This is a genomic window from Ectothiorhodospira shaposhnikovii (assembly GCF_047222355.1).
Lineage (GTDB): Bacteria > Pseudomonadota > Gammaproteobacteria > Ectothiorhodospirales > Ectothiorhodospiraceae > Ectothiorhodospira.
Window position 1 is genome coordinate 1,441,395 of record NZ_CP178333.1, and the last position, 54,995, is coordinate 1,496,389.

Below are 54,995 nucleotides of genomic sequence, written 5' to 3' on the forward strand. Positions count from 1 at the left end.
GTGGTCAATGGCACCCTGCAGGGGGATCTCTACATCCGCGGCGGGGGAGACCCGTTTCTGGTGGCTCAGGAGGTATGGAAGATGGCCGGTGCCCTGCGCCGCACCGGTATCCAGCGCATTCAGGGCGACCTGGTCTTCGATCTGAGTCACTTCGACATCCCCCGCGAGGATCCCGGCGCCTTCGACGGCCAGCCCTTCCGGGCCTACAACCAGCCGCCCCATGCCTTGCTGATGAACTTCAATGCCATCAGCTTCCAGTTCCGTCCGGCCGAAGACGGGCGCTCCGTGCAGGTGGCAGTGGATCCACCACTGGCGGATCTGCGCCTGGACAACCGCCTGCGATTGGGTGGACAGTCCTGCGGCACCTTTCCCCAGGGCGTCGGCTTTCATGTGGCCCGGGAACAGCCAGTGCCCCGGGTACTGTTGGAAGGGGAGTTCCCCAGGGGCTGTGAGGACGTGAGTCTGCTGCGCACCGCCCTGCCGCCGGAAGAATATGCCTACAGTCTGTTCACGGAACTGTGGGGGCAGTGGGGGGGCACCCTGGAAGGGGGGTGGCGGCTGGGCCGGATCCCCGATCCCACGTCCCGTCCACGGGTGGTGCACCATTCCCCGCCGCTGGGGGATCTGATCCGACCGGTGAACAAGCACAGCAACAATGTCATGACCCGTCATATGAAGCTGGCCCTGGGGGCCCACCGGTATGGCGGTCCGGCCACCCTGGAAAAGGGCTATGCCGCCATTCGGGAGGTTCTGGAACGGGAAGGGATCGACACCCGGGGGCTGGTCATGGACAACGCCGCCGGTCTTTCCCGCACCAACCGGATCACGGCCCGCCAGCTGGCGGGGGTGCTCATGGCCGGACGCCGGAGTGCCTACATGCCGGAGTATGTCTCGTCCCTGGCCCTTTCGGGCATGGACGGCACCCTGCGTCGCCGCTTCGTGGGCCAGCCCGAGGCCGGGCGGATGCACCTGAAGACCGGTTACATCAATGGTGTGTCTTCCGTGGCCGGGTATGTGCGCACCGCCGGTGGACGCGATCTGGTGGTGGTGGTCTTGATCAATCATCCCAACGCCCACCGCTGGGCCGGTCTTGAGATCCAGGATGCCCTGCTGCGCTGGGTGTATCGTCAGGGGTAATGACACGGTCGTATGAGCCGAGCCTGATATCTACGCCGTTGAAGCTGCGCTACTATCCGGGTAACCGGCGGATACCGGTTGGCCCCATGCCTGATTGCGTTTCTGGAGGAACTCCCAATGATCGGCGGTATTCAAAACTACTACGAACACTTGGTGTACGACCGTATCCGTCACGTCCTGCTGGAGTCCGGTGATCCGCTGGATACCGTGCACATGGACGACCTGGCCTGCGTGGCCCTCAATCGCCTGCCGCCCCGTTACCTGAGATTTTCCGTGGATCTCACCACCCGCCTGACCGACGAGGACTGGGACGTGATCAACCGACAGGTCAACGAGGCGGTGGACTATGCCTTCCGTACCACTCACCGGCGCCAGGAACTGCGCGAAACCTGACGATTCCTAGATGACCCCCTCTGCCGTCTTCAGACCGCTTTTTTCCTACCGCCCCTACTGGGCCGCACGCTTCGGCGTCGCGCCCTTCCTGCCCATGTCCCGGCACGAGATGGATCAGCTGGGCTGGGACAGCTGTGATGTGATTCTGGTGACCGGTGATGCCTATATCGATCATCCCAGCTTCGGGGTGGCCATCATCGGTCGCCTGCTGGAGGCCCAGGGTTTCCGGGTAGGGGTCATTTCCCAGCCCGACTGGCGTTCCCCGGAACCGTTTCAGGCCCTGGGCCGGCCCAATCTGTTCTTCGGCGTGACCGCGGGCAACATGGATTCCATGGTGAACCGCTATACCGCCGACCGCCGCCTGCGCAGCAACGATGCCTACAGCCCCGACGACGAGGGTGGCCGGCGGCCGGACCGGGCCGTGATCGTCTACAGCCAGCGGGTGCGGGAGGCCTATCGCGACGTGCCCGTCATCATCGGCGGGATCGAGGCCAGTCTGCGACGGGTGGCCCACTATGACTACTGGTCCGACAAGGTCCGCCGCTCCGTATTGCTGGACTCCCGGGCCGATCTGCTCATCTACGGCAATGGGGAGCGTGCCCTGGTGGAGGCGGCCCATCGTATCGCCAGGGGGGAACACCCCAGAGACATGAAGGATCTGCGCGGCACCGCCTTCTTGCTGGATACCCCGCCGGGAGACTGGCATGTGCTGGACTCCACTCTGGTGGACCGGCCCGGGCCGGTGCAGCGACATCGGGACCCTTACTGCGAGGAGATTCCGGAGCAGTGCGGCCCGGGTCAAGCCGTGGCCTGGGGCAAGGCCGCCGGTGCCCAGGTCATTCGCGTCCAGCGGCGTGCCTTGACGGCCCACCCCCGGGAACGGACCGTCATCCGTCTGCCCGACTGCGACACGGTGCAGGATGACCCGGTGCTCTATGCCCACGCCTCGCGCCTGATCCACCTGGAAACCAATCCGGGCAATGCCCGTGCCCTGGTGCAGGGACATGGGGACAAGGACCTGTGGATCAATCCGCCGCCGATTCCCCTGAGCACCATCGAGCTGGATCAGCTGTTTGACCTGCCCTTTGCCCGCGCCCCCCATCCCGCGTATCGGGGGGCGCGCATCCCGGCCTGGGAGATGATCCGGTTCTCGGTGAACATCATGCGTGGCTGCTTCGGCGGCTGTACCTTCTGTTCCATCACCGAACATGAGGGGCGCATCATCCAGTCCCGCTCCGAGGACTCCATCGAACGGGAAGTGGACGAGATTCGGGACAAGGTGGAGGGATTCACCGGGATCATCTCGGACCTGGGCGGGCCGACGGCCAACATGTACCAGCTCGGATGCAAGGACAAGGCCATCGAAGCCCATTGCCGCCGTCTGTCCTGCGTGCATCCCCGCATCTGCCGCAATCTGAATACCGATCACGGGCCGCTGATCCGGCTGTATCGCCGTATCCGCCAGCGTCCCGGGGTGAAGAAGGTGCTGATCGCCTCGGGGTTGCGTTACGACCTGGCCCTGGAGTCGAAGGAATACATCCGCGAACTGGTCACCCACCATGTGGGCGGGTATCTGAAGATCGCTCCGGAGCATACCCAGCCCGGCCCCCTGTCACGGATGATGAAGCCGGGCATCGAGGTGTACGAGCGGTTTCGGGCGCTGTTCGAGCGCTTCAGCCGGGAGGCGGGCAAAGAACAGTATCTGGTGCCGTATTTCATCGCCGCCCATCCGGGCACCACCGATGAGGACATGCTGCATCTGGCCCTGTGGCTCAAGCACAACGGCTTCCGTCTGGATCAGGTCCAGGCCTTTCTGCCGGGTCCCATGGCCCTGGCCACCGCCATGTATCACGCCGAGCGAGACCCGCTCAAGCCGGTGACCCGGGGCAGTGAACGGGTGTCGACCGCCAAGGGATTGCGTCAGCGCCGGCTGCACAAGGCATTCCTGCGCTACCACGATCCGGAAAACTGGCCACTGTTGCGGGAAGTCCTGCAGCGCATGGGGCGGGCCGACCTGATCGGCAACGGCAAGCGCCACCTGGTGCCCCGGTTCCAGCCAGCGGGAACCGGAACCACGGGGGAGGGGCGTCGGCGACCGGTACAGGCCGCCGAGCGCCCCGCGTCGCGGCGCAAGAGTCCCCGCGGTCCGGCACCGGATCGCGGTGCGGTGGCCGGCCGTACCCGCAAGCGTCGTTAACGCCCCGCCTTGGGTCCCAGCAGCAGCCAGAGGATGAAGCCGATGACCGGCAACAGTAGCAACAGGACGATCCAGAGCACCTTGGCCCCGGTGCCCGCACGGCTCTGAATGGTGCTCACGATTGCCCAGATGACGGCGATCAGCAGGATCAGGCCCAAAAGACCGGTGACTTCAAAGCCCATAAACACCTCCGTTGCATGGATGGAAAGAGACGTTCCCCTGCCACCATACCCGGACCGTGTTGCTCTGGCCAGACTCCGCCGCCGTTGGCATCATGGCGTTGATGCCGGTATCCTCGCCGATGACAGGCGTTTGATTCATCAAGCAGCGGAGTCCAGTCCATGCCCTATGTCAACATCAAGATCACCCGTGAAGGCGCCACCCCGGAGCAGAAGGCCGAGTTGATCCGCGGCGCCACCCAGTTGCTGGTGGATGTGCTGGGCAAGAACCCCAAGACCACGGTGGTGGTCATCGATGAAGTGGACACCGACAACTGGGGCATCGGCGGCGAGACCGTGACCGTGCTTCGTCGGCAGGGCTGAGGTGGATCATGCGGCACCCGTTCAAGCGTTCGGGCAGTGCACCGGGTCCCGGGGGACGCCGGAAGAAGACCGACATGGGTCTGGTGCTGGTGGGGCTTTTGCTGATCGGCGTGGGCCTGTTCACCCTGCTGGGCGGGGAGATCTGGATCAGCCGCCTGACCGTGGGGGAAGGGCAGGGCATCGGCGGAACCGCCGCCCTGGTGGTGGGCGGCATCTTCATCGGCCTGGGGGCCTTCTTCCTCAAGGAATCCCGCAAGTAGCGAGTCCGTCGTTTCAGGCGTGACCGTTGAGCAGTCGGTACAGGGCCTGATACTCGGCGGTCAACTTGTGGTTGGGCGCCAGATGGATCATGGGGCGGGCATGCTGGTGGGATTCACGGATCTTCACCGAGGCCGACAGGTAGGTGGCCAGTACCGGCAGGTTCTCGCTGATCAGTTCGTCCACCAGCGCCCGAGGTAGGTTGGCGCCGGATTGGAAGTGATTGACGATGATGCCTTCCACCTGCAACCGGTCATTGTGGTCTTCCTGGATCTCCCGCACGTTGTCCAGCAGCTCGTACAGGGCGCGGCGGGAAAAATCGTCGCAGTCGAAGGGAATCAGGCAGCGTTCCGAGGCGATCAGGGCTGAACGGGTGAAGAAGTTCAGTGCCGGCGGGGTGTCCATGTAGATGCAGTCATAATCCCCGGCGATGGCGTCCAGGGCGTCGCGCAGCTTGTAGATCTTGTAGCGGGACTCCAGCTTGGTTTGCAGGTTTTCCAGTTCCCGGTTGGCGGGCAGGATGCTCAGGTTCTCGAACGGGGTGGGACTGACGAACTGGGCCAGGGAGGCGGTGCGTCCGGTGAGCCGCATCAGGCCCAGGGTGGAGGCAAAGAAGTCCGCCATGGTGTGCTTGCAGGTATCGGCGGCCTGTCCCATCAGGTAATGGCTGGAATTGCCTTGGGGGTCCAGGTCGATGACCAGCGTCCGCAGGCCGTGACTGGCGCTGATGGCCGCCAGGTTGCAGGTGATGGTGGACTTTCCCACCCCCCCTTTCTGATTGAAGATCACGCGTCTCATGTACTGCTCCCAACCGGAATGGCGCATGGACAGGGTGTCCATGCCTCAGTTGGTGGGGCAGTTTAGACAAAGGCGCCCCCGGGGTCGAGGACTGTCGGACCCTCAGTCCGGCTGTCCATGGGACAGCGCCCAGGTCACGGCCCGGCCCCGGCCCTCCTGGATCTGCTCCGGCGTGGCCCGGGATTCCAGCGTCCGGCGCAGTTCCATCCCCAGTTCGTCGCCCCCCGCCGCCGCCAGATTCGACCACTGGATGGCGGCCACGGGGTCGGCGGTCACGCCCCGACCTTCCGCGTGCATCATGGCCAGCCAGGCCTGCATGCGGGGGTGACCCTGGTGAGCACCCTCATGGGTGTAGTGGAAGGCCTTGTCGTCATCCGCCGTCACGCCGCCGATTCCCTCGATATAGAGTCGTGCCAGGAAATACAGGGCCAGCACTTCACCGGCTTCCATGGCCGGCAATAGCAGGGCCTCCGCTGCCAGGGCGAGATCCGGATCACGTCCTCCGAGGGCGTCGGCGATCCAGATGGAGGCCAGCGCCACCCGGGCGGGCGCATGCCCTTGGTCGATGGCGTATCGAAACCAGTCTTCCGAGGTTTCCCGGTCCCGTGGGACCAGTTCGCCCCTCAGATGGATCCAGCCCAGATGCATGGCATAGGGCAGGGCGCCCGCACGGGCGGCCTGGCCGTACCAGTACACCGCCTGTTCACCGTCGGGTGCCGTTCCGTGACCCTGTTCGAACAGCCATCCCAGGTAGGCCATGGCGGTGGGTGAACCCTGCTCGGCGGCCTGCATGAACAGGGCTCTGGCCTGATCATGGGCCGGCGGGTCCTGCGCCAGGTACTGATGGGCCTGTGCCTCTGGATCCGGATCCGGTGCCGGATTTGCCGAAGCGGCGCTGGTCGACAGCAGCAACAGGGTTAAAAGCAGGATGCGCATGCGGGAATCCACTCCTTAACGGATTCGTCACTTTAATCCTGCAATGTGTCCGTGGCATGACATCCCGAAAAGGGGGGGCGGTGGCCGCAGTCATTGTAATGTCACCGTCATGTCATAAATTCTCGTTGTAATAGCCGCGTCAAAGACAGGCTGAAGGATGATGAACACATGACCGAGAAGACCATATTGTTGGTCGAGGACGAGCCGGCCATTCGCGAGATGGTGGGTTTTGCCCTGTCACGGGCCGGATTTCGCATGGTGGAGGCCGGTGATGCCAACGAGGCCCATACCCGATTGGCGGAACGGTTGCCGGATCTGGTGGTGGTGGACTGGATGCTCCCCGGCACCAGCGGCATTGATCTGGCCCGACGTCTCAAGCGCGAGGAATACACCGCCGAGCTGCCCATCATCATGCTCACCGCCCGTGGCGAGGAGGACGACAAGGTGGGGGCTCTGGAGGCCGGCGTGGATGACTACATCACCAAGCCGTTTTCCCCCCGGGAGCTGGTGGCCCGAATCAAGGCGGTATTGCGGCGCAGTATCCCGGAGGAACAGTCCAGACCCATCACCGTGGACGGCCTGACCCTGGACCCTTCCAGTCACCGGGTGACCGTGGACGGTGAGGCCCTGGAGATGGGACCGACGGAATTTCGCTTGCTTCACTTCTTCATGACCCATCCCGAGCGGGTTTATTCCCGTTCCCAGTTGCTGGATCGGGTCTGGGGGCGCAATACCTATGTGGAGGAGCGCACGGTGGACGTCCACATCCTGCGCCTGCGCAAGGTGCTGGCCCCGTCCGGCTGCGACCGTTTCGTGCAGACGGTGCGCGGTGCCGGCTACCGTTTTTCCCTGCAGGCGTAGGCCCGGCCCATGCTCCTGGATTCCCGTTCAGGCAGTCCGTGGAAGGTGGAATTCTGGCGCCTGTCCGGTTTCATTCTTGCCGGTCTGGTGCTGGGTGCCCTGTTCGGTCACCTGGCCTGGATGCTGGTGCTCGCCTTGTCCGCCTATACGGGCTGGCAGTTGCGTCAGTTGCACCGTTTCCATCGCTGGATCCAAGTGGGCAAGCGATCCGAGCCGCCCCATGCCAGCGGGGTCTGGGGTGATCTGATCTACGAGCAGTACCGGCTTTACCAGCGCAACCGGCGGCGCAAGAAGAAGATCGCCAAGCTGCTCAACCGCTTTCATGAGTCCAGTGCCGCCATGCCGGATGCCACGGTGATCCTGGGTAGCCGCTTCGACATCGAGTGGTTCAACGGCGCCGCCATCAGTCTGCTGGAACTGGAGTCCCCCCGGGATATCGGTCGACGTGTCACTAATTTGCTGCGTCATCCCGAGTTTGTCCGCTACATGTACTCCGGCGATTACAGCGACGCGGTGGAGTTCCCCCGCGGTCCGGACGAGCGGGTCATGCTCTCTGCCCGCATCGTGCCCTACGGTGACAAGCAGTTCCTGCTGTCGGTGCGGGACGTCACCCGTCTGCACATGCTCGAATCCATGCGTCGCGACTTTGTCGCCAATGTCTCCCATGAGCTGCGCACCCCGCTCACGGTCATCGCCGGTTATCTGGAAGCGCTGGCGGATGAAGACTCTCTGGAGCCGGAGATCCGGCGCTCCCTGCGTTCCATGGAGTCCCAGGCGGTTCGCATGCGGCGCATTATCGAGGATCTGCTGACCCTGTCCCGACTGGAGACCCGGGACACCGCGGCCACCGCGCAGTCACCGGTGAGCGTGCCCGCCCTGATTCACGGCATCGAGGAAGAGGCGCGCATGCTGATCGGGGAGCGGGGGCAGCATCTGACCTTGGAGGTGGACGAGGGTCTCTGGTTGCGAGGGTCCAATACCGAGCTGCACAGTGCCTTTTCCAACCTGGTCACCAACGCGATCAACTACACGCCCGATGGCGGCACCATCAGCGTGCACTGGCACGAAGATGAGCATGGCGCCCGTTTCCAGGTCCGGGATACCGGTATCGGCGTCCCTCCCCAGCATGTCCACCGTCTGACGGAGCGCTTCTATCGGGTGGATTCGGATCGCAGTCGCAACACCGGCGGCACCGGACTGGGTCTTGCCATCGTCAAGCATGTGCTGCAGCGTCACGGCGCCCGCCTGCAGATCGAGAGCACGCCGGGGGAGGGGAGCACCTTCACCTGTCATTTCGGGCGTGACCGGATCGTGCGGCGCGGCAGTGAGGCCGCCCGGGCAGAGCGGGCCAAGGAGGTATCGGACGGATCAATATGAATATTTCATGACAGCGATGTGAATGCGGGATCTGAAACTCCCGTCCGGCGTCATAATTCCGTTACAATCGCTGTTTTCCAGGTCTGGTCACCCCATGCCTCCAAAGAGTTATTTTTTCGATCTGTTCGGTAAGTCACCGGTCCGTCCCCTGCAGCTTCATGCCGAAAAGGTGCAGGCCTGTGTGGCTGAACTGCCTGCCTTCATGGAGGCGGTCATGGCCCAGGACTGGGAACAGGCCGAAGTCCGGCGCAATCGCATCGCCGAACTGGAACACGAGGCGGACCTGCTCAAGAAAGATCTGCGTCAGCACCTGCCCAAGGGCATGATGCTGGCCATGTCACGCCGGGACATCCTGGAAACCCTCACCGTCCAGGACGGCATCGCCAATACCGCCAAGGACATCGCCGGCCTGATCCTGGGCCGCCGGATGACATTCCCCGACAATCTCCACCCCCTGCTGAGGGATTTCCTGAGCCGCTGCTCCGAGGCGACCCGCAAGGCCTCCCAGGCCGTGCATGAATTGGAAGACCTGGTGGAGACCGGCTTTCGGGGGCATGAAGTGGATGTGATGGAATCCATCCTCAAGGAGCTCGATACCATCGAGCACGATACCGACCGGATCCAGATCCGGGTCCGTGCCGAACTCTTTGCCATGGAACGGGCCCTGCCGCCGGTGGATGTGATCTTCATGTACCGGATCATCGACGAGATCGGTGACCTGGCCGACCTGGCACAGCGGGTCGGTAGTCGCCTGCGACTCATGCTGGCCCACTGATCCCCTTCAGACCTGCAAAAAAACTGACAATCCTATGGAATACGCGACGCTATTCATCGTCCTGGCGTGCATCTTCGGCTTTTTCATGGCCTGGGGTGTGGGCGCAAACGACGTAGCCAATGCCATGGGCACCTCGGTGGGATCCCGTGCCCTGACCATCAAGCAGGCGGTGATCATCGCCGCCATTTTCGAGTTCGCCGGCGCCTGGCTGGCGGGTGGGGCGGTGACCCAGACCATCCGTTCCGGGATGCTGGACGCCAATCTACTGGCGGGGACACCGGAGATCCTGGTCTTCGGCATGCTGGCGTCCCTGCTGGCGGCGGGGACCTGGTTGCTGGTGGCCTCCATCTTCGGCTGGCCGGTGTCCACCACCCATTCCATCGTAGGTGCCATCATCGGCTTTGCCATCGTGGCCATCGGCATGGAAGCGGTGCAATGGGGCAAGGTGGGCGCCATCGCCATCAGTTGGGTCCTGTCGCCGGCCCTGTCGGGGGTGGTCGCCTTCGTCCTCTTCCGCAGTGTCCAGATCCTGATTCTGGACACACCCAATCCCCTGGACAATGCCAAGCGCTACGTTCCCTACTACATTTTCCTCGCCGCCTTCTTCACCGCCCTCATCACCCTGCTCAAGGGGCTGACCCATCTGGGGATGGACCTCACCACCTTCCAGAGTTACGGCATCGCCGCCGCCTTTGCCCTGATGACGGCGGGCCTGGGACTGCTGGCCATCCGCCGCCTGCGTTTCGACCCCGCCGATGACCGGGACTTCCATTTCAGCAACGTGGAAAAGGTCTTCGGCGTCCTGATGCTGGTGACTGCCTGCGCCATGGCCTTCGCCCATGGTTCCAACGACGTGGCCAATGCCGTCGGTCCGCTGGCGGCGGTGGTCAGCGTGGTGCAGAGCGGGGAAGTGTCCGTGCATACCCCCATGCCCATGTGGATTCTGCTGCTGGGTGGGGTCGGCATCGTGTTGGGTCTGGTGACCTACGGCCATCGGGTGATCGCCACGGTGGGCACGGGCATCACCCAACTCACCCCCAGCCGCGGCTTTGCCGCCACCCTGGCGGCGGCCATGACCGTGGTTCTGGCCTCCGGCACCGGGCTGCCCATCTCCACCACCCATACCCTGGTGGGTGCCATCCTGGGGGTGGGTCTGGCGCGGGGGATTGCAGCCATCAACCTGAGCGTGGTGCGCGCGATCTTCATGTCCTGGATCATTACCCTGCCGGCCGGGGCACTGCTGTCCATCCTCTTCTTCTTCATCATCCGGGCTGCTTTCAGCTAGGCTGGTCCCAGGCACTTGCAAGGGAGATCAATCCATGCCGCAGATGAAGACAGGCCATCCGCTTCGCCATCTGGTCCTGGTGCGCCACAGTCAGGCCGGTGATGCCGCCGAGTTTGCCGCCACCGGCCAGGGGGATCACCTGCGCCCCCTGACGCAAGAGGGTATCAGCCGCATGCGTCGAGCCGCTCGGGGCCTGCACCGTTTGGTGGAAGGGCCGGTGGGCATCGTCACCAGCCCCTATAGCCGGGCGGCCCAGACCGCCCAGATTCTGCACGAAGTGTTCCCCGACGCCGAGATCGCGTCCGCGCCGACCCTGATTCCCGAGGCGGACCCGATGCAGTTCGCCGACTGGGTGCACGAACAGTCCTGCCCGCCGACCCTGCTGGCGGTGGGGCACGAACCCCACTTGTCCCTGCTGGCCGGCTGGCTGTTGGCCGGGGAGCGGCGATCGCTGGTGCGAATGAAAAAAGGCGGGGTCTGCTGCCTGGACGTGAGCCTGGGCATGCAGCCGGGGCGTGCCACGCTCCACTGGCTGCTGACCCAGGGGCAGTTGCGCAAGCTGGCCTGACAGGCTCGCCCGGCTGTTATCCTCCCGACATGTTCCCTTGCTAGACTCGACCCCTTGAGGGGCGATCATCGAGGCCCCGCAAGAGAGGGAGATTTTCATGTTCCGACGCCGTAAGCCCCCCGAGACCGTCGCCGCCGTCGATCTGGGTTCCAACAGCTTTCACATGATCGTGGCCCGCGTCCGTGACGGCGAAGTGCACATGCTCGACCGTCTGCGGGAGTCCGTGCGTCTGGCCAGCGGTCTGGACAACCGTGGCTTCATCGGTCCCGAGGCCGTGACCCGGGCCCTGGACTGTCTGCAGCAGTTCGGCCAGCGGGTACGTGACCTGCCTTTGGGCAGCGTGCGCGCCGTGGGCACCAACACCCTGCGCAAGGCACGCAACGCCGAGGAGTTCCTGGAACTGGCCACCCGTGCCCTGGGGCATCCGATCGAAGTGATCGGCGGTCGCGAGGAAGCCCGCCTGATCTATCTGGGGGTGGCCCACAGCCTGGCGGATGACGGCGGCCGGCGGTTGGTGGTGGACATCGGCGGCGGCAGTACGGAGCTGATTCTGGGGGAGCGCTTCGAACCCAGTCACACCGAAAGTCTGCACATGGGGTGTGTGAGCATGGGGCGGCTCTATTTTCCCAAGGGCATTATCACCGAAACGGCCTGGCGTGCGGCCGAGATCGGTGCCCGGTTGGAGCTTCAACCCATCGAGGAAACCTACCGGCGTGTGGGCTGGCAGGAGGCCCTGGGGGCTTCGGGCACCATGCTGGCGGTGGACAGGATCATGCGGGAGCAGGGGTGGAGCCGGGAGGGCATCACCCTGGAAGGGCTGCACCTGCTGCGTCAAGCCCTGATCAAGGCCGGGGACATGGCCAAGGTGGAACTCAAGGGCCTGAGCGAGGAGCGTCGCCCGGTGCTGCCTGGCGGAGTCGTGGTGCTGATTTCGGTCTTCGAGGCCCTGGGCATCGGGCAGATGCGGGTCTCTGATGGCGCCCTGAGGGAGGGGTTGGTCTATGACCTGTTGGGGCGCATCAGTCATGAGGACGTTCGCACCCGTACCATCGACGGCATCATGAAGCGCTTTCAGGTGGAGCCGGATCATGCCCGGCGGGTGGAGCAGACGGCCCTGCGGCTGCTGGATCTGGTGGCGGAGACCTGGGGACTGGATCAGGACCATGCCGACAGCCTGGCTTGGGCGGCGCGTCTGCATGAGCTGGGGTTGTCCATCTCCCACAGCCAGTTTCACAAGCATGGGGCCTATATGGTGGAGAATGCGGACCTGTCCGGCTTCACCCTGGAGGGGCAGCGGCGGATCGCCTTGCTGGTGCGTGCCCATCGGCGCAAGTTTCCCGTCAAGCTGTTTGACGATCTGCCCATCCTGGAGCGTCGTCCCATGCTGCGTCTGGCCGTGTTGCTGCGTCTGGCGGTATTGCTGCACCGATCCCGCACGGACACGGTGCCGGCCCTGGACGGGCTCAAGGCGAAGGATCAGGGTCTCAAGTTGCGGTTTGCCCCGGGTTGGCTGGAGGCAAATCCCCTGACCCGGGCGGATCTGGAGCGGGAGTCAGGCCACCTCAAGGCCGCCCAATTCAAACTCAAGGTGGAGTGAAGCTCAGCTGGTGAGCTTGCCGAGCAGTTCATCCTGGGCCGAGCGGGGCTTGTGGTTGGAGGCCGCCTTCAGACGCCGGTAGCTGCCGTCCTGCTGCAGCGCCCAGGCCTGGGTGTTGTCCGAGATATAGGCCAGCAGGGATTCCTGCAGCACCCGGTCCCGCAACTCCGGCACCTCCACCGGAAAGGCCACTTCCACCCGGCGGAAGAAATTGCGTGGCATCCAGTCGGCACTGGACAGGAAGATCTCCGGTTCACCGCCGTTCTGGAAATAGAACACCCGGGAATGCTCCAGAAACCGCCCCATCACCGAGCGTACCCGGATATTGTCCGAAATCCCCGGCACCCCGGGCCGCAGGCAGCACACCCCACGCACCACCAGGTCAATTCGCACCCCTGCCTGGGAGGCCCGGTACATGGCCTGGATCAGCCTGGGCTCGATCAGGGAATTCATCCGGGCCAATACCCGGCCGGGCTTGCCCGAGCGCACATGCTCGATCTCCCGCTCGATCCGTTCCAGCATCCCCGAATGCAGGGTGAACGGGGCCTGCAACAGCTTCTTCAGCTTGGACACCTTGCCCAGGCCCGTCAGCTGCTGGAAAACCTTGTGTACGTCCTCGCCGATCACCTTGTCGGCGGTCAGCAGGCCGTAATCGGTATAGGCCCGGGCGGTCCCCGCGTGATAGTTGCCGGTACCCAGATGCACATAGCGCCGGATCCGATCCTTTTCCCGGCGCACCACCATGGCCAGCTTGGCGTGGGTCTTGTAGCCCACCACCCCGTAGGTCACGTGGGCACCGGCATCCTGCAGACGGTTGGCCAGCTGGATATTGGCCTCCTCGTCGAACCGGGCGCGCAACTCGATCACCACCGTGACCTCCTTGCCCGCCTGGGCGGCCTGCATCAGGATGTCCACCAGTTGGGAACGCACGCCGGTACGGTAGAGGGTCTGCTTGATCGCCAGCACGTCCGGGTCCCGGGCCGCCTGGCGCATGAATTCCACCACCGGCACGAATGACTGATAGGGATGGTGCAGCAGCACATCCCCGCGCCGGATGGTGTGGAAGATATCCGCCGACCCGGTCAGGACCGGGGGTAGGGCGGGCACGAAGGAGGGGTACTTGAGATCAGGGCGTTCCACCAGTTCATGCACGGCCATGAGCCGGTTCAGGTTCACCAGTCCATTGACCTGGTAGAGGTCGTCCGGTCCCAGCTTGAACTGGCGCAGCAGGAACTCCGCCACCTTGGTCGGACAGTTGTCCGCCACTTCCAGCCGTACCGCTTCGCCGTAATTACGCTGGGGCAGCTCCCCTTCCAGGGCCATCAGCAGGTCGTCGATCTCCTCCTCGTGGACAAACAGATCCGAGTTGCGGGTGAGCCGGAACTGGTAGCAGCCGGTGACCGTCATGCCCTGGAACAGCTCGCCCACGTGGGCGTGGAGGATGGAGGACAAAAAGACGAAATCATAGTCCCCCTTGGCGATTTCCCGGGGCAGGCGGGCCAGGCGGGGCAGGGAGCGCGGGGCCTGGACCACGGCCATGCGGCTTTCCCGACCGAAGGCATCCTTGCCTTCCAGGGTGACGATGAAGTTGAGGCTCTTGTTGAGGATGCGCGGGAACGGGTGGGCCGGGTCCAGCCCCAGCGGGGACAGCACCGGTAACAGCTCACGGTCGAAGAAATCCTTGACCCAGGCGGCCTGTTCGTCGCTCCAGTGAGTGCGGCGCACGAAGTGGATGTTTTGCTCGGCCAGGGCCGGGATCAGGATGTCGTTGAGGGTGGCGTACTGATCGTCCACCAGTGTGTGCGCCAGCTGACCCACCCGGGTCAGCTGTTCGGTGGCGCTGAGTCCGTCCGGCCCGGGAGTGTTCACTCCAAGCTGTAATTGCTGCTTGAGTCCCGCCACCCGGATCTCGAAGAACTCATCCAGATTGGTGGACGAGATGCACAAAAAGCGCAGCCGTTCCAGCAGCGGGATGGTTTCCTGTTTGGCCAGTTCCAGAACCCGCTGATTGAAGGCCAGCAGGCTCAGCTCACGGTTGAGGTAAAGTTCCGGATTGGTCAGGTCGATCTCGGTCTCGGTCATCCGCACAGTCTATCCCATCAGTAAGTCATTCCTGTGACAACGCCTGCTGTCTGCCATTGCCCACCAGCAGGAATTCCATCAGCGCCTTCTGGGCGTGCAGGCGGTTCTCGGCTTCGTCCCAGACCACGCTTTGCGGGCCTTCCAGTACCTCGGTGGAGACTTCCTCTTCCCGGTGGGCGGGCAGGCAGTGCATGAACAGGGCATCCGGCGCGGCCCGGGCCATCAGGGCGGCATTGACCTGATAATCCCCGAAGGCCCGACGGCGGGCGGCCTGTTCCTGTTCCTGCCCCATGCTGGCCCAGACATCGGTGACGATCAGATCGGCCCCTTGTGCTGCTGCCATGGGGTCCCGCACGATGGCGGCGCTGCGGCCGGCGGCGGCCAGGATCACCGGGTCCGGATCATAGCCTTCCGGAGAGGCAATGCGCAGTTCAAACCCCAGACGCTCGGCGGCGTGGATGTAGCTATGGCACATGTTGTTGCCATCCCCCACCCATACCACCGTGCGACCGGCAATGTCGCCCCGCAGTTCGAACCAGGTCTGCAGATCCGCCAGCAGCTGGCAGGGGTGTTCCAGGTCGGTGAGACCATTGATCACGGGCACCCTGGCGTTGGCGGCGAACCGCTCCACCTTCTCATGTTCGAAGGTGCGGATCATGACGATGTCCACCATGCGGGAGAGGACCCGGGCCGAGTCCTCGATGGGTTCGCCCCGACCCAGCTGGGTATCCTTGGGCGACAGGAAGATGGCATGTCCTCCCAGTTGTTGCATGCCCACTTCGAAGGAGACGCGGGTACGGGTGGATGATTTCTCGAAAATCATCGCCAGGGTCTTGCCCTTGAGGGGTTCGTAGGCCTCGCCCTGCCGCAGTTGCGCCTTCATCTGCATGGCGCGGTGGATCAGGTGACGCAGTTCCTCGGTGGACAGGTCCAGCAAGGACAGAAAGTGACGCACAGCCATGGGCATTTCCTCAGGCGGCCTGGGCCGCGAACCGTTCCACCAGGTCAGAGACGATATCCACGATCTGGTCCGCCTCGGGCCGGTCGATGATCAGGGGCGGCAGCAGACGAATGACCCGCTCCGCGGTGACGTTGATGAGGAGGCCGGCCTCCAGGGCCAGGCCCACCAGCTCGGCGCAGGGACGATCCAGCTCGATGCCCAGCATCAGGCCCTTGCCGCGGATGTCCCTCACGGCGGGGTGCCGGCCGAGGCGATTCCGGAAGGCCGCCACCAGAGACTGCCCCATGGTGTCGGCATGCGCCAGGAGGGCCTCTTGCTCCAGGGTGTCCAGCACCGCCAGGGCGGCGCGGCACACCAGGGGATTGCCGCCGAAGGTGGTGCCGTGGGTGCCGGGGGTGAACAGGTCGGCGGCCGCGCCCGCCGCCAGGGTGGCGCCGATGGGGACACCGTTGCCCAGGCCCTTGGCCAGACTCAGCACATCCGGGGTGATGCCTTCGTGCTGGAAAGCGAACCAGGTCCCGGTACGGCCGATGCCGGCCTGGATCTCGTCCAGCATCAACAGCCAGCCGGCGCGGTCGCAGAGCGTCCGTAGCCCCTTGAGATACCCTTCCGGGGGAATGCGGATGCCGCCTTCGCCGGTGATCGGCTCCACCAGGATGGCCACCACGTCCGGGTGATCCGCCAGGACTTCCACCGCCGCCAGATCACCGTGGGGCACGCGGATGAAGCCTTCCACCAGGGGGGCGAAACCTGCCTGAATGCGGGCATTGCCGGTGGCGGTCAGGGTGGCCAGGGTGCGGCCGTGGAAGCTGCCTTCCATGACGATCACGGTGGGGCGGGCGATGCCCTTGTGATGGCCATGCAGGCGGGCCAGCTTGATGGCGGCCTCGTTGGCCTCGGCGCCGGAATTGCAGAAGAAGGCCCGATCCATGCCGGCCAGCGCGGTCAGGCGCTCGGCAAGTCGGGTCTGTTGGGGAATCTCGTAGAGATTGGAGGTATGAATGAGTTGTCCAGCCTGTTCGCACAGGGCTTGGGTCACGGCCGGATGGGCATGACCCAGGCCGCAGACGGCGATGCCGGACAGGGCATCCAGATAGCGCCGGCCCTGATCGTCCCACAACCAGGGGCCCTCTCCCCGTACGAAGGCAACGGGTTGGCGCTTGTAGTTCCGCATGAGGGCGTCTGACATTCGGCTTGCTCCCCTCCAAAAACGAAAAAAGGCAGCCCATGGCTGCCGGCTGTTCACGGGCGCTCGGGGCGCCGGTTAGGTAATGACTCAAACGCCCATCATACGATGCCCTGACGTGGGGCGCAAAGGCCTTGGCGTCGTCATGGATATGGTGAACCCGGAAAGCCCGCGCCCACGGAAAGATGCGTGGGCGCGGGCCTGTCCGCGAATGGGGGTTACCGGACTGGTGTCCTGGTCTTTCAGCCGAAGTTGTCGGCGACGAAGTCCCAGTTCACGACATTGAAAAAGCCCTCAATGTACTTGGGCCGGGCATTGCGGTAGTCGATGTAGTAGGCATGTTCCCACACATCCATGGTCAGCAGCGGGGTTTTGCCGGCCTCGGTGATCGGAGTGGCGGCGTTGCTGGTGTTGACGATCTCCAGGCTACCGTCGGCATTCTTCACCAGCCAGGTCCACCCGGAGCCGAAATTGCCCGCGCCGGCGGCGGCAAACTTCTCCTTGAATTCGGCAAAGGAACCGAAGGCGGTGTTGATGGCCTCGGCCAGGGCGCCGGTGGGCTCGCCGCCGCCGTTGGGGCTCAGGCAGTTGAAGTAGAACGTGTGGTTCCAGACCTGGGCGGCATTGTTGAAGATGCCGCCGGCAGGGGCCTTTTTGACGATCTCTTCCAGGGACAGGCTTTCGAACTCGGTGCCGGTGATCAGCTTGTTCAGGTTGGTGACATAGGTCGCATGGTGCTTGTCGTGGTGGAACTCCAGGGTCTCGGCGGAGACGTGGGGTTCCAGGGCGTCCTTGGCGTAGGGCAGTTCAGGCAGTTGGTGCGTCATGGCGATGTTCTCCTTGTGACTGCCTCGGGCAGTTCATGTTTTGGAAAGAGTCTAAACATAGGGCACAACCAGGGTACAATGCAAACCTTGACCGTTTGCGTCGGGTCATGCAAGCCCGGGTCGGCACAGGCAAGATCCAGACCGTACATCGGGCCACCACAGACGGGGCCGGTCCCGCTAGAATAGCCCCTTTGATTCACTCATCAGGAGCTTGTTCGGCCACATGTCAGGTTTGAATGCACCGCATCCATGTCGCATCTACGGCATCAGGAACTGCGACACCATGAAGAAGGCCCTGGTCTGGCTGGACAATGCCGGAATCGCCCATGAATTCGTCGATTACAAGAAAGCCGGTGTCGTTGCCGACAGACTGCCGCATTGGTGTCGCCAGGCGGGCTGGGAAACGTTGATCAATCGTCGCGGCCTCACCTGGCGCCGCCTGGACGAGATGGAGCGGGAAGGTCTGGACGAGACTCGGGCCCGTGAACTGATGACACGGCATCCCACCCTGATCAAGCGACCGGTGCTGGAATGCGGGGAGACGGTTCTGGTGGGATTTGATGCCGAACGGTATCGGGAGGTTTTGTCGTGAGCCTTGATGTATTGCAGCGTTTCCTGCTGGACGATCTGGACATCCGGGGGGCGGTCGTCCGCTTGGGGCCGGTATGGCGGCGGATCATCGCCGATCGCCACTATCCGGAGCCGGTGAACCGGTTGCTGGGCGAGATGTGCGTCACCTCCCTGTTCGTCACCGAAGCCCTCAAACAGCCCGGCCGTGTGACGTTCCAGGTCCGTGGTACCGGGCCGGTCTCCCTGCTGGTGGTGGACTGTGACGAGCGCCTCAACCTGCGTGCCCTGGCCCAGTCCGGCGATGACATCGAGCAAGGTACGGCCCGCACGCTGCTGGGAGACGGTCAGCTGGTGCTGTCCCTGGACTTGCCCAGCATGCGTCAGCCCTGGCAGAGCGTGGTGCCGTTGGAGGGGGAGGGCATCGGTGACATCTTCGAACATTACCTGAGCCTCTCCGAACAGTTGCCTTCAAGACTGTTCCTGGCGGCCACCGCCGAAGGGGCGGCGGGCCTGTTCCTGCAGAAACTGCCCGCCGCGGACACCCGTGACCCCGACGGTTGGAACCGTGTCGAGCAATTGGCCGCCACGGTGACCGACGACGAACTCATCAGTCTGGCCCCGGATGCGCTGCTTTCCCGCCTTTTCCCGGAAGAGGTGGTCCGTATCTTCGATGCCCGCACAGTGATTCACGAGACCCCCGAGGACTGGGACAAGGTGCGCGCCATGCTGCGTTCCCTGGGACGGGAGGAAGTGGAGTCGGTGTTGCAGGAGCAGGGCGCCGTGATCGTCCGGGACGACCTGGCCAACCGGGAATATCGGTTGGATCGGGACGCCATCGCGGCCATCTTCGATGAGGCACCGCCCACGCTGCATTAAGCCTTAGAGCATGTACCCTCGAATGGTGAAGAACAGGAACGCCGCAATCAGGGCCGTCGAGGGGACGGTGATCACCCAGGCGGCGACAATCCGGATCACCAGGGACCGCTTGACCAACTCCTTGCGATAAAGCTTGCGAATGCGCTTTCTTTCCCGCTTCGAGATGACGGTGGCCTCGGTTCGCGCCCGGTTCTTCGCCTTGAGTGCTTTGAGCATGATGCCGCGCTCGCGGATGTCGGCTGCCTTGAATGCGCGCATGAAGCGGTCGAGGGATTCCCGTTCCTCGTCCGCATGGTGTTCCCGTATCTCTGCAAGGATCTTGTCGTAGTTTGTTTTCAGGTACTCGCGCAGGAAACCGACCCCCATGACCGCACCAACGGCCACGTGCGTCGTACTCACGGGGAGACCGAGTTCGCTGGCAATCAATACGGTGATGGTCGCGGACATCGCAATGCAGTAGGCCCTCATCTGGTCCATTTCGGTGATTTCGCTGCCGATCGTGCGGATGACGCGGGCACCGAACAGCCACAGACCCACCGCCAGGCCCAGCGCCCCGATCACCATCACCCAGAGCGGGATGGGGGCCGCCTGGGTGATTTCCGCGCCACCGGTACGGGTGACCTCGACGATGGCGGCCAACGGACCAATCGCGTTGGCGACGTCGTTGGATCCATGGGCAAAACTCAGCATGGCGGCGGCAAAAATGAGCGGAATGTTGAATAGTCGGTTCACCCCCGTCTTGCTGTTTTCCACTTCTCCGATGCGAGTCAGCAGCGCCTTGACCAGTGCATAGGTCAGGAGTGCGACAACCATCCCGACGATCACCGCCGTGTGCAGATCCACTTTCATGATCCGGCTGAAGCCCTTGAGCATCATGTAGACGCCGAAGACGCCGCCCATGAATGCCACCAGCACCGGCACCCAGCGCATGGCGGCCGCATTCAGATCGGACTGGTAAGTGATGGTTCGCTTGATGACATACAGAAGGAAAGCGGCAATCCCCGCGCCCATCATGGGCGAGATGACCCAACTCATCACGATACGACCGATCACATCCCAGTTGGCGATGGCAAAGCCCGCCGCGGCGATGCCGGCACCGGCCACGGCACCCACGATGGAATGCGTGGTCGATACCGGAGCCCCCATGGCGGTGGCAATGTTGATCCAGATGGCGGCCGCAAGCAGTGCCGCCATCATCACCCAGAGGAACGTGTCCGGGTTGGCGATCATTTCCGGATCGATGATGCCGCTGCGGATGGTGTTCACCACCTCGCCACCCGCAATGATGGCGCCCATTGCCTCGAACACGCCGGCGATGGCTAGCGCCCCGAGCAAGGTGATCGCGCCGGAACCCACCGCGGGACCTACGTTGTTGGCGACATCGTTGGCGCCGATGTTCATCGCCATGTAAGCCCCGATGATCGCGGCGAACACGACAAAACCCGCGCCGGCGGCTTCACCCAGCGTCAGCTTGGCATAGACCGCGACTCCGATCAGGAAGAGGATGGCAATGCCGAAGCTGATCGATCTTCCCAGTCCGGATTCTCCGGCATGCTTGCTTCCGTCTTGCCCACCGACGAGGGGTGGCTGCAAGCCGCCGTCCCCGGTGCCGTTCGCTGATGAAGTGTTGGCCATGCTCGGATCTCCCCATGCCTTTGCTGTTTTCCGTCGACGCCGCTCGGCGACGCCCTTGCATCAAGGTGGCACTTTGTAACGGGATTGTTATCCTTTTGGCAACTTCCATCCGTGAGCAGGGCCGTCATGAACAACGATCAATCCGCACGTCGTGCCGGCTGGATCATGCTGGCGTTGTTCTGGATGCTGGTCTTGGCGACCGGCACGTGGTTCTACCATGGGGTGCTGGAGCGACAGCACAATCCCAATCTGCACCTGCTTGGTGATGCCGGTGAGCACGGTGCGGGCATCGTCCTGCACCGGAACCGGTCAGGACACTACCTCGCCACCGGGCGGATCAATGGCGAGCCGGTGCATTTCCTGTTGGATACCGGCGCCACCTATGTGGCCGTGCCCGCCTCCCTGGCGGAGCAGTTGGGTTTGCAATCCACCGGCAGGGCTTGGTTCGAGACCGCGAATGGCCGCGTCCAGGGCGATCTTACCGTGCTGGATGAGGTACGCCTTGGGGATGTCGTGGTACACCGGGTCCGGGCCGTCATCATGCCGGACATGAGCGGCGACAGGGCGCTTCTGGGGATGAGCTTTCTGAATCATTTCGACATTCGCGTCCGCGACGGGCGCATGGAACTCTCGCCCCCTGGAAGTCTTTGACCGGGTGCGCAAGAGAGATTGAGCACCGAGGCTCGGGCCGCGGGAGTATGCTGTCCCCATGAGGATGCACTGGCGCACGGGTCTTCTGCTGGGAGTGGGGTTTCTGGTCGTGACGGGCTTTCTCGCCCTGCCACCCATCCCGCAGCCCGAGAGCTACCATGATTTCGCGGCCGACAGGACCTGGCTGGGTATCCCGAACTTCCCTGACGTGGCCTCCAATCTGGCCTTTGTGGTGGTGGGCGTACTGGGAGTGATCTGGGTGGGCCGTCATCCTCACCGGTTCCGCGAGGCGCGACAGTCCTGGCCCTATCTGGCCTTTTTCAGCGCCGTGATACTGGTGGGCATCGGCTCGGGTTACTACCACTGGGCCCCGGACCATGGGCGGCTTTTCTGGGACCGTCTGGCCATGAGCCTGGCTTTCATGGCCATCCTGGCCGCCATCATGTCGGATCGGCTCGCTGATCAGCGGATCATGGTGGTTCTGCCGGTGTTGCTCGTGTTCGGTGCCATGGGCGCCATCCACTGGTACTGGACCGAACTTCAGGGAGCCGGGGATCTGCGCCTCTACATGCTCACCCAGGCCCTGCCTCTGGTCCTGGGGATGTTGCTGGTGCTGCTCCATCCCGGCGCCTACACCCGCGACGCGGATCTGCTGGTGGCAGCCGGTTGGTATCTGCTGGCACTGGCTGCCGACAGGCTCGACCATCCCATCCATGAGCTCACCGGTGGAGTCCTGAGTGGCCACACCCTCAAGCACCTCCTGGCCGCCCTGAGTGTGTACTGGGTCCTGCGCATGCTGCGTCGCCGTCGGTGGCGCCCCTTTCGTCCAGCTCCGGATCAATGATGATGCTGTTCGAAAGGCATTGGGCCTGCCGTTGGCATCAAGTTTTTCAGAAGTAGGGCCAGGGCAGGGTGGAAACCTCAGGGGCTGGTGTACGATTGACCCGGTACACCCCTATCCACTGATAGCCTCCCCATGCTTGCCATTACCTGGTTCCTTGCCGTTCTGCTCATCATTCTGGGGCTTGTGGGACTTGTCCTGCCGGCGTTGCCGGGTCCGTTGCTCTTGTTTGCCGGTTTGTGGACCGCGGCCTGGGCGGAGGGGTTCGCCCACGTGGGTACGAAAACCTTGATCGTGCTGGGTCTGCTCGCGGCCCTGGCCTTTCTGGCGGACTTTGTGGCAGGTGCCTTCGGTGCCCGGCGCTATGGGGCATCCGGCCGCTCCATCCTCGGAGCCACCCTGGGAGCCGTGGTGGGGATGTTTTTTGGACTCATCGGTTTGTTGCTGGGTCCGTTTCTGGGTGCCGTGTTGGGTGAGCTGTCGGCCCGTCGCGACTTGGTGGCCGCTGGGCGTGCCGGTTGGGGGGCCACCCTTGGGCTGATATTGGGTACCGCCGCCAAGCTGGCTCTGGGCATTACCATGGTGGCGTTGTTTTTGGCAGTGCGGTTCTTATAGGGATGGCGGCCCACCCGACAGGCCCGCAATCAGCCGGTGGCCCGCGTGCCGTTGTCCATAAAGACGCGGCTGTTGAGGGGTCTCACCCAGGTGTCCGAGCCCCGGGACAAGCCCAGGGACCTGAGCCGGCTCTTGGGCAGCTCGGCGTGGATCAGGTCCTTGCCGCCCGCCACCTTGAGTTCGAGGCGGGCGGTTGGCCCGACCACCGTGATGCCTTCGATCACGGCCGCCAGTGCGCCTTGTGCGCTGCCGTCCGGCAGGATCTCGATGTCGTGGGGACGGACATAGGCCAGTCCGTGACCTTGCGGCTGATCTTCCGGTGTTGAAGTGGGCAGCGCCAGATCGCCGATGCGGGCCTGTCCGTCCTGGACCCGGGCGTGGAACAGGTTGACCTGGCCCAGGAAGCTGAACACGAAGGGATTGGCGGGGTGATCGTAGACTTCTTCCGGCGTGCCTTCCTGTTCCACCCGGCCCTGGTTCATCACCACGATCCGGTCCGATACCTCCAGGGCCTCTTCCTGGTCATGGGTGACGAACACACTGGTGAGATGGATCTCGTCGTGGAGGCGGCGAAGCCAGCGCCGCAGTTCGGCGCGCACCTTGGCGTCCAGTGCGCCGAAGGGTTCATCCAGCAGCAGCACCTTGGGTTCCACCGCCAGGGCGCGGGCCAGGGCGATGCGCTGCCGCTGTCCGCCGGAGAGCTGGGAGGGAAGGCGGTTGGCGGTCCAGTCCAGCTGTACCAGTTCCAGCAGGCGCATGACCCGTGTCCGGATCTCGGCCTTGCCGGGTCGCAGACGCCGGGGTTTGACGGTGAGGCCGTAGGCCACGTTGTCGAACACGGTCATGTGCTTGAACAGGGCGTAATGCTGGAACACGAAGCCGACGCCCCGCCGACTGACGTGGACATCGGTGGCATCCTCGCCATGGAAACGGATGCGTCCCGAGTCGGGAAATTCCAGGCCGGCGATGATGCGCAGCAGGGTGGTCTTGCCGGATCCGGAGGGACCCAGCAGGGCGGTGAGCTGACCCTCGGGAAGGGACAGGCTGACGTCGTCCACGGCCACGAAATGGCCGTAGCGCTTGTTGATGTGCTCGATTTCAATGCTCATGGGGTGTCCGCGGGATGTGGTTTGTCTGAAGGTGAAAAGGGTCGGGGTCACGCTGCTGCCGGGTGGCGTTGGCGTTCGTCACGCCACTCCACCAGGCTCTTCACGGCGATGGTGACGATGGCCAGCCCCGCCAGCAGGGAAGACACGGCAAAGGCGGCGGTGAACAGATACTCGTTGTAGAGCACCTCGATGTGCAGGGGCATGGTGTTGGTCTCGCCGCGGATGCGTCCGGAAACGATGGCGACGGCGCCGAATTCCCCCATGGCCCTTGCGTTACACAGGATCACCCCGTAGATCACCCCCCATTTGATGTTGGGCAGGGTGACGCGCCAGAAGGTCTGCCAGCCGTTGGCGCCCAGGGTGAGGGAGGATTCCTCCTCCTCCTTGCCCTGTTGCTGCATGAGGGGGATCAGTTCCCGGGCCACGAAAGGCATTGTGCCGAAGGCGATGACGATGATGATCCCCGGCACGGCGAAGATGATGCGCAGGTCATGTTCCGCCAGCCAGGGGCCCAGCCAGCCCTGACTGCCCAGCAGGATGACGAAGATCAGGCCCACCACCACCGGGGAGATGGCAAAGGGCAGATCGATCAGCGTGATCAGCACGGATTTGCCGCGGAACTCGAACTTGGCAATGGCCCAGGCGGCCATGACGCCGAACACCAGGTTGAGCGGCACCACGATGGCCACCACCAGCAGGGTGAGGCGGATGGCGGCCAGGGCATCCGGTTCGGTGATGGCGGCGTACCAGACCTGCAGACCCTGCTCGAAGGCGCCGTACAGCACCACGGCCAGGGGCAGGACCAGAAACAGGCCCAGAAAGGTCAGGGCGATGCCGATGAGCAGGCGGCGGATCCAGGCCGGCTCTTCCGTGGCCCTTTGCCAGGCGGGGGCCTCGGAAGACAGTGGGTGAATGGGGGAGGCAAGGCTACTCATGGGATCTCTCCGGCGGGGTCAGCGGCGGGTGTGGCGGGCGGTCCACCACTGCAGGGCATTGATCAGCAGCAGCAGTACGAAGGCGGCCAGCAGCATCACGGTGCCGATGGCGGCCGCGCCGGGATAGTCGTACTGCTCGGCCTTGGCCACGATCAGCAGCGGCGTGATCTCGGTGCGAAACGGCAGATTGCCGGCGATGAAGATCACCGAGCCGTACTCTCCCAGGGCCCGGGCGAAGGCCAGGGCAAAGCCGGTGAGCAGGGCGGGCAGCAGGGCCGGCAGGATCACCCGCCGCAGGGTGGTCAGGCGGTTTGCGCCCAGAATGGCGGAGGCCTCTTCCAGTTCCCGGTCCAGGTCTTCCAGTACCGGCTGCACGGTACGCACCACGAAGGGCAGGCCGATGTAGGTGAGGGCCACCACCACGCCCAGCTGGGTATAGGCCACGCGCAGACCCAGGATCTCCAGGTATTGCCCCACCCAGCCGGTGGAGGCGTACAGGGTGACCAGGGCGATGCCGGCCACGGCGGTGGGCATGGCAAAGGGCAGATCCACCAGGGCGTCGATCCCCCGCTTGCCGAAGAACCGGTAGCGCACCAGCACCCAGGCGACGATGGCGCCGAACACCAGGTTCAGCAGGGCGGCGATCAGCGAGGCGCCGAAGGACAGCTTGTAGGAGGCCACCACCTGGCGGTGGCTGACGGCCTGCCAGAAATCCGCCCAGCTCATCTGGGCGGTATACAGCAGGAAGGCGCCGATGGGGATCAGCAGGATCAGTCCCAGGTAAAACAGGGTGAAACCCAGGGTGATCCCGAACCCGGGAATCACGCTGGGTTGTCGTAAGGCCAGTGTCATCACTCACGCTCCATGAGATAAGGTTTGATCGGATCCCATCGCCCATCAGCGGGCCGGCCCCCGCGTGGGAGCCGGCCCGTCGGTGAACCGGTGTCAGTGGATCTCGGCCAGAATGCGGTCGAACACCCCGCCGTCGTTGAAATGGGTGTCCTGGGCATTGCGCCAGCCGCCGAACCAGTCATCCACGGTGTGCAGCTTCACTTCGGGGAAACGGTCGGAGAACTCCGCCAGGATCCCGGGATTGGAGGGGCGGTAATAGTGTTTGCCCGCCAGCCGTTGGGCCGTCTCGCCATACAGGAATTCCAGGTAGGCCTGGGCGGGTTCGCGGGTGCCCTTGCGGTCCACGTTGCGATCCACCACGGTCACCGGCGGTTCGGCCAGGATGCTCACCGATGGCACCACGATTTCGTACTGACCCCGACCCAACTGTTCCACGGAGAGGAAGGCCTCGTTCTCCCAGGCGATGAAGACGTCGCCGATGCGCCGCTGCACGAAGGTGTTGGTGGCGCCGCGGGCCGCGGGATCCAGCACCGGCACATTGGCGTAGATGTCCCGTACGAATTCGTAGGCCTTCGCCTCATCGCCATACTTTTCCAGGGCATACCCCCAGGCCGCCAGGTAATTCCAGCGGGCGCCGCCGGAGGTTTTGGGGTTGGGAGTGATCACCTGGACGTCCTTGCGCACCAGGTCATCCCAGTCGCGGATATTCTTGGGATTGCCGGCCCGCACCAACAGGACGATGGTGGAGGTATAGGGAGAACTGTTTTGCGGCAGGCGGGTTTGCCAGTCTTCGGGGATGAGTTGGGCCCGGTCGTGCAGGGCATCCACGTCGTAGGCCAGGGCCAGGGTCACCACGTCGGCATCCAGGCCGTCGATCACCGAGCGGGCCTGGGACCCGGAGCCGCCGTGGGACATGCGCACGGTGACCCGCTGACCTGTTTCGGCCTCCCAGTGGGCGGCGAAGGCGTTGTTGTATTCCCGATAGAACTCCCGGGTGGGGTCATACGAGACATTCAGCAAGGTGACGGCCTGCTGGGCCAGGGCACCTCCTGACAGCCCCAGTGCCAGGGCGGTGACGCCGGAGAGGGCGAGGCGGGAAAAACGGGATCTGGGCATGATGAAAGGACTCCGTCAGTGTTGTCATGGGTTGGGAAACATTGAATCCGTCGTCTTCCGTCATCCCTGCATAAGGAGGCCGTGACGGAATTTTCAGCCTGTGCAACTGGTGGATTCCCGCTTTCGCGGGAATGACGCACAGTCAGGAACCTGTCGTGGTTGTCCTTGCTGCGGTCTGCCGCTTGGGTGGGAATGACGGATTCAGGCTCCCTGGAATATTTCTTTTTCTTCTATCAATGAGAGATTGCTTACGCTTGATTGAATACCAAAAGGCGTGCCAATTGGATAAATCCATCAATAACAATGTGTTATCGCTGTCAGTCAGAGGTTTGATGGAAAGAGTGGTTTTATAAAACGATTTTCTGGTGATATAAAACGAGAAAGCTTTTTATTTGGTGATAATCCTGATGGAATCCCTGTTGCTGACTGTTTGGCACGAAGTGGCCTCCCACGAACCCATCGCTCCCAGGCTGGAACGCTTGCGGGGTGCCCTGCGGTTGCAAGTGCCGATACGCCGGTTGCAGTTGTTCCAGCTTCAGGATGAGCATCGCCTGACCCAGGTGGCCTGTACGGTCGAGGGCTCGACGAACGGCACCCCGGCGACTCTGGAAATCCCGGGGGTCGGGGAGTGGTGCGGCACGGGAGATATGCTGGATCTGAGGGGAGTGGGAAGGTCGTCTTCCATGGAACGCGCCTTCGCGGCCTTGCACGACGGGGTGGCGCTGATCTGCCCCCTGAGAATTCAGAACCAGCCCGTGGGTGTGCTGCTGGTGGTACCGGAGTCCCGGAGTGGTTTCGCCCCGAAACAGCGTGAGTGGCTGGAAGCCTTGGCCCTGCCCATGGCGGTGATCCTGGAGCGGCATCTGGAGGCCCGAAAACGGGATGCTCTGGAGCGAGCCGTCCGGGCGGATCAGCAGGCCCTGGACCAAGGGCTGGGCGGGCGTACGGACGATGGGCGTATCGTCGGGGCCGAGGGGGATTTAAGGCCCGTCATGGAGCGGGTCATGCTGGTGGCGGATGCCGATCTGTCGGTTTTATTGCTCGGCGAGACGGGGTCGGGCAAGGAGGTCATCGCCAGGGCCATTCATGAAGGTTCCCGGCGTTGCGGGGCTCCGTTTGTCCGTGTCAATTGCGGTGCGATCCCGGCGGAGCTGATCGACTCCGAACTGTTCGGCCACGAGCGCGGCAGTTTCACCGGTGCGGTATCCCGGCGGCAGGGGTGGTTCGAGCGGGCGGATGGGGGCACCCTGTTCCTGGACGAGATCGGTGAACTGACCCATGCTGCCCAAGTGAGACTGCTTCGTGTGCTGCAGGAGGGGGTGATCCAGCGGGTAGGTGGTCATGACACGGTGCCGGTGGATGTGCGCATCGTGGCGGCCACGCACCGGGATCTGGCCGCCATGGTGGCGGTCGGGAGCTTCCGGGAAGATCTCTGGTATCGGGTGGCGGGTTTCCCCATCCATATCCCCCCTCTGCGCCACCGTCCCAATGACCTGCCCGCCCTGGCGGAGCACATGGCCTGGCGTTCTGCCCAGCGTCTGGGGCTGCCGCTGGTACTTCCCACCGCGGAGGACCTGCGCCTGCTGGCGGCCTACGAATGGCCCGGGAACGTGCGGGAGTTGGCGGCAGTGTTTGATCGCGCGGTGGTGCTGGGACAGGGCAAGCGGCTGGCACTCACCTCGGCCCTGGGGCAGTCCTTGCCGGGGGGGAACATGGTGGCGCCGCGTCCGACAGAATCCGGCCCGGGAGCGGGCGGACAGACATTCCCCACCCTGGAGCAGGTACAGCGAGCCCATATCGAGGCCGCTCTGGTCCGCACGCGGGGACGTATCTCCGGCCCAGCGGGGGCCGCAAACCTTCTGGGTCTCAACCCGAACACCCTGCGCTCCAAGATGCGCAAGCTGAAGGTACGCCGGGCGGTCCTGGCTATCATGGAGCGCGATTCGGCTTGGTAAGGTTGACTACTGGCATGATCTCGCTCTGTTTTCGTGTCGGTGGACTCCAATACAGACAAGCACTGCGGCCAGGGCCCCCCCTGCCATGGCGATCAACCAGTCGTCCCAATGCAGTGGATGCAAATGCAAGATCTCGCGAAGGGTGGGTGTGTGAATGAATGTCGCCGCCAGGGCCGGGGATCCCACCACCAGTGACCACGCCATGATCCCGCGCATGTTGCTCAAGGCGGCGGTGATCCCGGCGCCGGCCATGATCAGTGCGAGCAGTGCCATGGTCCTGGCATGGTCCACGGCATGATCGGCACCCAGGCTACGGATATAAGTGCCCAGTACCAGGAGCGTCACGATACTCCCCACCATCACGATGGTCCACCATTGCCGGTTGTCGAAGAACCGCTCCCGGATTCCCTTGGACGGTGGCGGTCCGAGGGGACGATGCGAATACAGGTTCTGAAACACCAGTAGCGCCGTGGGATGAATGATCAGTTCCAGCCACACGATGTGGATCGGCAGATAGAGGAGGGGATAGCCCAGCAGGGGGATCAGGGCGGCGGTGGCGACCAGTGGAATATGGATCATGAGCAGGTACTGAAAGCTCAGTTGAAGGTTGGTGAACAGCTGTCGCCCCTCGCTGATCGCACCCACGATACTGCGGAAGTTGTCGTCCATCAGCACCAGAGAGGCGACCTCGCGCGCACTCCGGGTACCGCGCTCGCCCATGGCGATGCCGACATCGGCGGCCTGCAGGGCCGGCACATCGTTGATGCCGTCGCCGGTGACCGCGACGATTTCCCCTGCCGCCTGCAGCCCGCGAACCAGTGCGAGTTTCTGTGCCGGGACCGCCCGGGCAATCACGTCAAGGTCTTGCGGTGTGAGGTCCTGGCCCTGGCCCGTGCGCTGCGCCAGTTCGTCACCCGTGATCAGGCGCGGCGCGCCTTCCCCCAATCCGATCTCGCGGGCAATGGCCAGCGCGGTATGGGGATGGTCGCCGGTGACCATGATGACGTGGATGCCGGCTGCCCGGCACGCCTGTACCGCTTCGCACACCCCGTCGCGCACCGGATCCTCGAAGGCCAGCAGACCGGTGAACGTCAGTCCCCGGTCCGGTTCGTCGCCCTTCCATGTGCGTCAGTTGCAGGCGCCCCTCGGTGAGGGTGCCCGTCTTGTCCGAGCAGATGCAGGTCACGCGACCGATGTTCTCCACGACCACCGCCCTGCGCACCAGAGCGCGGCGCCGTGCCAGGCGATAGACCCCGGCGCCCAGGAAAATGGCGAGCACCACGGGAAACTCCTCCGGCAAGGCAGCGATCGCGAGCGTTAGGGCGCTGAGCAGGGCGTCGAGCAGGCCATGTCCCTGATGGTAACGTAGCCAGGCCAGCGTCAGGCAGATCGCACCTGAGACGATCACCAGCGTCTGAACGAGGCGACCGACCGCATGCTGCAAGGGGGTGAGTGGGTGCGCGCCGGCAATTGCCGAACGGACAATTTCACCATAGAGGGTTTCGGCACCGGTGAAGACGACCCGTAGTTCCGCGGACCCGGTCAGCACCCGTGTTCCGGCAAGCCCCCAGTGGTGATCCTCCACCGGCGTTTGCGTACCGACGGTCGGCGGTACGGCCAGTGCCTGCTTGCGCACCGGGTAGGCCTCCCCAGTCAGGGTGGATTCGTCCACTTGCAGTGCGTCGCAGTGCATCAGCAGGCCGTCGGCCGGGAACGAGTCCCCGGAACGGACCATCACGCGATCACCCGGCACGATCTCCTCGGCGGGCAGGGTCCGTTCCTCGCCATCGCGCCACACGCGGGCTTGTACCGCGAGCCGACCGCTCAGGCCCTGTACCGATGCCTGAGTACGCCGGTGCAGCCAGACATCCATCCCCATCAGGGGGATGAGGGCCAGCAACAGGACCAGTGCCTCGATCGGTTGACCGACGATCCAGAAGAGCGCGCTGGTGGCCATCAGAAACCACAGCATGGGGTCGTGCAGTGTGTCGCGCAGGGTGAGGGTCCAGGCCCGGCCTGTTGCGGGAATGATCGTGTTTGCGCCGTATCGGTGAAGCCGCGACGCCGCCTCCGGCCCGCTGAGTCCTTCCAGCGCATCATGGCCTCCTTCCAGCCGTGCCCACGGGACATTGCGACGCATTTTTGGACCCCCTGGTTCCCGGTTCTGAGTATATGCAGTGACTTACCGAAAGAAGATCCATCGCTTGGCGGCCTCGGTCGCCACGATATAGCCGGCACACACCAGCAGCATCGTGGCAAGGATCAGGCCGGGTAAGGGAACGAACCCGAACAGGGCGGCGACGGGACCCAGGTAGGGGATGGTCAGTGCGGCCAGGAACACGAACACCGTGGTACCGAGCAATACCCGGGACGGGGGGCTGCGCCAGGCGGCCAGCCGTGTGCGCAGTACCATCACCACGGCCAGTTCGGTGATCAGTGAGACGACGAACCAGGCGGTGTGGAAGGTTGACTCGCCCGCCTCGAACACCTTCAGCAGGATCATGAAGGTGATCAGGTCGAAGACCGTGCTGACCGACCCGAACATCAGCATGAAGCGCCGCAGTCGACGCATGTCCCAGTGTTGCGGCCGTTCCATGTCCACGGCATCCACCCGGTCGGTCGAGATCGCCACCGAGGGGAGGTCCGACAGGAAGTTGTTGAGCAGGATCTGCTTGGCAAGCAGGGGCAGGAACGGCAACAGGGGCGTGATGAGCGCCATGCTCAGCATGTTGCCGAAATTGGCACTGGTGGTGATGCCGATGTACTTGAGCGTGTTGGTGAACGTGCGCCGTCCCTCCATGACGCCCTGGCGCAGAACCTTCAGGTCCGGTTCAAGCAGGATCACGTCGGCACTTTCGCGGGCCACGTCCACCGCGCCCTCCACCGAGATGCCCACGTCCGCCGCATGCAGGGCGGGGGCGTCGTTGATACCATCTCCCAGATAGGCCACGCTGTGTCCGGTGTGTTGCAGGGCCCTGACAATGCGTTCCTTTTGCTGGGGATCCACTTCCACGAACAGATCCACTGCCCGGGCCTGTTGCCACAGGGCTTCGTCCCTCATGCCGGCGAGTTCCGCACCGGTGATCATGGTCTTGCTCGGCAGCCGGAGGCTGTCGGCCAAGTGGGCGGTCACATGGCGGTTGTCGCCGGTGATCACCTTCACCTGTATGCCTAGGGAAGCCAGGGTTTCAAGGGTCTCGGCGGCATCGGTCCGGGGCGGGTCGAGAAACAGCAAAAACCCGCGGAGGGTCATGTCCTTCTCGTCGTCTCGGGTGTAGCGGGGGCGCGCCGTCACCAAGCGGGTTGCCAGCGCGAGTACGCGATAACCCTCGGTTCCCCGGGCTTCGAACCAGGCTATCAGCCGGGTCCGTTCCGCCACATTCAGGGGATGCGGGATGCCGTCCCGGGAAATCGTGGTGCAGATGTCCAGGATGTTGGCAAAAGCGCCCTTGGTGACGATCAGGTGGCGCGAGGGTGAGTCGTCGTCGGTGATGACGACGGTCAGGCGGCGGCGAGAGAAGTCGTAGGGGATCTCGTCGATCTTGCGATGAGATTCGATCGGGGGAGGGGCGTCGGCGCAGGCCTTTAGGATGGCGGCATCAAGAGGATTGTCGATGCCGGTTTCCAGGGCTGCGTTGAGATAGGCCAGCCGGCGCACTTCCCGTGACGGACGCCCCGCGTGGTCAACGGCTTCGCTCAGGGTGATCACGCCTTGTGTGAGGGTGCCGGTCTTGTCGGTACAGAGCACATCGATATTGCCCAGATTCTCGATGGATTCCAGGTGCCGGACGATGACGCCGCGACGGGACATGGCCCGGGCACCGTGGGACAGAGTGACGGTGATGATGGCGGGCAGCAGTTCCGGCGTGATGCCCACGGCCAGTGCCACGGCGAACAGCAGGGACTCGATGGCGGGACGTTCCAGCAGGTGGTTGACTGTCATGACGAACACCACCATGACGATCATGATGCGTACCAGCACAAAGCCGAAATGGCGCACGCCCCGGGAAAATGCGGTTTCGGGGGGACGTTCGGCAAGGCGCTCGGCGATGGCGCCGAAGGCCGTGTCGGCCCCGGTCCGGGTGACGAGCATCCGCGCCGTGCCGCTGCGCACCGAACTGCCTAGATACGCACAGTTCGTGCGTTGTGCGAGCGGCGTCAGCGCGGCGGTGATTCCCGGTCGCTTCTCCACGGGAAAGGATTCACCCGTGAGGCCGGCTTCGGCCACGAGAAAATCCCTTGCCTCCAGAATGACTCCATCCGCCGGTACGAGATTGCCCGCGGACAGGAGTACCACGTCGCCGGGCACCACGCGGTCCACGGGCACGGTCAGGGCCTGGCCGTCGCGCAGGACCTGTGTGGTCAGGGCCAGCCGCTGGCGTAGCGTGGCAAGCGCCGTCGATGCCCGAAATTCCTGGATGAATCCAAGCAGTGCGCTGCCCAGCACGATGGCCAGGATGATCGCCGCCTCCACCCAGTCGTGGACCAGCAGGGACACCAGGGCGCCAAAGGCCAGGATCAGGATCAGTGGACTGCGAAACTGCCGGGCAAAGATCCGCCAGGCGGACGGTGTGCTGTCCCGGCTCAGGGGATGCTGGAGGGTCCGGTCCATCCGCTCCGCCGCCACCTCCGGGGACAGCCCCTGCCCGGAACTGCCGAATTCCCGGAACAGCTGTCCGATCTCCCGGCTCCAGTAGGCGTCTTCTTCATCTGGCGGATGGCGTGCCATCACGTTCCCCGAAGGTCAGGCAAGAGCCCGCCGCACGAACCACAGGCCGGGCAGCATGGGCAGCCAGAGTGTCAGGCCACGCAGTAGGATCGTGGCCGTGAGCGCGGCCTCCAGCGGAACGCCAAGCAGGTTCAGCATGACCAGGCAGGTGGCCTCAAAGGTGCCAAGACCCAGGGGTACCAGCCCTAGGGTCAATGTCGTCAACTTAGGACGCCATCCCAGGTAATGGATTGACGTGTTTCGATTTTCTCGGATTGGAGCGGCCAGGCCGAATCATCTCCTGATCTCGGACGACCCAGGCCAGGAGCTCAAGGACTGAAGCCAAGGGATCCTGGGATCGCCAGAGCGCGTGGAACTGCTCACGGAACTTGAGGATCGTCGCCCGGAAGTTGATGCGGTAATCCCGAGTGCGGTGAGCCGTCATCTGCCGGGCCACCGGCTGAGACAGGGCAGCGCTCATGGAAGCCAGGGTGAGCGTCAGGAAGCGGGCGTAGATTTCCTGGTACACGTTCAGCCGGTCGCGGGTGCGGAATCGCTCCACGCCGAGCCAGGCCTTGAAGGATTTGTAGGATTCTTCCACGCCCCAGCGCTCGGAATAGAGCGGCTTGAACAGATGGATCGGGTATTGCTCGGTATCGAGCAGGTTGGTGGCCAGGATTTCCACCTGCCCGTCATTCAGCGCCACTCGAATCAGGCGTAATTCCATCGGCCGGTCGCAGACCTCCAGCGCGGCGCAGTCCCGTCGCATCTTGGAGGTGGGCGTCCAGTGAATCACCGTCTCGGCCTGGCCCGAGGCGATGAAACGGCACACCTGAGTATTGAAGTTCTTGGGCAGCCGGGCACAGAAATCCACCTTGGCGTGGCGGTGGGCTGCGAACAGGGCAAAGGAAGGGAACCCTCGGTCATACAGGGCCAGATCTTCGGTGTTGAGGCCGCTGAGCAGGCGTTCTGCCAGGAAACGCTCACCCATGCGTACTGGAGCCAGCTCGCAACTCAGGGGCACTCGCGTCAGCACATCCTGCTGGCTGACCAGCAGCGCCATCGGCCGCTGGGTTTTGGTCTGGTTCCCCTGAGTACCAAACTCCTCGGCCAAGTCATCGTTGAGCGGCAGCCGCACCTTGGTGCCATCCACCGCGACGAGCCGATAGCCCATCCATCGCTGGGCCGGATGCTCGTCATAAAAGGTCTTCACGGCCTGCTGTTGCAGGCTGACAAGGGCTTCATAGGGGAATTTGCGGCAGGCCTTGGAGATGGCCTGCTTGGTTGGGGCTGCGGCACTTCGGTCCTTTGTCAGGCCACGAAACAGCTTGTCCATGCCGAATTGCAGGGAGGGTACTGCCCCGGAGAGGAAGAACAGCGCCATGTGCCTGAAGGTCAGTGAGCGCTGCCGGGAAAAATCCTGGGGCCGGTAGCGATGCGCGGAGATGAACTCGCGGTCATCAAGGGCTGCATCAAGCTTGTTGAGAATTATTCTCATAGAGGCAAGCGGGTTTCTGTAGGCTGGTCAATAGTTTTTTCATGGTTCCGGAAATCTCTGGCTTACCTGTGTTTCCGATTATTTTATCAAATTCAAATGGTTACTGCCTAAGTTGACGACATTGGCCCTAGGGTGGCGGCGATGGAGGCCATCACGAAACTCGGCAGGGCGACCCAGAACGAGACTTCCAGCCCGATGGCGTGCAGCAGGACCCACAGGGTGGCAGCATCCAGGACGAAGATGGCGATCAGCAGCCAGCGCGGCCTGGCGTTTTGCGCCAGTTCCAGGAAGGCTTCCAGTTCACTCAGGTGGGTGCCGACGGCGATGATGCCCGCGATGAGGGCCAAGCCGATGAACCAGGATTGCAGGGCATGGGCAGTGAAGTGGGGTGGGCGCGAGACGTTGTTCCGCTCTTCGTCGGCCATCGGTGTCAGCAGGGGTGGAGGCTCGGCCATGGTGTGCGCCGCTCGACCGACCTGTTGTGCCGCGGTGCGATGCGCGGCTTCGAGGGCGCTACTGATTCGTGTCTCCCAGTCCCTGATCCCGGGGCCGCCGAGCCCAGTGGGGACATGGATCGGCTCGCCGAAAATGAGTGCCACACGGGTGAACGGGACCGGCAGGCTCATGTGGTCCCAGCGTCGCCATGCCGTCCATTGGTGTCGTCCGACGGTGGCCGCTGGAATGATGACGAAGGCCAGGTCGGATGCCAGCCTGACCGCTCCCGACTTGACCCTGCGCGCCGGGCCGAGGGGGCCATCGGCGGCCAGGGCAATGGCCTTGCCGGCGGTCACGGCAATCTGCCGGAGTGCCTGTGCCGAGGTGTGGTTATTGCCGGGCAGGATCATGCCCTGATAGCCGAACCGACGACAGATCATCCATGATGATCCGGCCCCGGAGTGAATCGCTGGTGAGAATCGCGGCCTTGTGTCCGCGCAGCAGCGGAAACAGCGGCAGATACCCGCCATGCCAGAACACCAGCAATACCCGACGGTCGTCGGCGAGCAGCTTGCTCAGCGGCTCCAGTCCCCGGGTTTCCAGGCGCCAGGTGGCGCCCAGCAGACGCAGCAGCGTGGCAATCAGCAGGCCGAGCAGATGGACCACGGTGCCGGATTGGGGAGAGAGGCACGATCGTTTCATGGATTGCGCGTCGGCATGGTCGCTGCGTCGCCGAGCGCCTGGGCTAGGGAGAAATCGCTGCCGTGAAAGTGCCTCAGCACCGGTACCCGAAGTACATCCGGCTCGTCGGCCGGCATGTGGTCAAAGGCCGGGGCGACGATCAGCACGCGATGTCCCTGCCGGCGCAGCCCCGTGCACAGGGTCTGCACGCTGCGGGCGACGCCGCCTACATGGGGTGTATAGGTATTGGTGAACATCAGGACGTTCACAGCACCCCCTTGTGCTGCTTGAACGCACGCCGATATGTGCCCTTCTGATATTAGTCCATGCATCACGCAAGTTGAGGGGTTGGGCGGTGATCGGGGTGTTCGCGACGCCTTGGCAGGTTGTCGCGGGTTGCGTCATGCTGGGCTGAGGGAGGATCAGGGTTGATGGCTGAGTCTGATCCTCTGGCCGGCCTCCGGCGCCACCGGAAGCCAGGTACCGAACCGGGCGGAGTACGCCTGGCGGTTTTTGCGCATAGGGTAGGCGTCGGCTTCGGCCAGCAGATGGCCGTCCTGGGCTAATACCTCGATGTGGATGGTTCCGGGAATGGCGCCGCGGCGGTGGATATCATGGGCGATGGTCCCCCTGACCTGCAGACCTTGTTCGTATTGCATGACCCGGACGGGGCCGAACCTATAATCGGTTGAGTCGATGGTCTCGACTTCGAGTGTGCTTTGCGTGATCTGTTCGGGTAGCAGGCTGCATGCCGGTGCCAGCGCCGAGAGGCCGAGGGCCAGCAGGATGGGTAACAACAACCGGTGTCTGTCTTGCATGTTGATCTACCTTTTCGGGGATGAATGGGTTGGATGAAAAACGGGACCTAGAGCCTTCCCTGGTCCAGGACGGGAACCCGCCAGTGGTGGATGCCGCTGCCGGAAAAATCCCTGCCGAGGTCGGTCAGCAGGGTTTGGAGTGTTTCGGGGGGCAGGTGGATCAGGAACATGGTCCTTGACGTGTATCCCGACACCTGCTCGGCCAGTGTCATAGGGCCGCCGCTATCACCTGACCCAGTGTGTCGGCGCTTGTCGCCGTACTCGCCAGCACAAGGCACAGGGGAAGCAGCACGTTCAGGGACACTCGTTTGAAGCTGGGATGCGTTTTCATGGCCACAGCGTAGGCTCGCAAGCTTAAATCAACCTTAAAGGACAGCCGGCTGCTTCCCGGTGCCAGCGGACCATCCGGCTTTTCCGGCCGGGTGGGTGCGGTTGGAAGGATTTTTCAGTGCATGCCGGAGTCATGTCGCAACAGGTGTCCGTCTTCCGCGTCCACGGTCATCCGGTGCAGGACACCATCGACGCCGAGCGTCTTGATCCTGTAGACGTATCGCCCCTGTTCACGCTCCAGGTGGGATTCGATGATCTGTCCGTAGGCGGTCTTTCCGGATGCTTTGAGTACATGGTCCATGGGCTGGATCCGGTGGTCTGCCTGGAGCTGAACTACTTCCAGGGGATCAATGGTTTCCGCCGTCAGCCCCACCGCAGGGATTAGCAGGGCCGCAAGCAGGGCAAGGGGGATGGTTTTCAAGGTTTTCATGGCGGGTACTCCCAGGGATCAACGTCAACCGGTAAATGTGTCGATCAGGATTGTGCTTCGCAGGCTCGGTGGCAGGTACGGAAGGCGGGAGTCCGGGGTTTTCAGTCTGTGACTGGATTCCCGCTTTCGCAGGGACGACAGGGATGGCGAGCGCAACGTCCGAAGGGCCTATTCAGAGCGTCTCTTGCGGCCGGTGATCATGGCGCGCACCAGATTCTCCTTCTGGGCCAGGCTGCCCAGCAGCACACCGATGAGATGGATCAGCACCAGGCCCAGGGTGAAGTTGGCAAGGAACTCGTGGATCTCCTCCACCGCTTCCGCCGCGCCGTGGCCGGCGCCGGCCATAAGTCCGGCCAGGGGGCCCGCCGATTCCTCGGCTCCCAGGGTGGCCATGCCGCTGACGGCGAGGCCGATGAGGCTGATGAACATCAGCACATACACCCAGCCCGCCAGGGGGTTGTGACCCCGGTGGTATTCGGGTTGTCCCCGCAGCAGTCCGCGCACGTGGGCCATGACCTCGCCGGGAGGCCGCACGAAGTCCCGGAAACGGGCGTGAGTGCCGCCGATGAACCCCCAGGGAATGCGGGCCAGGACCAGTAACAGGACCGCGTAGCCGGCCAGGGTGTGTACGTCCATGAGGTCGTCGCCGACCACGTAGGCGGTGATGAAGGCACCGGCCAGACCCCAATGGAAGATGCGCAGTACGGGGTCCCAGACCGGGATCTGATGGGGGGTGTTCATGGTGTTGCTGCCCTCATGTTGTGTGGAGATGGGGGCAGTGTGACGCGGCAAGCTTAATCCACGCTTAATTCTTCTCCCGTTCCGGACGGGGAGGGGGCGACCGCAGATAATAGCCCTGGCCGCGACGGGTCTGGATGAGATCCGGGCCCAGTTTCTCCCGCAGCCGGGAGATGTACACCTCCAGTACGTTGCTGTCCCGTTCGCTCTCGTATTCGTACAGATGCTCCGCCAGCCGGGTCTTGGACAGCACCTGGTCGGGATGACGCAGGAAGTAGCGCAGCAACTTGAATTCGGTGGCGGTGAGGGGCAACTCGTCGGGGCCGTCCACCAGCACCTGACGCTGCTCGTCCAAGCGCCAGGGACCCAGTCGCAGGGTGGTGTCCCGTACCGGCGCCGAGCGGCGCAGCAGGGCCTGGATACGGGCCAGCAGCTCTTCCACATGAAAGGGCTTGCCCAGGTAGTCATCGGCCCCTTGTCGCAGTCCTTCCACCCGCTCTCGCCAGCTGTTGCGGGCAGTCAGGATCAGCACCGGGGTGGTGATGCCGGTCTCGCGCCAAGCGGCCAACACCGCCATGCCCGGTAGGTCGGGCAGCCCCAGATCCAGCACGATCAGGTCATAGGGTTCCGTTTCTCCCAGATGCCGGCCGTCCACGCCGTTCAGGGCCAGGTCCACCGCCAGCCCTTCCCGTTGCAGGCGCCGCTGCAGGCGCGACCCCAGTTCCACATCATCTTCAACGATCAGGATTCTCATCAAACTGTTCCCGTAGTGTGTTCGGGGCGGGGTTTGAGGATGACGGGACCGGGAGGGGCAGGGTCACGTTGACCCGCAGCCCGCCCAGGTCGGGGGAGGCGTCGTAAGTGATTCGGCCCTCGTACTGGTCCACTACGTCCTGCACGATGCCCAGACCCAGTCCATGTCCGTCCCCCCGTTCGTCCAGAGGGCGGCCCGGGCGCCCCAGCAGCGGTATGTCCTCCGGGGAAATGCCGGGGCCGTCATCCTCAATGATCGCCTGCAGGGTGTGTTCACGGGTCGGGCTCACTCTCACCCGGACCCGGGAGGTTGCCCAGCGACAGGCGTTGTCCAGCAGATTGCCGAACATCTCCAGCATGTCTTCTCCATCCAGCGGCCAGGTGCCGGTGGTCACTTGCAGTTGCATCGTCACCCGGTGACGGTGGAGACGGTCCAGGGCCTCCACCAGGTCGGTCAGTTCCTTGCGGGCGTCAAAGCCGGCCCCGGGATGTCCCCGGCCGGCCAGACTGGCGCGACGCATCTCCCGTTCCACGGTTTCGTGCATGGCGCGCAGCTGCCGCCGGAGGGTCCAGGCGGTGTCTTCATCGCCACGGGCCGAGAGTTCGTCCGCCAGTTGGGAGAGCACGGCCAGGGGGGTCTTCAGGGCATGGCTGACGTTGCCCAGCGCCCGGCGGCTGCGGGTCAGGCGCAGGCCGTGGTGACGGATGAGCCGGTTGACGGCCTCCAGCATGGGGGTGATCTCCCGGGGCGCGGGCAGGTTCACCGGTACCGCCTCGCCGGTCTCCAGTCGGCGGCAGGCGTCCACCGCCGCGTCCAGGGGGCGCAATGCGCGCTGGATCACCAGAAATTGCAGCAGCAGGGCCAGCCCCAGGGCCGCCAGGGTCATGGCCATGAAACGCCCTTCCAGTTCGTCCACGGCGGTCTGCATGGGCCCCAGCTCCTGGGCAACCGAGATCACCACGGCCTCGCCGTCGATGCGATAGCCGCGGCTGAGCACCAGCAAGGCCTGACCCGCGGGCCCCTCCATGCGGGTGAGCCACTGCTCGCCTTCCGGTACCGGGGGAGATGCCAGGTCTTCGTCCCAGAGGGAGCGGGAGCGCACCACCGTGTGGGGGGACTGAATCCGGAAATAGTGCCCGGAGAGCGGGGTGCTGTAGATGATGCCCAGGGTGCGGTTGAAGGCGGCAGGCCCTTCCTCGCTGTCCAGCAGGTGTACGTACAGGGTATCGGCGTCATGTTCCAGCCGGTCCACCAGATAGCCGTCCACCAGGACTCGGGACAGGGTCTTCAGACCCAGCCCCTGGGCCGCCAGCAGGGCCAGCAGGCAGAGGGCGGCCAGCAGGCTCAAGCGGAATTTGAGGGAGTTCATTGCCTTGTGCTCAAAAAGACGGTGCGCCCGTCCATGGACGGGCGCACCGGGACCGGGACAGCCGCCGGGACTTCAAGTGCCGTGTCCGGATCCTGCTCAGCGGTCTCGTTCACGCTTGATCAGACTGGCGTCGCCGGCATTGAGATAGAGCTTGTGACGTACCCCGTCGGCATCGAGGATCTTGAGTTCGTACACGTAACGGCCGTCTTCCCGTTCCAGTTCGGCCTCAATGAACTGCCCCGGCACGATCCCGGCGGCCTGTCTGAGTACCTCCTCCATGGGCATGATCTCCCCGGCGGCCCGCAGGCGCAGGATCTCGTTGTGCTCCATGCGGTCCCCGGCCAGGCTCAGCCCGGGGGCAAGCAGGGCAAGGCAAAGAAACGGTGTGGTCAATGATCGGATATGCATGGGCGTGCGCCTCTGGCTGTGGATGTGGAGGGCAGTGTGCCACCGTAAGCTTAAATCAAGCTGAATTCGAGCTGACGATCCCGGTCATCGATGCCCTTGACCCGTTTTCAACAATTGCCGAAGTCGCGATTTGGTGTCAGATTGAAGGCCCGCTGCCGCGCAGTCCTTCAACGAGGGTAAGACATGAACGCCAGCAAGATATTGGACCAGTTGATTCGGCAGGCCGGTGGTCAGTCAGGTGGCGCTCGGCAAGGTGCGGGAGGCATGGATCTCAAGGGTGTGCTGGATAGCCTTTCCCGTCAATTGGGTGGCGGAGAGGGATCTGCCCAGCAGGGCAGCGGTGGTCTGGGCCTGGATATGAAAAGCGTGCTGGGTGGTGGTGCGCTGGGACTGCTGTTGGGTTCCAAACGCGGTCGCAAGCTCGGTGGCAAGGCGCTGAAGTACGGTGCGCTTGCCGGCGTGGGCGCGTTGGCCTGGAAGGCGTGGCAGAACACGCAAGGGTCAAATCAGGTGTCTTCCATAGGCGGAGAGCCAGTGGAACGCCTGTCCGGGCCGGCGCGGGAGCATCGAAGCCTTGAGCTCTTGCAGGCGATGATCATGGCGGCCCGTGCCGACGGTCATATCGATGATCAGGAACGTGCGTTGATCACTGAACAGATTGATGCGCTAGGGGCGGATCAGGAACTGCACGCCTGGGTTGAGCGCCAGCTCTCCGCGCCCTTGGATGCCCGGGCGTTGGCGGCCCGGGTTGACTCACCCCAAGCGGCACGTGAGATGTATCTGGTCAGCGTGGCAATCGTGGATGAGCAAAATCCGATGGAGCGGGCCTGGCTCGATCAGCTGGCCCAGGCTCTTGCGTTGCCCAAGGATGTTGCCGATGAACTGGAGCGGCTCGGGCGCGACCAGGTCGCGGGGACATCCTGAGCGCGTCACTGGATCCCATACGCCCCTATCATGCACGGTTGGTCCCTCGCGCGTTCTAGGTAAAGGAAAAACGACCGGGTGGTTATGCTATCTTCGTTCCAGGTTCAAAAAGCGGTGGAGACTGGGCCTTGGAGGCGAAACTGCTGGTGGCCGTGGTGGCGGACGAGCTTGAGGAGGCGGCACGGGAAATTGCCCGGGAGGAGGGTGCTCGCGGGATGACGCTGATCTCCGCGCGTGGCCTGAATTTCCCGGAACACATCACCTTCTTCGGTCTGACCTACTACGGTATCGAGACGGTCCTGGTGGCGTTGCTGGACGAAGCCACGGCGATCCGGATCGCGGAGCGGATGAACATTGAATTGAAGCTGCTGGAACCGTTCAAGGGTCTTGCCTTCTGCCTCCCGGTGGAAGGTGTCGGCGGGATCGACATCGAGGCGCTGCATCGCCACATCATCGAACTCGGCCCGGTTGACCGCCTGGAAGACAGCCCTCGCTGAAGCCTGCCCCATCCTCTCCCTTCACCAGACAAAGCCACGCCCGTGAACCAACTCAGGGAATTCCTGCACTTACTGAACCATGCGTTCCGAAATCTGCTGCCGATCATCCTGGTGGTCGGCATCTTTCAGTTCCTGATCATCCGTCAGGTCCCGGACCAGTGGTTGCCCATGGCCATCGGTCTGCTGGTGGTCGTGCTGGGTGTTGCGTTGTTCCTGCAAGGGCTTGAGCTGGGGATTTTTCCCATTGGCAAGAACCTGTCCAACGAGTTCGCGCGCAAAGGCTCATTGCCGCTCTTGATGATATTCGGCTTTTGTCTGGGGTTTGCCGCCGTGGTGGCGGAACCTGCGTTGATCGCGGTCGCAAGTCAGGCGGAGATCATCAGCGAAGGCAGGATCAGTGCGATGATATTGAGGTTGCTTGTCGCGGTATCCGTCGGCCTGGTGGTGGCACTGGGCGTGGTGCGGATTCTGCTTGGGCACAGTCTGCACTGGTACATGATCATTGGCTATGTCGTGGTGGTGATCGTGACTTTTTTCGCACCGGAGGAGATCGTCGGGCTGGCGTATGACTCCGGTGGCGTGACCACGAACATCGTGACCGTGCCACTGATCGCGGCCCTGGGGATCGGCCTGGCGGTATCGGTGCGCGGTCGCAATCCCCTGATTCACGGTTTCGGACTGGTCGGGCTGGCGGTCATGGTGCCGATGATCTCAGTGCAGATCTACGGGATCATCGTGTACAGCTTCGGTGAGGCTCGGGAGGTGACCCAGGGTATTGTGGAAGCGGTGGCGGACCCGGTGGTCACCGAGGTGGTTCAGGAGATCGCCGGCAGCGTGGTATTGGGCATGCTGCGCGACCTGATGATCATGTTCCGCGACGTGCTGCCGATCATCGCGGTCGTCCTGATCTTCCAGTATCTGGTGATCCGCAAGCATATTGCCCATCTGCACAAGGTGATGGGAGGTTTCCTGCTGGTGATCGTCGGCCTCTACGCTTTCGTGGTGGGCCTGAAGATGGGGCTGTTTCCCATCGGCCAGACCATGGCCGAGCAGTTGATCGGACTGGACCGCTGGCTCTTCGTATACCTGTTCGCCTTTGCCATCGGTTTCGCCACGACCATGGCCGAACCCGCCCTGATCGCCATCGGTCAGAAGGCAGAGGAGGCGGCGAAGGGCCAGCTCAACGGCAACGTGATCCGCATCCTGGTCGCGGTGGGTGTCGCGATCGGGATTACCATCGGGGTGCACCGCATCATTGCCGGCGATTCGATCCACTATTACATCATGGCCGGTTATGCCGTGGTGATCCTGCTGACCTTCCTGTCCCCGAAATACATCGTGGCACTGGCTTACGATCTGGGTGGCGTGACCACTTCCGAAGTGACCGTGCCGCTGGTGACGGCGCTGGGTATCGGTCTGGCCACGCACATCGAGGGGCGCAACGTGATGATCGACGGTTTTGGTCTGATCGCGTTCGCCTCCATCTTTCCCATCATGTCCGTGATGCTCTACGCCATCGCGGTTGAACTCGCCAAGCGGTGGAGAGAGGCTGAATCATGAAATTTGCGGTACTTGTCGCGATCATCGCGGATGACCTTGAGGAAAAGGCCATCGACATCGCCAAGAAGGCGGGTGCCGGCGGAGTGACGATGCTGGATGCCCGCGGGATCGGTGCCAAGGAAAAGAAGACCTTTTTCGGACTCACCTACGAGGGCTCTCAGAGTGTGTTGATCTGCGTGCTGGAAAAGAAGCTGTCGCTGCGGGTGATGAAGGCACTGACGGCGGAACTCGAACTGGCCAGACACTCCAAGGGGGTGGTCTTCACCGTGCCGTTGGATCACATCGCCGGCATCGACACCCGGCAGCTTGAGAGTTTCGAGGCGCGTATCAAGGACGACATCTGATCCGTGGCTCGACCGGCATGGTGTTCTGCGGGTGGTGAATGCAGGAGAAACATAGCGATGAATGCCAGCAAGATAGTGGTGGCCCGTACCCCCGTGCTCTCACTCATCCTGGTTGGGCTGATGATCTACTCCCTCACCGTGGCCATGGCGGATGAGGACCGCCCCATCGAACACATTCTTGAGCCACGGGCTATCACGGAGCAGATTCATTACTTTTACGGCTCCCTGGAAAACCGAACCCAGGCCAACCAAGGCATGAACAATAATGTGGGTTTCGTGATCACCGACGAGGGGGTGGTACTGATCGATAGCGGTCCCAGTCGCCACGTGGCCCAGCGCATCGAGCAGGCCGTGGCTGGACTGACCGACCACCCCATTACCCATGTGATCAATCTGGGCAGTCAGGATCACCGCTGGCTGGGCAACGATCACTTCCTCTCCAGAGGGGCCGAGATCCTGGCACTGGAACGCACCGCCTCCACCCAGGCAGAGTTCGCCCGGCAGCACCTGGAGCGTCTGATGACCACCCTGGGCGCAGCCGCCATGGCAGGGACCGAGCCGCGTCCCGCTCCGGCGCCCATCCCCGCTGATGATCATGAATTCGAGCTGGGCGGGGTGCGCTTCAAGATGGTTTATGCCGGCGACGCCCACTTCCCTGGGGATATCCTCCTGCATCTGCCTGATCATGGCGTGGTTTTCGCCGGTGATGTGGTCTATACCGAGCGCATGCTGGGCATTCATCCCTGGAGCAATCCGGTGGAACAGCTCAAGGCCTTCGAGACGATGGCTTCCTGGGAGCCGGCAGTGATCGTTCCCGGCCACGGTAAGGCCACCGATCTGGCCACGGCGCAGCGGGATACCGGCGATTACCTGGCCATGCTGGTGCGCGAGGTCAAGGAAGGTCTGGCGCACTGGGAGACCCTGGACGAAGTGGTGACACGCCTGGCGGACCTGCCGGAATTTCGGCACTTGCGCCATTACGACGATTGGCACCGGATGAACATCAATCGTACCTATCTGTTCATGGAGGTCGGTTTTTAAAGCCTCGGGCGTTTCATGCGATCTATACATTCGCTTGCCCGCATATATGAAATGGCGTATTCTCTGGCCGTGTTGTCATCCATGACGAGGGACTCACCCATGACCGAGATCACCGTATTCGATCCCCCCCAGTGCTGTGCCAGCGGCGTTTGCGGACCCAGCGTGGACCCAAAGCTCTCCAGACTGGCGGGCGACCTGGCCTGGCTGCGTCAGTCCGGGGTGACCGTGACTCGCTACAACCTGGCCCAGCAACCGGGGGCCTTCGTGGAGAACGCCGCCATCCAGGCCATTCTGGAGAAGGACGGCGAGGACGCCCTGCCGGTATTTCTGGTGGACGGAGAAGTGAAGAGTCAGGGCGTATACCCGGATCGGGAGCAACTGGCCCAATGGACCGGGCTGGAGACGGAATGCGGCAAGAGCGCATGAATTTCCTCCGCCCCCCCACCCGACATCTCTTCTTCACCGGCAAGGGCGGCGTGGGCAAGACCTCACTGGCCTGTGCCAGTGCCCTGGCCCTGGCGGAACAGGGCAAAAAGGTCCTGCTCATCTCCACCGACCCGGCTTCCAACGTGGATGAAGTGCTGGAGACGCCACTCTCCGATTCACCGACCCCCATCCCGGCGGTTCCCGGCCTCCAGGCCCTGAACATCGATCCGGAAAAAGCCGCTGCCGCCTATCGCGAACGGGTGGTAGGCCCTTACCGGGGCAAGCTCCCGGAGGCGGTGGTGAACAGTATGGAGGAACAGCTCTCCGGTGCCTGTACCATGGAGATTGCCGCATTCGATGCCTTCGCCGCGCTATTGGGCGATGCCCAATCCACCCGGGACTTCGATCATCTGATCTTCGATACCGCGCCCACGGGGCATACCCTGCGCCTCCTGTCCTTGCCCAGTGCCTGGACGGGATATATCGAAACCAACACCTCCGGCACCTCCTGTCTGGGTCCCCTGGAGGGACTGACCAACCAGAAGGCGATCTATGCCCAGGCCGTGGATAGCCTGGGAGACGGCAAGCGCACCACACTCATTCTCGTGAGCCGCCCCGAAGCGGCGGCCCTTAAGGAAGCGGCCCGTTCCAGTGGAGAACTGCGGGAGTTGGGCGTGACCAACCAGCATCTGGTGGTGAATGGTCTGTTTCAGGCAGTGGATGCGGAAGATCCGGTGGCCCGGGCCCTGGAGGCACGGGGGCGCCGGGCTCTGACGCACATGCCTGCGTCGCTCCGGGATCTGCCTCGAAGCGAACGCCCGCTACGTGGACGCCCCCCCATGGGCCTGGAAGGCCTGCGTATTCTTCTGGCGGAGGCGGAACCCCCGCTCGAAGCCACTGAATCGGTTCAGGCGCCCGAAGGTGAGACCTTCGAGACCCTGGTGGAGTCCCTGGGTCGCCGCGGCCATGGCGCCATCATGACCATGGGCAAGGGCGGCGTGGGCAAGACCACCCTGGCGGCCCGTATCGCGGTGACCCTGGCCCGTCACGGCCACAAGGTCCACCTGACCACCACGGACCCGGCAGCCCATGTGGAGGCTGCCGTGGGCGAGATCCCCGAAGGCATGACCATCGGGCGGGTGGACCCGGCCCTGGAGACCCGGCGTTATCGGGAAGAGGTCATGGCCTCCGCCGGCAAGGGTCTGGATGAGGAGGGGCGCCGGTTGCTGGAAGAGGACCTGCGTTCTCCCTGCACCGAGGAAATCGCCGTCTTCCAGGCTTTTGCCTGGACCGTCGATCAGGCCCGGGATCAGTTTGTGGTCCTGGACACGGCTCCCACCGGTCACACCATCCTGCTGCTGGATGCCGCGCAGGCCTACCACCGGGAGTTGGGGCGCCAGAGTCAGGGTGTGCCCGAAGCGGTGGAACAGTTGTTGCCCCGGTTGCGGGATCCAGCCTTTACCCATGTGGTGATCTGCGCCCTGCCCGAAGCCACTCCCGTGCATGAAGCGGCGGCCTTACAGGCCGATCTGCGTCGAGCCGGTATCGAACCCGCCGGCTGGATCGTCAATCAGGCACTGAGCCCGTTGAAGGTGAGCGATCCCATCCTGCGAGCACGTCAGGCCGCCGAGGGTCGATGGCTCCGGGAAATCCTTGAGCAGCATCACCGAAGACTCGTCGTGGAACCCTGGAGCGAGATCCACGACTGATCATACAGAGATTTGAGCATCATTCGTCGAGGCGCCAACCCGGCTCCCGATCACTGAAGGGCCTGTCAACGATGAACATCCTTTTCCTGTGCACCGGTAATTCCTGCCGCTCCATCCTCGCCGAGGCCACCTTCAATGCCCTGGCTCCACAGGGTTGGCGAGCCATGAGCGCCGGCAGCCAGCCCACCGGGACCGTGCATCCCCGTTCCCTGGCTTTGCTGGAGCGGGAGGGTATCCCGACCGAGGGGCTTCGCAGCAAGTCCTGGGAAGATCTGCCGGAAACGCCGGATGTGGTGATCACCGTCTGTGCCGGCGCGGCCGGAGAGACCTGCCCGGTATACCTGGGATCGGCCCTGCGTACCCACTGGGGTGTGGACGATCCGGCCAAGGCCACCGGCACGGAGGAGGACATCAACGCCGCGTTCGAGCAGGCTTACCGCATCCTGAGGCATCGGATCAAGGCCTTTCTGGCCCTGAGCCAAGATAATCAGCTGGCAAGTGATCAAGAGGCCTTCAAGGCCGCGTTGGATCAGATAGGGCGGCAAAAACCCTGAACACTCCGGGGGGAGTCCTGCCCCCAGGATGACTTCGGGCACCTGCTGGTGGGTGAAGCTGGCCTTCCACGAAGGGGGCGACCTGATCGAACCGGCTTGAAAGCCGCTTCGAAACGCTCCCGGGCAAAGTGGTCCAGGGCCCGGACCGCCGCCAGATACTGGTCAAATCGGGACGATTGGAACTTGGGATCGGACTGGCGCAGGTTGTCGCCGTCGAAGCGTGTGTCGGGTCCCATGCGACCGCTGAGCAGGCCCCGGCAGAGTGCGCCATAAGCCAGGATCGTGATGCCGTTTTCCCGGCAGTAGGGCAGGACATCCGCTTCGATGCCCCGTTCGAAGAGGTTATAGGGTGGCTGGCAGGCGTGTAGGGGACCGATGTCGCGGAAGGTGTCCATCTGCGCGGGACTGAACGCGCAGGGCCTGTATCTCGTCATCGGACTTGAGCTTGTCCCAGGAGACTTCATCAATGGTATGCATCCTGACCTGGCATCTGGTGAGCCGGATTTCCGGCCATGGAGATGCCCGCTACAGGGTGATGAGAATGCCGCCAGCGGCCAGGATGATCACCACTGCCCAGGCGGGCAGTTTCCAGACGCTGAGCAAGAGAAAGCCTGTGAGCGCCAGGGCAAACTCCTGGGGACCCAGGATGGCGCTGGTGAAGACCGGGTGATAAAGGGCAGCCCCCAGGATGCCGACGACAGCCGCATTGGCACCGCGCATCAGTCCCAGCGCGAAGCCCACCTGGCTGCTGGCCGGCCCCAAACTCAGTGCGAAAGTAGCTCAGGTGGGCGATGGGCCCACCAAAGGAAGTCAATCCCAGCAGCAGAAAGGCGCTGAAGACTTCTCTGACGCGACCGCCAGCACGTGGTGAATCAATCATTGCTCGGACTCCTTGTCGCCCTGGGGGGAGCGCCAGTTTCGTCATTCATGGCTTCCCCACTGGCAGTCGCAGGATCCCATTGCCACACGTCACCTGGCGGTGGGCACTGGTGGCCGGGATCCCTGGCTCCAACGCACCGCAGTTGAATATGCAAGTAGTGGTTTTGTCGTCAGGCCGGGCTCGCTCCTCCAAGTGATGACTCGCCAGGTGATCGAGAAAATGTACTGCCTGAAGTCTCCGCCGCCGATGGAGTTCATGACCCAGTCGTCGCGGTGAGGTATTTCCTCGGCCATGGCGGGAGAGATCAGTGCGATGCACGCGGCCGAAGCCGCCAGAGTTGCAGTGAACGAGCGCATAGAATCTCAATTTTTGGCAGAGTAAACAATGGGTTGCTTGCACCCTCCAGTATGATCTTTACACTCCCGAAGCTAGTAGACATGGATGTTCTGGTCAAGTCGTAGCAGATACGGATGTGTGTTGAAGACTTCCCTTTCAAGATGAACCACAATTGGAGTATGTCGCGAAAAGATTCGACCAAGCTCTACATCGACGCCGGCGTCAGCCAGGTCAGGGCGGTGTTGTACGTCCAGGGGTCACCAGCGCGTGAATGGCAGCTGGAGACCGGTAGCCATCTGCCCAGACAGTTACGCGAGAGTGGACTGCAGGAAGCGAGTCAACGAGCTGCGGTGCGCCTCACGGGAAAACTCGCCGAGCCGGTGCGCCAATTGCTGGGATGCGGCTCCGCCGTCCTGCCCGCCGCCGCCTTGTGGGCAGCCCTGCGAGCGCGCCAGCAGCGTGACCACGCCGGGCAGCGGATGGGGCTTCTGGAGATCTCCGCTTCCGGCTACCTGGCTCTCAGTTTGGACCTTGATGGTGGCGCCGGGGACGCCGGGCTGGTGACGCACCCACGCTGTGGTGCCGGCTCGGGCACCAACCTCAGCCGTGTTCTGCAAAAACTGGATGTCCCCGCACAAGACGTGGATACGGTGCTTGCCGAGTATCTGGGCGAGACGGGCCGGGAGCGGCGCATGGCCCTGCCGGTGCGAGCCGACCGTTGTGGTGTGTTCGGGGCGTCGGCCACCATCTCCGACAAGAACCAGGGTATCCCGGTGGCCCATGCCCTGGCGGTCACACTGAAATCCGAGGTCAACAAGGCCTGTCGACGCCTGCCCCTGCCCGTGGACCGGGTGCTGCTGAGTGGCGGTCTGTTCCGATGGGCCTTTGCCCGGGATTGCGCCCGGGATGCCCTCGGCGACGCCGGTGTGCGCCATATCACCCACCTCCCTGACGCCAACCTGGCCCTGGAAGGTCTGCGGGCCCTGGATGAATCGGAACCGGACCCGATGATCCCGTCAGCACCGCCCGATCCCGTGAGGCTGGCCTTCGACTACCCGGCCTTTCACACCCTGGAAGCGCAACTCCAGGAACGACAACAGTTGCATCGCCAGCCGGTACCGGCCCTGGATCCACAAGGCTGGCCCCCGGGTCATCCGGTGAACATCGGCCTGGACGTGGGCTCCACCATGGCCAAGATGGTGGTCAGGGCCGCCGACGATGGCCGCCTGCTGCACGCCGCGTCGCAGAGCAATGCTGGCGAGACCATCGCCACATTGAAGGCCCTGTTCACCGCCCTGTGCGACGCCGGTCACCGTGAACTCAACGTGGGGCGCATCGGCATCACCGGCAGTGCCCGCTACCAGGTACGCGAAGCCCTCACCCGGCTCTACCCGACGCTGGATGGACGGGTCACGGTGATGGTGGAAAATTATGCCCACGCACGGGGCTCCCTGGAGGCCGCTCGCGAGCACGTGCGCCATCTGGCCGAGGCCGGGCATGACGTGGACACCCGTTGGTGCATTCTGGTGGACATCGGCGGGGAGGACACGAAGATCTCCACCCTGCTGCTGGAAGGCGGTGACCTGTTCGACAACGCCATGAACATCAAGTGCTCCGCCGGCACCGGTAGCCTGATGGACACGCTGGCCAGCCTGTTTGGTCTGTCTTCCGCCTCCGAGGCCTATGCACAGGCCCTATCGGCCCCGGGCGCCCACCACCTGGATGCCACCTGTTCGGTGTTCCTCCTGGAGCACGCCCGTACCCTGCAGGCGCGTGGCGTGGGTAATGACGTGATCCTGGCCTCCGCCTGCTGGGCGGTGGTGGAGAACATGGCCCGCACGCTATGGAACCAGATCCACCTGCCGCCGCGTTCCGTGGTGCTGCTGCACGGCCAGCCGATGCTGGGCCACCCCCTGCCCACGGCGGTGATCAGTCGCCTGCAGCGTCTGACCGGGGAGAAGGTTTACGGCCTGATCCCGCCCTTGCCTGGCCACCGGGCCTGTCTGGGCTTGTTGCCGGCAGCGGATGAGACCGCTGATGCCGTCACCCTAGACCTGGACACCTTCATCCAGCGTCAGTACGACAAGCACATCATCACCTGCAAGGGGGCCGTGTGCGGGGATCCCGATGCCCGCTGCCATCGCACCCTTCTCAAGACCCTGGATCCGCAACAGGGCACACTGCGCCTCACCCTCGGCGGCTGCAGTGCCATCAACGAGGCCACGGGACGCAAGAAGGTCCGGGACGCACCCCGGGTGGCCGACCCCTACCAGACGCTCTGGCGGCACAGCCATGAGCGGTTGCCGCAAAGCCAGGCGCCGGATCGCCTGATCATTCCCCGCGCGTTCGCCGTGTCCGAATGGGCGGGGTTTTTCGCCGAACTGTTCACTCAACTGGGCGTGCCGGTACACGTGGACACGCCGCGGACCGAGGATGTGCTGGCCGGGCAGTCGCGATTCCGCGTCGATACCTGCGCCCCGCATCTGGGGGTGGTGGGCCAGCTGATCCGGCTGGCCGCCGAGCCCCACGGATACATCCTGGCGCCGCAGATCGAGTTCCTGCCCCTCAATGGGGCCGGCCTCGGACGCAGTTGCACCATCAACCAGGGGGGACTGGCCACTGCACGGGCCATGGCTCAGGAGGCGCAGCCCGGGGCACGGATCCAGCTGTTCCACCTGAACCTGCGCCATCCCGATCCTGCCGCGCTGGCGGCGCAGTTGCTGCCGCAGCTGCGAACCGTTTTCGCGCACTATCACCTCAAGATGGATCTGGCGCGTCTGGAAACGGCCATCGGGCAGGCGCTGGCCGGTCAGCGGGCCTGGCGCCAGACGCTTCAGGATACCCTGGCCGACCAGCTGGAAGAGGCCCTCCTGGGGCACGGGCAGGAGGTTGCGCTGGTCCTGGGCCGGGAATACATCCTCACCCCGGGGCTTTACGACAGTCATGCCGGCCGCCTGCTGCGTGACCGCGGACTGGTCCCCGTGCCCGCGCATGCCCTGGATGTGACGGTGGATGACGATCTGACCCACCTCTACTGGCGCAATCCCCAGGTCATGGCCACCCTGGTGAGGGCGGTCAGTCGGGGGCAGCTGCATGCCCGGCTGCGACATCGGCGATTGCAGCGCGTGTTCCGGCAACTGGAGGCCCCGGACCGCCAGCCGCTGGCCCTGGTCTTCGTCTCCACCTTCCTCTGCGGGCCCGATAGCGTCAGCCTGCCGCTGATGTCGGAATTTGCACGGCAAAGGCCCTTTCTGCTGATTCAGTCGGATGCGGCCATCCAGGAACTCGCCCACCTGGAAAACCGGGTCAACACCCATGCCCAGCAGGTGCGGCAGTACCTGTCCCAGGGGGTATGGCAGGCTCCGGAAGAAGGCTTCGAGGTGCGTACCCTGCAACGGCTCACGGACCTGTCCGACGGTATCGATCCGACCCGCGACGTGCTGGCACTGCCGACCCTGGCCGACAATCGTTTCGTGACTTCAGTGCTGCAGAGCACCCCGCTGACCTGCCTGGACAACTACGACGACACCTACGACCTGGAGGCCACCATCCGCCATGGCCGCGCCGCGGCGGGCGAGTCGGTTTGTGCCCCGCTGGCCGCCGTCTATGGAGACACACTCGCCCTGGTGGAACGGTTCCGCCGTTTGCGCCGGGATCCAGAATCCCCGCTTTACGGTAAACGCCGCCTGCTGGTGTTCAACAACAAGGGGATGGGGCCCTGTCGCCAGGGGCAGTATGTGGAAACCCACAAGCTCCTGTTCCATCGGGATACGGGTCCGCTACGCGACCAGGCCGGCGAGGACGAGGTGGAAGATCTGCTGAGGTTTCTGGTGGGGCTGGAAGATCAGGGGTTTGACGTGGGCCTGGGCAGGACGGTGTTGCTGCGTTGCATGCAGGGCGCGGTACTGCAGGGGGTCTGTCACCAGCTGCTCTTCGAGGCGGCGGCCCGCTGCCCCGACACCGACGCTCTGGCGCGTTTGCGAGGGGAATACCGGGCCTTGACGGCGACCCTCTTCCAGATCCAGCGTGAGTGCAAGATGCCGGAGGGGGCGTTGACCTGGTGGCCGGCATGGCACCGTCACCGCCGTTCGCTGCAGCGGCCACTGCGGGATTTTGCCCGGCGCTGGGTGACGCATACACCGCCTGCGGCATCACTGTTGAAGATCCACGTGGAAGGCGAGACGTACATGCGGGTGGCCCAGGTGGAGGCCCTGTTCGACTGTCTGCTCAGGCTGCTTGGGCCAGGCCGTTTCCACCTGACCTACACGCCCGTGTGGTCCTACCTGGACTACAAGAATGCGAGTCGGCGTTGGCGCAGTCTGGAGACGGTCCGCGAGAGCCATGTACGCTTGTCCCGCGCCACTGATCCGGGCACCCGGTCATCGCTGCGGCGCCTGCGCAACGCCCGCGCTGGCCGTTTCCTCGGGGCCCTGGGGGTGGAATGGGGGTTCCGCCACTGGCTGGCCCGCCCCCTGTACCGGGCGGCAGGATTACCGCTGCCGGAGAGCATGGCGCAGGCACTGGCCCGGTCACGGCGACTGATTCCAACCGGCCGGCCCGGCGGGGAGTTATCCCCCTATGTGGGTGAGACTCTGGGCAAGCTGGAGGCCGGTTACGACATTGTCTTCAATGTGGCCCCGGAGGGCTGCATGGTGTCCAGCATGGGCGATGCCATGAGCGGTCGTCTCATGGAGGAGGCCGGCGGTCAGGGCCGCATCCAGCCCCTGTTTTCCGCCCAGGGCAACCTGGATGATGACCAGGTCTCACGGATCCTGCTCCAGAAACTGGGCCCGGAACGGTTCTATCGCGGGGCCTCTCCCCCAGGGCAGCGAGAACATCTCCCCAAGCCGGGCCAGTTGCCCTGCCACGCTGGCAATGACGAGCCAGCCAACCCCGCCGCCGATGATGATCAGATCGTGTGAATGTTTCATAGAATCTCCGCAAGGAAACCCGCGATTTCAATCGCGGGAGGAATTGCGGGTGCGCAAAGCGCACCATGTGGCGTAAACTTTGACCCATGGTCGATGTTGTCACGAAACGTAATTGTGTCTATCAAACGGCGTACCATGTGATCTGGTGCCCGAAGTATCGGCGCGACGTACTGATTGGAGCGGTGGCGGAGGAAACAGGGGCGATGCTGGATGCGATTTGCGCGGAACGGAGTTGGCCGGTGATTTCCAAGGAGATTCAGCCGGATCACATCCACCTGTTCGTCAGCATCCCGCCTGCCATTGCCGTGGCCGATGCCGTCAAGGTACTCAAGGGCGTCACGGCTCGCCGTCTGTTCCAGCAGTTCCCGGCGCTGAAGAAACGGCTGTGGGGCGGACACCTGTGGTCGCCGTCGTACTACGTCGGCACGGCGGGAAACGTCAGTGCCGAAACCATCCGTCGCTACATCGAGCGTTCCGAGCATGTCACCAAGAGGCGATAAGCGATGATGCGCACGGCGTCGATCCGGCTGGAGGTGAGCGCGGAGCAGGCCAGAGCGCTTGCTGCGTTGCGAACAGCCTACGCGGATGCGTGCAACCGTCTGGTTCCCATCGTGCGTGAGTATCGTCTGTGGAACCGGGTTGGGCTGCACCAGCGAACGTACAGCAACCTGCGGGAGGCCACGCTGCTG

General features: G+C 63.8%; 57 protein-coding genes and 1 pseudogene (2 of these 58 cut by a window edge). 28 read left to right on the forward strand and 30 right to left on the reverse strand.

The window, feature by feature from the left end:
- From dacB to ACLF6L_RS06545, 3 genes are all read left to right on the forward strand, one after another.
- Nucleotides 1-1,137, forward strand: the 3' portion of a protein-coding gene (gene dacB, locus ACLF6L_RS06535; RefSeq protein WP_238616725.1) for a D-alanyl-D-alanine carboxypeptidase/D-alanyl-D-alanine-endopeptidase. It extends 294 nt beyond the left edge of the window; the window shows 1,137 of its 1,431 coding nt (coding positions 295-1,431); its start codon lies beyond the left edge, outside the window; it ends in the stop codon at nt 1,135-1,137.
- A gap of 117 nt (nt 1,138-1,254) precedes the next feature.
- Nucleotides 1,255-1,530, forward strand: coding sequence for a late competence development ComFB family protein (locus ACLF6L_RS06540; RefSeq protein WP_008932304.1), 276 nt, complete (start codon nt 1,255-1,257; stop codon nt 1,528-1,530).
- A gap of 10 nt (nt 1,531-1,540) precedes the next feature.
- Complete coding sequence (locus ACLF6L_RS06545) at nt 1,541-3,727, forward strand: YgiQ family radical SAM protein (RefSeq protein WP_412852613.1); 2,187 nt, start codon at nt 1,541-1,543, stop codon at nt 3,725-3,727.
- Here the strand turns inward: ACLF6L_RS06545 and ACLF6L_RS06550 are convergent.
- On the reverse strand, nt 3,724-3,909 hold the full coding sequence (locus tag ACLF6L_RS06550) for a PLD nuclease N-terminal domain-containing protein (RefSeq protein WP_008932306.1): 186 nt from the start codon (nt 3,907-3,909) through the stop codon (nt 3,724-3,726). The two genes, ACLF6L_RS06545 and ACLF6L_RS06550, sit on opposite strands and share 4 nt — an antisense overlap.
- A 159-nt stretch (nt 3,910-4,068) precedes the next feature.
- On the opposite strand from ACLF6L_RS06550, the gene ACLF6L_RS06555 reads away from it, so the two are divergent.
- Together ACLF6L_RS06555 and ACLF6L_RS06560 are read left to right on the forward strand one after the other, a co-directional pair.
- Nucleotides 4,069-4,269, forward strand: a complete 201-nt coding sequence (locus ACLF6L_RS06555; RefSeq protein ID WP_238616727.1) for a tautomerase family protein — start codon at nt 4,069-4,071, stop codon at nt 4,267-4,269.
- Nucleotides 4,270-4,277: 8 nt separating this feature from the next.
- Nucleotides 4,278-4,529 (forward strand): hypothetical protein, encoded by a 252-nt coding sequence (locus ACLF6L_RS06560; RefSeq protein ID WP_238616728.1) that lies wholly within the window; start codon nt 4,278-4,280, stop codon nt 4,527-4,529.
- Nucleotides 4,530-4,542: 13 nt separating this feature from the next.
- Here ACLF6L_RS06560 and ACLF6L_RS06565 read toward each other — a convergent pair whose 3' ends face one another.
- Both ACLF6L_RS06565 and ACLF6L_RS06570 read right to left on the reverse strand, forming a co-directional pair.
- On the reverse strand, nt 4,543-5,325 hold the full coding sequence (locus ACLF6L_RS06565) for a ParA family protein (RefSeq protein ID WP_008932309.1): 783 nt from the start codon (nt 5,323-5,325) through the stop codon (nt 4,543-4,545).
- 102 nt (nt 5,326-5,427) lie between these two features.
- Nucleotides 5,428-6,261 (reverse strand): tetratricopeptide repeat protein, encoded by an 834-nt coding sequence (locus ACLF6L_RS06570; RefSeq protein ID WP_412852614.1) that lies wholly within the window; start codon nt 6,259-6,261, stop codon nt 5,428-5,430.
- A gap of 168 nt (nt 6,262-6,429) precedes the next feature.
- Here ACLF6L_RS06570 and phoB point away from each other — a divergent pair, with 168 nt between their 5' ends.
- The 6 genes from phoB to ppx all read left to right on the forward strand — a co-directional run bounded on the left by phoB (nt 6,430) and on the right by ppx (nt 12,724).
- A complete protein-coding gene (gene phoB / locus ACLF6L_RS06575) occupies nt 6,430-7,122 on the forward strand; it encodes a phosphate regulon transcriptional regulator PhoB (RefSeq protein ID WP_238616730.1) in 693 nt (230 codons plus the stop codon).
- Between the two features lie 9 nt (nt 7,123-7,131).
- Nucleotides 7,132-8,499, forward strand: coding sequence for a phosphate regulon sensor histidine kinase PhoR (phoR, locus tag ACLF6L_RS06580; protein WP_238616731.1), 1,368 nt, complete (start codon nt 7,132-7,134; stop codon nt 8,497-8,499).
- Between the two features lie 94 nt (nt 8,500-8,593).
- Nucleotides 8,594-9,274 (forward strand): TIGR00153 family protein, encoded by a 681-nt coding sequence (locus ACLF6L_RS06585; protein WP_238616732.1) that lies wholly within the window; start codon nt 8,594-8,596, stop codon nt 9,272-9,274.
- A gap of 34 nt (nt 9,275-9,308) precedes the next feature.
- Nucleotides 9,309-10,559, forward strand: a complete 1,251-nt coding sequence (locus ACLF6L_RS06590; RefSeq protein WP_238616733.1) for an inorganic phosphate transporter — start codon at nt 9,309-9,311, stop codon at nt 10,557-10,559.
- Between the two features lie 34 nt (nt 10,560-10,593).
- The gene (locus ACLF6L_RS06595) at nt 10,594-11,127 is read left to right on the forward strand and encodes a SixA phosphatase family protein (protein ID WP_238616734.1); all 534 of its coding nucleotides are present in this window, start codon (nt 10,594-10,596) and stop codon (nt 11,125-11,127) included.
- Nucleotides 11,128-11,224: 97 nt separating this feature from the next.
- Nucleotides 11,225-12,724 (forward strand): exopolyphosphatase, encoded by a 1,500-nt coding sequence (gene ppx / locus ACLF6L_RS06600; RefSeq protein WP_238616735.1) that lies wholly within the window; start codon nt 11,225-11,227, stop codon nt 12,722-12,724.
- A gap of 3 nt (nt 12,725-12,727) precedes the next feature.
- Here the strand turns inward: ppx and ppk1 are convergent, their stop codons facing one another.
- The 4 genes from ppk1 to ACLF6L_RS06620 form a co-directional block, all read right to left on the reverse strand.
- Nucleotides 12,728-14,806: a polyphosphate kinase 1 gene (ppk1, locus tag ACLF6L_RS06605; RefSeq protein ID WP_238616736.1), complete on the reverse strand. Its 2,079-nt coding sequence runs from the start codon at nt 14,804-14,806 to the stop codon at nt 12,728-12,730.
- Between the two features lie 25 nt (nt 14,807-14,831).
- Complete coding sequence (argF, locus tag ACLF6L_RS06610; protein WP_238616737.1) at nt 14,832-15,767, reverse strand: ornithine carbamoyltransferase; 936 nt, start codon at nt 15,765-15,767, stop codon at nt 14,832-14,834.
- Nucleotides 15,768-15,777: 10 nt separating this feature from the next.
- Nucleotides 15,778-16,956, reverse strand: a complete 1,179-nt coding sequence (locus ACLF6L_RS06615; protein ID WP_238616738.1) for an acetylornithine transaminase — start codon at nt 16,954-16,956, stop codon at nt 15,778-15,780.
- 239 nt (nt 16,957-17,195) lie between these two features.
- Nucleotides 17,196-17,780, reverse strand: coding sequence for a superoxide dismutase (locus tag ACLF6L_RS06620; protein WP_238616739.1), 585 nt, complete (start codon nt 17,778-17,780; stop codon nt 17,196-17,198).
- A 283-nt stretch (nt 17,781-18,063) separates the two neighbouring features.
- On the opposite strand from ACLF6L_RS06620, the gene ACLF6L_RS06625 reads away from it, so the two are divergent.
- Both ACLF6L_RS06625 and ACLF6L_RS06630 read left to right on the forward strand, forming a co-directional pair.
- On the forward strand, nt 18,064-18,372 hold the full coding sequence (locus tag ACLF6L_RS06625; RefSeq protein ID WP_238616740.1) for an ArsC/Spx/MgsR family protein: 309 nt from the start codon (nt 18,064-18,066) through the stop codon (nt 18,370-18,372).
- A complete protein-coding gene (locus tag ACLF6L_RS06630) occupies nt 18,369-19,226 on the forward strand; it encodes an Hsp33 family molecular chaperone HslO (protein WP_238616741.1) in 858 nt (285 codons plus the stop codon). The genes ACLF6L_RS06625 and ACLF6L_RS06630 overlap by 4 nt, the downstream gene beginning before the upstream one ends.
- A 3-nt stretch (nt 19,227-19,229) precedes the next feature.
- Here the strand turns inward: ACLF6L_RS06630 and ACLF6L_RS06635 are convergent, their stop codons facing one another.
- A complete protein-coding gene (locus tag ACLF6L_RS06635) occupies nt 19,230-20,861 on the reverse strand; it encodes an inorganic phosphate transporter (protein WP_238616742.1) in 1,632 nt (543 codons plus the stop codon).
- Nucleotides 20,862-20,987: 126 nt separating this feature from the next.
- Here ACLF6L_RS06635 and ACLF6L_RS06640 point away from each other — a divergent pair, with 126 nt between their 5' ends.
- The 3 genes from ACLF6L_RS06640 (at nt 20,988) to ACLF6L_RS06650 (ending at nt 22,968) form a co-directional block, all read left to right on the forward strand.
- A complete protein-coding gene (locus tag ACLF6L_RS06640; RefSeq protein ID WP_238616743.1) occupies nt 20,988-21,512 on the forward strand; it encodes a TIGR02281 family clan AA aspartic protease in 525 nt (174 codons plus the stop codon).
- Nucleotides 21,513-21,570: 58 nt separating this feature from the next.
- Nucleotides 21,571-22,356, forward strand: a complete 786-nt coding sequence (locus ACLF6L_RS06645) for an alkaline phytoceramidase (RefSeq protein WP_238616744.1) — start codon at nt 21,571-21,573, stop codon at nt 22,354-22,356.
- A gap of 132 nt (nt 22,357-22,488) precedes the next feature.
- The gene (locus ACLF6L_RS06650; RefSeq protein ID WP_238616745.1) at nt 22,489-22,968 is read left to right on the forward strand and encodes a DUF456 domain-containing protein; all 480 of its coding nucleotides are present in this window, start codon (nt 22,489-22,491) and stop codon (nt 22,966-22,968) included.
- Between the two features lie 29 nt (nt 22,969-22,997).
- Here the strand turns inward: ACLF6L_RS06650 and ACLF6L_RS06655 are convergent, their stop codons facing one another.
- From ACLF6L_RS06655 to ACLF6L_RS06670, 4 genes are all read right to left on the reverse strand, one after another.
- The gene (locus ACLF6L_RS06655) at nt 22,998-24,077 is read right to left on the reverse strand and encodes a sulfate/molybdate ABC transporter ATP-binding protein (protein ID WP_238616746.1); all 1,080 of its coding nucleotides are present in this window, start codon (nt 24,075-24,077) and stop codon (nt 22,998-23,000) included.
- A 47-nt stretch (nt 24,078-24,124) separates the two neighbouring features.
- Nucleotides 24,125-25,012, reverse strand: coding sequence for a sulfate ABC transporter permease subunit CysW (cysW, locus tag ACLF6L_RS06660; protein WP_412852615.1), 888 nt, complete (start codon nt 25,010-25,012; stop codon nt 24,125-24,127).
- A gap of 18 nt (nt 25,013-25,030) precedes the next feature.
- Nucleotides 25,031-25,864: a sulfate ABC transporter permease subunit CysT gene (gene cysT / locus ACLF6L_RS06665; protein ID WP_412852616.1), complete on the reverse strand. Its 834-nt coding sequence runs from the start codon at nt 25,862-25,864 to the stop codon at nt 25,031-25,033.
- A gap of 93 nt (nt 25,865-25,957) precedes the next feature.
- Nucleotides 25,958-26,980, reverse strand: a complete 1,023-nt coding sequence (locus ACLF6L_RS06670) for a sulfate ABC transporter substrate-binding protein (RefSeq protein ID WP_412852617.1) — start codon at nt 26,978-26,980, stop codon at nt 25,958-25,960.
- A gap of 407 nt (nt 26,981-27,387) precedes the next feature.
- On the opposite strand from ACLF6L_RS06670, the gene ACLF6L_RS06675 reads away from it, so the two are divergent.
- A complete protein-coding gene (locus tag ACLF6L_RS06675; protein WP_412852618.1) occupies nt 27,388-28,935 on the forward strand; it encodes a sigma-54 interaction domain-containing protein in 1,548 nt (515 codons plus the stop codon).
- Between the two features lie 6 nt (nt 28,936-28,941).
- Here the strand turns inward: ACLF6L_RS06675 and ACLF6L_RS06680 are convergent, their stop codons facing one another.
- The 16 genes and pseudogenes from ACLF6L_RS06680 to ACLF6L_RS06755 form a co-directional block, all read right to left on the reverse strand.
- A complete protein-coding gene (locus ACLF6L_RS06680; RefSeq protein ID WP_412852756.1) occupies nt 28,942-29,514 on the reverse strand; it encodes a cation transporting ATPase C-terminal domain-containing protein in 573 nt (190 codons plus the stop codon).
- Between the two features lie 21 nt (nt 29,515-29,535).
- Nucleotides 29,536-29,961 (reverse strand): annotated as a pseudogene (locus ACLF6L_RS06685) (HAD-IC family P-type ATPase); the annotation flags it as partial.
- On the reverse strand, nt 29,846-31,075 hold the full coding sequence (locus tag ACLF6L_RS06690) for an HAD-IC family P-type ATPase (RefSeq protein WP_412852619.1): 1,230 nt from the start codon (nt 31,073-31,075) through the stop codon (nt 29,846-29,848). The gene ACLF6L_RS06690 and the pseudogene ACLF6L_RS06685, both read right to left, overlap by 116 nt.
- A 42-nt stretch (nt 31,076-31,117) precedes the next feature.
- On the reverse strand, nt 31,118-33,664 hold the full coding sequence (gene mgtA / locus ACLF6L_RS06695; protein WP_412852620.1) for a magnesium-translocating P-type ATPase: 2,547 nt from the start codon (nt 33,662-33,664) through the stop codon (nt 31,118-31,120).
- A gap of 15 nt (nt 33,665-33,679) precedes the next feature.
- The gene (locus ACLF6L_RS06700) at nt 33,680-33,868 is read right to left on the reverse strand and encodes a lysylphosphatidylglycerol synthase domain-containing protein (RefSeq protein ID WP_412852621.1); all 189 of its coding nucleotides are present in this window, start codon (nt 33,866-33,868) and stop codon (nt 33,680-33,682) included.
- A gap of 1 nt (nt 33,869) precedes the next feature.
- On the reverse strand, nt 33,870-35,141 hold the full coding sequence (locus ACLF6L_RS06705) for an IS4 family transposase (RefSeq protein ID WP_412852622.1): 1,272 nt from the start codon (nt 35,139-35,141) through the stop codon (nt 33,870-33,872).
- A gap of 107 nt (nt 35,142-35,248) precedes the next feature.
- Nucleotides 35,249-36,016, reverse strand: a complete 768-nt coding sequence (locus ACLF6L_RS06710; protein WP_412852623.1) for a hypothetical protein — start codon at nt 36,014-36,016, stop codon at nt 35,249-35,251.
- A complete protein-coding gene (locus ACLF6L_RS06715) occupies nt 35,967-36,278 on the reverse strand; it encodes a hypothetical protein (protein ID WP_412852624.1) in 312 nt (103 codons plus the stop codon). Before ACLF6L_RS06715 ends, ACLF6L_RS06710 begins: the two co-directional genes overlap by 50 nt.
- Entirely contained in the window at nt 36,275-36,526 is a 252-nt protein-coding gene (locus ACLF6L_RS06720) for a glycosyltransferase (protein WP_238616754.1), read from the reverse strand. Before ACLF6L_RS06720 ends, ACLF6L_RS06715 begins: the two co-directional genes overlap by 4 nt.
- A gap of 153 nt (nt 36,527-36,679) precedes the next feature.
- Entirely contained in the window at nt 36,680-37,075 is a 396-nt protein-coding gene (locus tag ACLF6L_RS06725) for a hypothetical protein (RefSeq protein WP_238616755.1), read from the reverse strand.
- Nucleotides 37,076-37,122: 47 nt separating this feature from the next.
- A complete protein-coding gene (locus ACLF6L_RS06730; RefSeq protein WP_412852625.1) occupies nt 37,123-37,245 on the reverse strand; it encodes a hypothetical protein in 123 nt (40 codons plus the stop codon).
- A gap of 275 nt (nt 37,246-37,520) precedes the next feature.
- A complete protein-coding gene (locus tag ACLF6L_RS06735; RefSeq protein ID WP_412852626.1) occupies nt 37,521-37,835 on the reverse strand; it encodes a PepSY domain-containing protein in 315 nt (104 codons plus the stop codon).
- A 168-nt stretch (nt 37,836-38,003) separates the two neighbouring features.
- Nucleotides 38,004-38,576 (reverse strand): cytochrome b/b6 domain-containing protein, encoded by a 573-nt coding sequence (locus ACLF6L_RS06740; RefSeq protein WP_238616758.1) that lies wholly within the window; start codon nt 38,574-38,576, stop codon nt 38,004-38,006.
- Between the two features lie 64 nt (nt 38,577-38,640).
- On the reverse strand, nt 38,641-39,327 hold the full coding sequence (locus ACLF6L_RS06745) for a response regulator transcription factor (RefSeq protein WP_238616759.1): 687 nt from the start codon (nt 39,325-39,327) through the stop codon (nt 38,641-38,643).
- A complete protein-coding gene (locus ACLF6L_RS06750) occupies nt 39,308-40,696 on the reverse strand; it encodes a sensor histidine kinase (RefSeq protein ID WP_412852627.1) in 1,389 nt (462 codons plus the stop codon). The genes ACLF6L_RS06745 and ACLF6L_RS06750 overlap by 20 nt, the downstream gene beginning before the upstream one ends.
- Before the next feature lie 96 nt (nt 40,697-40,792).
- Nucleotides 40,793-41,104 (reverse strand): PepSY domain-containing protein, encoded by a 312-nt coding sequence (locus ACLF6L_RS06755; protein WP_008933013.1) that lies wholly within the window; start codon nt 41,102-41,104, stop codon nt 40,793-40,795.
- 183 nt (nt 41,105-41,287) lie between these two features.
- Between ACLF6L_RS06755 and ACLF6L_RS06760 the strand changes: the two genes are divergently transcribed.
- The 8 genes from ACLF6L_RS06760 to ACLF6L_RS06795 all read left to right on the forward strand — a co-directional run bounded on the left by ACLF6L_RS06760 (nt 41,288) and on the right by ACLF6L_RS06795 (nt 48,159).
- On the forward strand, nt 41,288-42,028 hold the full coding sequence (locus ACLF6L_RS06760) for a tellurite resistance TerB family protein (protein ID WP_412852628.1): 741 nt from the start codon (nt 41,288-41,290) through the stop codon (nt 42,026-42,028).
- Nucleotides 42,029-42,156: 128 nt separating this feature from the next.
- A complete protein-coding gene (locus ACLF6L_RS06765; RefSeq protein ID WP_238616762.1) occupies nt 42,157-42,525 on the forward strand; it encodes a hypothetical protein in 369 nt (122 codons plus the stop codon).
- Nucleotides 42,526-42,567: 42 nt separating this feature from the next.
- Nucleotides 42,568-44,085 carry a DUF1538 family protein gene (locus ACLF6L_RS06770; RefSeq protein ID WP_238616763.1) on the forward strand — a complete coding sequence of 506 codons (1,518 nt, stop codon included), beginning with the start codon at nt 42,568-42,570 and terminating at the stop codon, nt 44,083-44,085.
- Nucleotides 44,082-44,429, forward strand: coding sequence for a P-II family nitrogen regulator (locus ACLF6L_RS06775; protein ID WP_238616764.1), 348 nt, complete (start codon nt 44,082-44,084; stop codon nt 44,427-44,429). The genes ACLF6L_RS06770 and ACLF6L_RS06775 overlap by 4 nt, the downstream gene beginning before the upstream one ends.
- A gap of 57 nt (nt 44,430-44,486) precedes the next feature.
- Nucleotides 44,487-45,470, forward strand: a complete 984-nt coding sequence (locus tag ACLF6L_RS06780; protein WP_412852629.1) for an MBL fold metallo-hydrolase — start codon at nt 44,487-44,489, stop codon at nt 45,468-45,470.
- 99 nt (nt 45,471-45,569) lie between these two features.
- A complete protein-coding gene (gene arsD / locus ACLF6L_RS06785) occupies nt 45,570-45,896 on the forward strand; it encodes an arsenite efflux transporter metallochaperone ArsD (RefSeq protein ID WP_238616766.1) in 327 nt (108 codons plus the stop codon).
- Nucleotides 45,893-47,605, forward strand: coding sequence for an arsenical pump-driving ATPase (arsA, locus tag ACLF6L_RS06790; protein ID WP_412852630.1), 1,713 nt, complete (start codon nt 45,893-45,895; stop codon nt 47,603-47,605). Before arsD ends, arsA begins: the two co-directional genes overlap by 4 nt.
- Before the next feature lie 71 nt (nt 47,606-47,676).
- A complete protein-coding gene (locus tag ACLF6L_RS06795) occupies nt 47,677-48,159 on the forward strand; it encodes an arsenate reductase ArsC (protein ID WP_238616768.1) in 483 nt (160 codons plus the stop codon).
- On the opposite strand, the gene ACLF6L_RS06800 is transcribed toward ACLF6L_RS06795, so the two are convergent.
- Both ACLF6L_RS06800 and ACLF6L_RS06805 read right to left on the reverse strand, forming a co-directional pair.
- The gene (locus ACLF6L_RS06800; protein WP_412852631.1) at nt 48,135-48,623 is read right to left on the reverse strand and encodes an aldo/keto reductase; all 489 of its coding nucleotides are present in this window, start codon (nt 48,621-48,623) and stop codon (nt 48,135-48,137) included. The genes ACLF6L_RS06795 and ACLF6L_RS06800 overlap by 25 nt on opposite strands.
- A gap of 61 nt (nt 48,624-48,684) precedes the next feature.
- Nucleotides 48,685-48,900, reverse strand: a complete 216-nt coding sequence (locus ACLF6L_RS06805) for a hypothetical protein (RefSeq protein ID WP_412852632.1) — start codon at nt 48,898-48,900, stop codon at nt 48,685-48,687.
- Between the two features lie 654 nt (nt 48,901-49,554).
- Here ACLF6L_RS06805 and ACLF6L_RS06810 point away from each other — a divergent pair.
- The 3 genes from ACLF6L_RS06810 to ACLF6L_RS06820 form a co-directional block, all read left to right on the forward strand.
- Complete coding sequence (locus tag ACLF6L_RS06810; protein ID WP_412852633.1) at nt 49,555-54,297, forward strand: acyl-CoA dehydratase activase-related protein; 4,743 nt, start codon at nt 49,555-49,557, stop codon at nt 54,295-54,297.
- Nucleotides 54,298-54,392: 95 nt separating this feature from the next.
- On the forward strand, nt 54,393-54,806 hold the full coding sequence (gene tnpA / locus ACLF6L_RS06815) for an IS200/IS605 family transposase (RefSeq protein WP_238630331.1): 414 nt from the start codon (nt 54,393-54,395) through the stop codon (nt 54,804-54,806).
- 3 nt (nt 54,807-54,809) lie between these two features.
- Nucleotides 54,810-54,995 carry the start of an RNA-guided endonuclease InsQ/TnpB family protein gene (locus tag ACLF6L_RS06820; protein ID WP_412852634.1) on the forward strand. Its footprint extends 957 nt past the window's final position, so the window shows 186 of its 1,143 coding nt (coding positions 1-186); its start codon is at nt 54,810-54,812; its stop codon lies off the right edge, out of view.

What these genes read in the sequence shown, in the direction of transcription:
- ACLF6L_RS06705 (WP_412852622.1), bottom strand. Translation starts at nt 35,141, where the DNA reads ATGAGAATAATTCTCAACAAGCTTGATGCAGCCCTTGATGACCGCGAG.
- ACLF6L_RS06800 (WP_412852631.1), bottom strand. Translation starts at nt 48,623, where the DNA reads ATGAAGTCTCCTGGGACAAGCTCAAGTCCGATGACGAGATACAGGCCC.
- ACLF6L_RS06795 (WP_238616768.1), top strand. Translation starts at nt 47,677, where the DNA reads ATGAACATCCTTTTCCTGTGCACCGGTAATTCCTGCCGCTCCATCCTC.
- tnpA (WP_238630331.1), top strand. Translation starts at nt 54,393, where the DNA reads ATGGTCGATGTTGTCACGAAACGTAATTGTGTCTATCAAACGGCGTAC.
- ACLF6L_RS06615 (WP_238616738.1), bottom strand. Translation starts at nt 16,956, where the DNA reads ATGTCAGACGCCCTCATGCGGAACTACAAGCGCCAACCCGTTGCCTTC.
- ACLF6L_RS06750 (WP_412852627.1), bottom strand. Translation starts at nt 40,696, where the DNA reads ATGAACTCCCTCAAATTCCGCTTGAGCCTGCTGGCCGCCCTCTGCCTG.
- ACLF6L_RS06710 (WP_412852623.1), bottom strand. Translation starts at nt 36,016, where the DNA reads ATGATCTGTCGTCGGTTCGGCTATCAGGGCATGATCCTGCCCGGCAAT.
- ACLF6L_RS06655 (WP_238616746.1), bottom strand. Translation starts at nt 24,077, where the DNA reads ATGAGCATTGAAATCGAGCACATCAACAAGCGCTACGGCCATTTCGTG.
- ACLF6L_RS06810 (WP_412852633.1), top strand. Translation starts at nt 49,555, where the DNA reads ATGTCGCGAAAAGATTCGACCAAGCTCTACATCGACGCCGGCGTCAGC.
- arsA (WP_412852630.1), top strand. Translation starts at nt 45,893, where the DNA reads ATGAATTTCCTCCGCCCCCCCACCCGACATCTCTTCTTCACCGGCAAG.
- ACLF6L_RS06550 (WP_008932306.1), bottom strand. Translation starts at nt 3,909, where the DNA reads ATGGGCTTTGAAGTCACCGGTCTTTTGGGCCTGATCCTGCTGATCGCC.
- ACLF6L_RS06730 (WP_412852625.1), bottom strand. Translation starts at nt 37,245, where the DNA reads ATGTTCCTGATCCACCTGCCCCCCGAAACACTCCAAACCCTGCTGACC.
- ACLF6L_RS06565 (WP_008932309.1), bottom strand. Translation starts at nt 5,325, where the DNA reads ATGAGACGCGTGATCTTCAATCAGAAAGGGGGGGTGGGAAAGTCCACC.
- ACLF6L_RS06675 (WP_412852618.1), top strand. Translation starts at nt 27,388, where the DNA reads ATGGAATCCCTGTTGCTGACTGTTTGGCACGAAGTGGCCTCCCACGAA.
- ACLF6L_RS06760 (WP_412852628.1), top strand. Translation starts at nt 41,288, where the DNA reads ATGAACGCCAGCAAGATATTGGACCAGTTGATTCGGCAGGCCGGTGGT.
- ACLF6L_RS06555 (WP_238616727.1), top strand. Translation starts at nt 4,069, where the DNA reads ATGCCCTATGTCAACATCAAGATCACCCGTGAAGGCGCCACCCCGGAG.
- ppk1 (WP_238616736.1), bottom strand. Translation starts at nt 14,806, where the DNA reads ATGACCGAGACCGAGATCGACCTGACCAATCCGGAACTTTACCTCAAC.
- ACLF6L_RS06715 (WP_412852624.1), bottom strand. Translation starts at nt 36,278, where the DNA reads ATGAAACGATCGTGCCTCTCTCCCCAATCCGGCACCGTGGTCCATCTG.
- ACLF6L_RS06755 (WP_008933013.1), bottom strand. Translation starts at nt 41,104, where the DNA reads ATGCATATCCGATCATTGACCACACCGTTTCTTTGCCTTGCCCTGCTT.
- ACLF6L_RS06745 (WP_238616759.1), bottom strand. Translation starts at nt 39,327, where the DNA reads ATGAGAATCCTGATCGTTGAAGATGATGTGGAACTGGGGTCGCGCCTG.
- ACLF6L_RS06640 (WP_238616743.1), top strand. Translation starts at nt 20,988, where the DNA reads ATGAACAACGATCAATCCGCACGTCGTGCCGGCTGGATCATGCTGGCG.
- ACLF6L_RS06545 (WP_412852613.1), top strand. Translation starts at nt 1,541, where the DNA reads ATGACCCCCTCTGCCGTCTTCAGACCGCTTTTTTCCTACCGCCCCTAC.
- phoR (WP_238616731.1), top strand. Translation starts at nt 7,132, where the DNA reads ATGCTCCTGGATTCCCGTTCAGGCAGTCCGTGGAAGGTGGAATTCTGG.
- ACLF6L_RS06780 (WP_412852629.1), top strand. Translation starts at nt 44,487, where the DNA reads ATGAATGCCAGCAAGATAGTGGTGGCCCGTACCCCCGTGCTCTCACTC.
- ACLF6L_RS06595 (WP_238616734.1), top strand. Translation starts at nt 10,594, where the DNA reads ATGCCGCAGATGAAGACAGGCCATCCGCTTCGCCATCTGGTCCTGGTG.
- mgtA (WP_412852620.1), bottom strand. Translation starts at nt 33,664, where the DNA reads ATGGCACGCCATCCGCCAGATGAAGAAGACGCCTACTGGAGCCGGGAG.
- ACLF6L_RS06645 (WP_238616744.1), top strand. Translation starts at nt 21,571, where the DNA reads ATGAGGATGCACTGGCGCACGGGTCTTCTGCTGGGAGTGGGGTTTCTG.
- ACLF6L_RS06570 (WP_412852614.1), bottom strand. Translation starts at nt 6,261, where the DNA reads ATGCGCATCCTGCTTTTAACCCTGTTGCTGCTGTCGACCAGCGCCGCT.
- ACLF6L_RS06725 (WP_238616755.1), bottom strand. Translation starts at nt 37,075, where the DNA reads ATGCAAGACAGACACCGGTTGTTGTTACCCATCCTGCTGGCCCTCGGC.
- ACLF6L_RS06560 (WP_238616728.1), top strand. Translation starts at nt 4,278, where the DNA reads ATGCGGCACCCGTTCAAGCGTTCGGGCAGTGCACCGGGTCCCGGGGGA.
- ACLF6L_RS06680 (WP_412852756.1), bottom strand. Translation starts at nt 29,514, where the DNA reads ATGATCCATATTCCACTGGTCGCCACCGCCGCCCTGATCCCCCTGCTG.
- cysT (WP_412852616.1), bottom strand. Translation starts at nt 25,864, where the DNA reads ATGACACTGGCCTTACGACAACCCAGCGTGATTCCCGGGTTCGGGATC.
- arsD (WP_238616766.1), top strand. Translation starts at nt 45,570, where the DNA reads ATGACCGAGATCACCGTATTCGATCCCCCCCAGTGCTGTGCCAGCGGC.
- cysW (WP_412852615.1), bottom strand. Translation starts at nt 25,012, where the DNA reads ATGAGTAGCCTTGCCTCCCCCATTCACCCACTGTCTTCCGAGGCCCCC.
- ACLF6L_RS06635 (WP_238616742.1), bottom strand. Translation starts at nt 20,861, where the DNA reads ATGGCCAACACTTCATCAGCGAACGGCACCGGGGACGGCGGCTTGCAG.
- ACLF6L_RS06740 (WP_238616758.1), bottom strand. Translation starts at nt 38,576, where the DNA reads ATGAACACCCCCCATCAGATCCCGGTCTGGGACCCCGTACTGCGCATC.
- ACLF6L_RS06775 (WP_238616764.1), top strand. Translation starts at nt 44,082, where the DNA reads ATGAAATTTGCGGTACTTGTCGCGATCATCGCGGATGACCTTGAGGAA.
- ACLF6L_RS06735 (WP_412852626.1), bottom strand. Translation starts at nt 37,835, where the DNA reads ATGAAAACCTTGAAAACCATCCCCCTTGCCCTGCTTGCGGCCCTGCTA.
- ppx (WP_238616735.1), top strand. Translation starts at nt 11,225, where the DNA reads ATGTTCCGACGCCGTAAGCCCCCCGAGACCGTCGCCGCCGTCGATCTG.
- ACLF6L_RS06625 (WP_238616740.1), top strand. Translation starts at nt 18,064, where the DNA reads ATGAAGAAGGCCCTGGTCTGGCTGGACAATGCCGGAATCGCCCATGAA.
- ACLF6L_RS06590 (WP_238616733.1), top strand. Translation starts at nt 9,309, where the DNA reads ATGGAATACGCGACGCTATTCATCGTCCTGGCGTGCATCTTCGGCTTT.
- argF (WP_238616737.1), bottom strand. Translation starts at nt 15,767, where the DNA reads ATGGCTGTGCGTCACTTTCTGTCCTTGCTGGACCTGTCCACCGAGGAA.
- ACLF6L_RS06540 (WP_008932304.1), top strand. Translation starts at nt 1,255, where the DNA reads ATGATCGGCGGTATTCAAAACTACTACGAACACTTGGTGTACGACCGT.
- ACLF6L_RS06670 (WP_412852617.1), bottom strand. Translation starts at nt 26,980, where the DNA reads ATGCCCAGATCCCGTTTTTCCCGCCTCGCCCTCTCCGGCGTCACCGCC.
- phoB (WP_238616730.1), top strand. Translation starts at nt 6,430, where the DNA reads ATGACCGAGAAGACCATATTGTTGGTCGAGGACGAGCCGGCCATTCGC.
- ACLF6L_RS06650 (WP_238616745.1), top strand. Translation starts at nt 22,489, where the DNA reads ATGCTTGCCATTACCTGGTTCCTTGCCGTTCTGCTCATCATTCTGGGG.
- ACLF6L_RS06690 (WP_412852619.1), bottom strand. Translation starts at nt 31,075, where the DNA reads ATGCGTCGCAATGTCCCGTGGGCACGGCTGGAAGGAGGCCATGATGCG.
- ACLF6L_RS06620 (WP_238616739.1), bottom strand. Translation starts at nt 17,780, where the DNA reads ATGACGCACCAACTGCCTGAACTGCCCTACGCCAAGGACGCCCTGGAA.
- ACLF6L_RS06585 (WP_238616732.1), top strand. Translation starts at nt 8,594, where the DNA reads ATGCCTCCAAAGAGTTATTTTTTCGATCTGTTCGGTAAGTCACCGGTC.